General features: G+C 72.9%; 51 protein-coding genes and 2 riboswitches. Of the genes, 33 read left to right on the top strand and 18 right to left on the bottom strand.

The window, feature by feature from the left end:
* The first annotated feature begins 123 nt into the window (after positions 1-123).
* Positions 124-1,398 (top strand): L,D-transpeptidase, encoded by a 1,275-nt coding sequence (locus ACZ4Z1_RS25395; RefSeq protein ID WP_468488912.1) that lies wholly within the window; start codon positions 124-126, stop codon positions 1,396-1,398.
* 31 nt (positions 1,399-1,429) lie between these two features.
* On the opposite strand, the gene ACZ4Z1_RS25390 is transcribed toward ACZ4Z1_RS25395, so the two are convergent.
* The gene (locus ACZ4Z1_RS25390) at positions 1,430-1,831 is read right to left on the bottom strand and encodes a hypothetical protein (RefSeq protein ID WP_468488911.1); all 402 of its coding nucleotides are present in this window, start codon (positions 1,829-1,831) and stop codon (positions 1,430-1,432) included.
* Between the two features lie 298 nt (positions 1,832-2,129).
* On the opposite strand from ACZ4Z1_RS25390, the gene ctaE reads away from it, so the two are divergent.
* The 6 genes from ctaE (at position 2,130) to ACZ4Z1_RS25360 (ending at position 9,389) form a co-directional block, all read left to right on the top strand.
* Positions 2,130-2,750, top strand: coding sequence for an aa3-type cytochrome oxidase subunit III (gene ctaE, locus ACZ4Z1_RS25385; RefSeq protein WP_031004096.1), 621 nt, complete (start codon positions 2,130-2,132; stop codon positions 2,748-2,750).
* Between the two features lie 79 nt (positions 2,751-2,829).
* Positions 2,830-3,639 carry a cytochrome bc1 complex diheme cytochrome c subunit gene (gene qcrC, locus ACZ4Z1_RS25380; protein ID WP_365847124.1) on the top strand — a complete coding sequence of 270 codons (810 nt, stop codon included), beginning with the start codon at positions 2,830-2,832 and terminating at the stop codon, positions 3,637-3,639.
* Positions 3,636-4,700: a cytochrome bc1 complex Rieske iron-sulfur subunit gene (gene qcrA, locus ACZ4Z1_RS25375; RefSeq protein ID WP_468488910.1), complete on the top strand. Its 1,065-nt coding sequence runs from the start codon at positions 3,636-3,638 to the stop codon at positions 4,698-4,700. Before qcrC ends, qcrA begins: the two co-directional genes overlap by 4 nt.
* On the top strand, positions 4,697-6,334 hold the full coding sequence (gene qcrB, locus ACZ4Z1_RS25370) for a cytochrome bc1 complex cytochrome b subunit (RefSeq protein ID WP_468488909.1): 1,638 nt from the start codon (positions 4,697-4,699) through the stop codon (positions 6,332-6,334). Before qcrA ends, qcrB begins: the two co-directional genes overlap by 4 nt.
* 177 nt (positions 6,335-6,511) lie before the next feature.
* Entirely contained in the window at positions 6,512-7,576 is a 1,065-nt protein-coding gene (gene trpD / locus ACZ4Z1_RS25365) for an anthranilate phosphoribosyltransferase (protein WP_468488908.1), read from the top strand.
* A gap of 85 nt (positions 7,577-7,661) precedes the next feature.
* Positions 7,662-7,779, top strand: a riboswitch (SAM riboswitch).
* Positions 7,780-7,955: 176 nt separating this feature from the next.
* Positions 7,956-9,389, top strand: a complete 1,434-nt coding sequence (locus tag ACZ4Z1_RS25360; RefSeq protein ID WP_468488907.1) for an aminotransferase class V-fold PLP-dependent enzyme — start codon at positions 7,956-7,958, stop codon at positions 9,387-9,389.
* Positions 9,390-9,468: 79 nt separating this feature from the next.
* On the opposite strand, the gene ACZ4Z1_RS25355 is transcribed toward ACZ4Z1_RS25360, so the two are convergent.
* Together ACZ4Z1_RS25355 and ACZ4Z1_RS25350 are read right to left on the bottom strand one after the other, a co-directional pair.
* The gene (locus tag ACZ4Z1_RS25355) at positions 9,469-9,750 is read right to left on the bottom strand and encodes an Lrp/AsnC family transcriptional regulator (protein WP_365847114.1); all 282 of its coding nucleotides are present in this window, start codon (positions 9,748-9,750) and stop codon (positions 9,469-9,471) included.
* Positions 9,747-10,466 carry a rhomboid family intramembrane serine protease gene (locus ACZ4Z1_RS25350; protein WP_468488906.1) on the bottom strand — a complete coding sequence of 240 codons (720 nt, stop codon included), beginning with the start codon at positions 10,464-10,466 and terminating at the stop codon, positions 9,747-9,749. The genes ACZ4Z1_RS25355 and ACZ4Z1_RS25350 overlap by 4 nt, the downstream gene beginning before the upstream one ends.
* A gap of 273 nt (positions 10,467-10,739) precedes the next feature.
* On the opposite strand from ACZ4Z1_RS25350, the gene ACZ4Z1_RS25345 reads away from it, so the two are divergent.
* The 5 genes from ACZ4Z1_RS25345 to ACZ4Z1_RS25325 all read left to right on the top strand — a co-directional run bounded on the left by ACZ4Z1_RS25345 (position 10,740) and on the right by ACZ4Z1_RS25325 (position 16,451).
* Positions 10,740-10,979, top strand: coding sequence for a hypothetical protein (locus tag ACZ4Z1_RS25345; RefSeq protein WP_468488905.1), 240 nt, complete (start codon positions 10,740-10,742; stop codon positions 10,977-10,979).
* A gap of 31 nt (positions 10,980-11,010) precedes the next feature.
* Positions 11,011-12,387, top strand: coding sequence for an NYN domain-containing protein (locus tag ACZ4Z1_RS25340; RefSeq protein WP_468488904.1), 1,377 nt, complete (start codon positions 11,011-11,013; stop codon positions 12,385-12,387).
* Positions 12,388-12,806: 419 nt separating this feature from the next.
* Positions 12,807-13,841 carry a C40 family peptidase gene (locus tag ACZ4Z1_RS25335; RefSeq protein WP_468488903.1) on the top strand — a complete coding sequence of 345 codons (1,035 nt, stop codon included), beginning with the start codon at positions 12,807-12,809 and terminating at the stop codon, positions 13,839-13,841.
* A gap of 263 nt (positions 13,842-14,104) precedes the next feature.
* Complete coding sequence (locus tag ACZ4Z1_RS25330) at positions 14,105-15,130, top strand: C40 family peptidase (protein ID WP_468488902.1); 1,026 nt, start codon at positions 14,105-14,107, stop codon at positions 15,128-15,130.
* A gap of 97 nt (positions 15,131-15,227) precedes the next feature.
* On the top strand, positions 15,228-16,451 hold the full coding sequence (locus ACZ4Z1_RS25325) for a hypothetical protein (protein ID WP_468489035.1): 1,224 nt from the start codon (positions 15,228-15,230) through the stop codon (positions 16,449-16,451).
* Here ACZ4Z1_RS25325 and ACZ4Z1_RS25320 read toward each other — a convergent pair.
* A complete protein-coding gene (locus tag ACZ4Z1_RS25320) occupies positions 16,408-17,667 on the bottom strand; it encodes a glycosyltransferase 87 family protein (protein WP_468489034.1) in 1,260 nt (419 codons plus the stop codon). The genes ACZ4Z1_RS25325 and ACZ4Z1_RS25320 overlap by 44 nt on opposite strands.
* 137 nt (positions 17,668-17,804) lie before the next feature.
* On the opposite strand from ACZ4Z1_RS25320, the gene ACZ4Z1_RS25315 reads away from it, so the two are divergent.
* Positions 17,805-18,947, top strand: coding sequence for a glycosyltransferase family 4 protein (locus ACZ4Z1_RS25315; protein WP_468488901.1), 1,143 nt, complete (start codon positions 17,805-17,807; stop codon positions 18,945-18,947).
* A 72-nt stretch (positions 18,948-19,019) separates the two neighbouring features.
* Here ACZ4Z1_RS25315 and ACZ4Z1_RS25310 read toward each other — a convergent pair whose 3' ends face one another.
* On the bottom strand, positions 19,020-20,816 hold the full coding sequence (locus tag ACZ4Z1_RS25310) for an AMP-dependent synthetase/ligase (RefSeq protein ID WP_468488900.1): 1,797 nt from the start codon (positions 20,814-20,816) through the stop codon (positions 19,020-19,022).
* 321 nt (positions 20,817-21,137) lie between these two features.
* Here ACZ4Z1_RS25310 and ACZ4Z1_RS25305 point away from each other — a divergent pair, with 321 nt between their 5' ends.
* The 6 genes from ACZ4Z1_RS25305 to ACZ4Z1_RS25280 all read left to right on the top strand — a co-directional run bounded on the left by ACZ4Z1_RS25305 (position 21,138) and on the right by ACZ4Z1_RS25280 (position 26,279).
* Positions 21,138-21,902, top strand: a complete 765-nt coding sequence (locus tag ACZ4Z1_RS25305; protein ID WP_468489033.1) for a metallophosphoesterase family protein — start codon at positions 21,138-21,140, stop codon at positions 21,900-21,902.
* A gap of 208 nt (positions 21,903-22,110) precedes the next feature.
* Positions 22,111-22,584, top strand: coding sequence for an SRPBCC family protein (locus tag ACZ4Z1_RS25300; protein WP_468488899.1), 474 nt, complete (start codon positions 22,111-22,113; stop codon positions 22,582-22,584).
* A 2-nt stretch (positions 22,585-22,586) separates the two neighbouring features.
* Positions 22,587-23,795, top strand: a complete 1,209-nt coding sequence (locus ACZ4Z1_RS25295; RefSeq protein ID WP_468488898.1) for an ArsA family ATPase — start codon at positions 22,587-22,589, stop codon at positions 23,793-23,795.
* A 106-nt stretch (positions 23,796-23,901) separates the two neighbouring features.
* Entirely contained in the window at positions 23,902-24,441 is a 540-nt protein-coding gene (locus tag ACZ4Z1_RS25290; protein ID WP_468488897.1) for a DUF5304 domain-containing protein, read from the top strand.
* Positions 24,442-24,530: 89 nt separating this feature from the next.
* Positions 24,531-25,472: an ROK family glucokinase gene (locus ACZ4Z1_RS25285; protein WP_053698163.1), complete on the top strand. Its 942-nt coding sequence runs from the start codon at positions 24,531-24,533 to the stop codon at positions 25,470-25,472.
* 102 nt (positions 25,473-25,574) lie between these two features.
* On the top strand, positions 25,575-26,279 hold the full coding sequence (locus ACZ4Z1_RS25280; RefSeq protein WP_468488896.1) for an endonuclease/exonuclease/phosphatase family protein: 705 nt from the start codon (positions 25,575-25,577) through the stop codon (positions 26,277-26,279).
* A gap of 36 nt (positions 26,280-26,315) precedes the next feature.
* On the opposite strand, the gene ACZ4Z1_RS25275 is transcribed toward ACZ4Z1_RS25280, so the two are convergent.
* The 3 genes from ACZ4Z1_RS25275 to ACZ4Z1_RS25265 form a co-directional block, all read right to left on the bottom strand.
* Complete coding sequence (locus tag ACZ4Z1_RS25275) at positions 26,316-27,506, bottom strand: SGNH/GDSL hydrolase family protein (protein ID WP_468488895.1); 1,191 nt, start codon at positions 27,504-27,506, stop codon at positions 26,316-26,318.
* A gap of 227 nt (positions 27,507-27,733) precedes the next feature.
* The gene (locus ACZ4Z1_RS25270) at positions 27,734-28,498 is read right to left on the bottom strand and encodes a hypothetical protein (RefSeq protein WP_468488894.1); all 765 of its coding nucleotides are present in this window, start codon (positions 28,496-28,498) and stop codon (positions 27,734-27,736) included.
* The gene (locus ACZ4Z1_RS25265; protein WP_468488893.1) at positions 28,485-29,282 is read right to left on the bottom strand and encodes an alpha/beta hydrolase; all 798 of its coding nucleotides are present in this window, start codon (positions 29,280-29,282) and stop codon (positions 28,485-28,487) included. The genes ACZ4Z1_RS25270 and ACZ4Z1_RS25265 overlap by 14 nt, the downstream gene beginning before the upstream one ends.
* A gap of 257 nt (positions 29,283-29,539) precedes the next feature.
* On the opposite strand from ACZ4Z1_RS25265, the gene ACZ4Z1_RS25260 reads away from it, so the two are divergent.
* The 5 genes from ACZ4Z1_RS25260 (at position 29,540) to ACZ4Z1_RS25240 (ending at position 34,833) form a co-directional block, all read left to right on the top strand.
* Positions 29,540-30,307, top strand: a complete 768-nt coding sequence (locus ACZ4Z1_RS25260) for a lysophospholipid acyltransferase family protein (RefSeq protein WP_468488892.1) — start codon at positions 29,540-29,542, stop codon at positions 30,305-30,307.
* 106 nt (positions 30,308-30,413) lie between these two features.
* Positions 30,414-31,649, top strand: coding sequence for a MacS family sensor histidine kinase (gene macS, locus ACZ4Z1_RS25255; RefSeq protein WP_468489032.1), 1,236 nt, complete (start codon positions 30,414-30,416; stop codon positions 31,647-31,649).
* A 23-nt stretch (positions 31,650-31,672) separates the two neighbouring features.
* Positions 31,673-32,317: a response regulator gene (locus tag ACZ4Z1_RS25250; protein ID WP_468489031.1), complete on the top strand. Its 645-nt coding sequence runs from the start codon at positions 31,673-31,675 to the stop codon at positions 32,315-32,317.
* A 221-nt stretch (positions 32,318-32,538) separates the two neighbouring features.
* Positions 32,539-33,567: a 6-phosphofructokinase gene (locus tag ACZ4Z1_RS25245; RefSeq protein ID WP_468488891.1), complete on the top strand. Its 1,029-nt coding sequence runs from the start codon at positions 32,539-32,541 to the stop codon at positions 33,565-33,567.
* Positions 33,568-33,816: 249 nt separating this feature from the next.
* A complete protein-coding gene (locus ACZ4Z1_RS25240; protein ID WP_468488890.1) occupies positions 33,817-34,833 on the top strand; it encodes a 2-hydroxyacid dehydrogenase in 1,017 nt (338 codons plus the stop codon).
* On the opposite strand, the gene ACZ4Z1_RS25235 is transcribed toward ACZ4Z1_RS25240, so the two are convergent.
* Positions 34,799-36,724 (bottom strand): anthranilate synthase family protein, encoded by a 1,926-nt coding sequence (locus ACZ4Z1_RS25235; protein WP_468488889.1) that lies wholly within the window; start codon positions 36,722-36,724, stop codon positions 34,799-34,801. The genes ACZ4Z1_RS25240 and ACZ4Z1_RS25235 overlap by 35 nt on opposite strands.
* A gap of 166 nt (positions 36,725-36,890) precedes the next feature.
* Entirely contained in the window at positions 36,891-37,730 is an 840-nt protein-coding gene (locus ACZ4Z1_RS25230; protein WP_468488888.1) for an alpha/beta fold hydrolase, read from the bottom strand.
* 140 nt (positions 37,731-37,870) lie between these two features.
* Here ACZ4Z1_RS25230 and ACZ4Z1_RS25225 point away from each other — a divergent pair, with 140 nt between their 5' ends.
* The 3 genes from ACZ4Z1_RS25225 to ACZ4Z1_RS25215 all read left to right on the top strand — a co-directional run bounded on the left by ACZ4Z1_RS25225 (position 37,871) and on the right by ACZ4Z1_RS25215 (position 41,157).
* The gene (locus ACZ4Z1_RS25225; RefSeq protein ID WP_468488887.1) at positions 37,871-39,253 is read left to right on the top strand and encodes an aminotransferase-like domain-containing protein; all 1,383 of its coding nucleotides are present in this window, start codon (positions 37,871-37,873) and stop codon (positions 39,251-39,253) included.
* Between the two features lie 98 nt (positions 39,254-39,351).
* Positions 39,352-40,701 (top strand): class II 3-deoxy-7-phosphoheptulonate synthase, encoded by a 1,350-nt coding sequence (locus ACZ4Z1_RS25220; RefSeq protein WP_468488886.1) that lies wholly within the window; start codon positions 39,352-39,354, stop codon positions 40,699-40,701.
* Between the two features lie 144 nt (positions 40,702-40,845).
* Positions 40,846-41,157 (top strand): (2Fe-2S)-binding protein, encoded by a 312-nt coding sequence (locus ACZ4Z1_RS25215; RefSeq protein ID WP_468488885.1) that lies wholly within the window; start codon positions 40,846-40,848, stop codon positions 41,155-41,157.
* A gap of 104 nt (positions 41,158-41,261) precedes the next feature.
* Here ACZ4Z1_RS25215 and bfr read toward each other — a convergent pair whose 3' ends face one another.
* The gene (bfr, locus tag ACZ4Z1_RS25210) at positions 41,262-41,741 is read right to left on the bottom strand and encodes a bacterioferritin (protein ID WP_468488884.1); all 480 of its coding nucleotides are present in this window, start codon (positions 41,739-41,741) and stop codon (positions 41,262-41,264) included.
* A 155-nt stretch (positions 41,742-41,896) separates the two neighbouring features.
* On the opposite strand from bfr, the gene ACZ4Z1_RS25205 reads away from it, so the two are divergent.
* Entirely contained in the window at positions 41,897-42,520 is a 624-nt protein-coding gene (locus tag ACZ4Z1_RS25205) for a sulfite oxidase-like oxidoreductase (RefSeq protein ID WP_468488883.1), read from the top strand.
* Positions 42,521-42,534: 14 nt separating this feature from the next.
* On the opposite strand, the gene ACZ4Z1_RS25200 is transcribed toward ACZ4Z1_RS25205, so the two are convergent.
* The 5 genes from ACZ4Z1_RS25200 to thiO form a co-directional block, all read right to left on the bottom strand.
* Complete coding sequence (locus ACZ4Z1_RS25200; protein WP_468489030.1) at positions 42,535-43,458, bottom strand: deoxyribonuclease IV; 924 nt, start codon at positions 43,456-43,458, stop codon at positions 42,535-42,537.
* A gap of 154 nt (positions 43,459-43,612) precedes the next feature.
* Positions 43,613-45,610 carry a Stk1 family PASTA domain-containing Ser/Thr kinase gene (gene pknB / locus ACZ4Z1_RS25195; RefSeq protein ID WP_468488882.1) on the bottom strand — a complete coding sequence of 666 codons (1,998 nt, stop codon included), beginning with the start codon at positions 45,608-45,610 and terminating at the stop codon, positions 43,613-43,615.
* 240 nt (positions 45,611-45,850) lie between these two features.
* On the bottom strand, positions 45,851-46,645 hold the full coding sequence (locus tag ACZ4Z1_RS25190) for a thiazole synthase (protein ID WP_468488881.1): 795 nt from the start codon (positions 46,643-46,645) through the stop codon (positions 45,851-45,853).
* A 10-nt stretch (positions 46,646-46,655) separates the two neighbouring features.
* Positions 46,656-46,874 carry a sulfur carrier protein ThiS gene (thiS, locus tag ACZ4Z1_RS25185; protein ID WP_468488880.1) on the bottom strand — a complete coding sequence of 73 codons (219 nt, stop codon included), beginning with the start codon at positions 46,872-46,874 and terminating at the stop codon, positions 46,656-46,658.
* Positions 46,871-48,115, bottom strand: a complete 1,245-nt coding sequence (gene thiO / locus ACZ4Z1_RS25180; RefSeq protein WP_468488879.1) for a glycine oxidase ThiO — start codon at positions 48,113-48,115, stop codon at positions 46,871-46,873. The genes thiS and thiO overlap by 4 nt, the downstream gene beginning before the upstream one ends.
* A gap of 111 nt (positions 48,116-48,226) precedes the next feature.
* A riboswitch (TPP riboswitch) is annotated at positions 48,227-48,342 on the bottom strand.
* Positions 48,343-48,491: 149 nt separating this feature from the next.
* On the opposite strand from thiO, the gene ACZ4Z1_RS25175 reads away from it, so the two are divergent.
* The 5 genes from ACZ4Z1_RS25175 (at position 48,492) to ACZ4Z1_RS25155 (ending at position 53,603) form a co-directional block, all read left to right on the top strand.
* Positions 48,492-49,775, top strand: a complete 1,284-nt coding sequence (locus tag ACZ4Z1_RS25175) for an NAD(P)/FAD-dependent oxidoreductase (RefSeq protein WP_468488878.1) — start codon at positions 48,492-48,494, stop codon at positions 49,773-49,775.
* A gap of 190 nt (positions 49,776-49,965) precedes the next feature.
* Positions 49,966-50,331, top strand: a complete 366-nt coding sequence (locus ACZ4Z1_RS25170; RefSeq protein ID WP_073761961.1) for an Rv2175c family DNA-binding protein — start codon at positions 49,966-49,968, stop codon at positions 50,329-50,331.
* A gap of 336 nt (positions 50,332-50,667) precedes the next feature.
* The gene (thiE, locus tag ACZ4Z1_RS25165) at positions 50,668-51,318 is read left to right on the top strand and encodes a thiamine phosphate synthase (protein WP_468488877.1); all 651 of its coding nucleotides are present in this window, start codon (positions 50,668-50,670) and stop codon (positions 51,316-51,318) included.
* Between the two features lie 250 nt (positions 51,319-51,568).
* Positions 51,569-52,486, top strand: coding sequence for a methylenetetrahydrofolate reductase [NAD(P)H] (gene metF / locus ACZ4Z1_RS25160; protein WP_468488876.1), 918 nt, complete (start codon positions 51,569-51,571; stop codon positions 52,484-52,486).
* Between the two features lie 52 nt (positions 52,487-52,538).
* Positions 52,539-53,603, top strand: a complete 1,065-nt coding sequence (locus tag ACZ4Z1_RS25155; protein ID WP_468488875.1) for a hypothetical protein — start codon at positions 52,539-52,541, stop codon at positions 53,601-53,603.
* 162 nt (positions 53,604-53,765) lie between these two features.
* Here ACZ4Z1_RS25155 and ACZ4Z1_RS25150 read toward each other — a convergent pair whose 3' ends face one another.
* Positions 53,766-55,316 (bottom strand): phytoene desaturase family protein, encoded by a 1,551-nt coding sequence (locus ACZ4Z1_RS25150; protein WP_468488874.1) that lies wholly within the window; start codon positions 55,314-55,316, stop codon positions 53,766-53,768.
* A gap of 76 nt (positions 55,317-55,392) precedes the next feature.
* Complete coding sequence (locus ACZ4Z1_RS25145; RefSeq protein WP_468488873.1) at positions 55,393-56,013, bottom strand: DUF4126 domain-containing protein; 621 nt, start codon at positions 56,011-56,013, stop codon at positions 55,393-55,395.
* Between the last annotated feature and the right edge of the window lie 393 nt (positions 56,014-56,406).

Raw genomic sequence — 56,406 nt, 5'->3', positions numbered from 1 at the left:
ACCAGAAGGAGGGAGGTTCCTCCTGCCCGCTTTGTGTTCCAACCCCTTTTTCCCCCCCCCCCCCCCCGCCCGTTTGCAGTCCTCCAGCGCGCCGCGGCCGGGGGATTTTCCTACTTTGGGGTCATGAGCCACAGACCACGACACCGGACGGCGCTCGGCTGCGCCTTCCTGCTGGCGCCCCTGGCGGCAGGCGCCACCGCCTGCGGCGGTTCGTCGTCGGACCCGCTCTCGGCCGCGCCGTACGACGCGGCCGGGCAGATCTCGGCGAACGCGCCCGGGGACGGCCGCAAGGCGGACCCGGACAAGCCGCTGGAGGTCTCCACCACCGGTGACGAGGCTCGGATCACCGACGTGACCGCCACCGACGCCTCCGGCCGCTACATCAGGGGCGAACTGGCCGCCGACGGCCGGCAGTGGCGCACCACCGTCCCGCTGGCCGCCGGCACCCGCTACACGGTGCGGGTCAGCACCGAGGACGAGGACGGCGCGCCGGGCCGCAAGGTCCTCCAGATCGACACCGAGGACACCGGCGACCGGCTGAACGTCAAGCTCGGGCCCGACAACGGCACGTACGGGGTCGGACAGCCCGTCACGGCCGCGCTGAGCAAGCCGGTCAAGGACCCCAAGGCCCGCGCGATCGTGGAGGGCGCCCTGAAGGTCCGCTCCGCCCCGCGCGTGGAGGGCTCCTGGCACTGGGTCGACAGCAGGACGCTGCACTTCCGGCCGCGCGAGTACTGGCCCGCGCACGCCGACATCGAGGTCCGCAGCAACCTGGAGGGCCTGAAGATCACCGGCGGGCTGTACGGGGGTCCCGCCAAGCCCGTGAAGCTGCGTACTGGGGACCGGGTCGAGGCCGTCACGGACGCCGCGGCGCACACCATGACGGTCACCCGCAACGGCGAGGAGATCAACACCATCCCCGTCACCACCGGCAAGCCCGGCTACTCCACCCGCAACGGCACCAAGGTCATCCTGGGCAAGGAGGGCTTCGTACGGATGCGGGGGGAGAGCATCGGCATCCCGTCGGGCAGCTCGGACTCCTACGACCTGCCGGTCTACTGGGCCACCCGGGTGACCTGGAGCGGCGAGTACGTGCACGCGGCGCCCTGGTCCGTGGGGTCGCAGGGCGCCGCCAACGTCAGCCACGGCTGCACCGGCATGTCCACCGGCAACGCCAAGTGGTTCTTCGACACCGTGCGGGTCGGCGACCTCGTCAAGGTCGTCAACAGCGGCGGCGAGACCATGACGCCCTTCGACAACGGCTTCGGCGACTGGAACATGCCGTGGAAGCAGTGGCGCGAGGGCAGCGCGCTGGACAAGAACAAGCCCAGCACCACAGGCGAACAGGACCAGCGGCCGGGACCCGAGAATGCCGCCCGGCTGCGCCCGCAGGCCTGAGAGGCCCTCAGGAAGGCCTCCAGAAGGCCGCTCAGGCTTCCGTGAGGAGCCTGCGGCGCAGCAGCCCGGCCAAGGCGTCCGTGAAGGCCACCGGGTCCACAGGGTGCGTCACAGCGGCGTCCGCGCGGCTCCACGTCGCCAGCCAGGCGTCCTGCGGACGGCCGATCAGCAGCAGCACCGGCGGGCAGTGGAAGATCTCGTCCTTGATCTGCCGGCAGACGCCCATGCCGCCCGCGGGCGCCGTCTCACCGTCCAGGACGCACGCGTCGATCCCGCCCCGCTCCAGGGCCTCCAGGACGGCCGGGAGGGTCGCGCACTCCACGATCTCCACCGGCGGCACGTCGGCGGCAGGCCGGCGGCCCGTCGCGAGCCGTACCTGCTCGCGGGTGTCGGCGTTGTCGCTGTAGACCAGCACCGTGGCAGTCGCCTGCATCGTTCCTCCACACATCTCGGCGGTACGGCTTCGGGCGGGGCCTCGCCCGGCCGCCGCCGGGTGGTGCCTCCAGCGCGGATGCTACTGCTCGTACGGCGGCGCGCAGGAGGGTTCGACAGGATCCAAGATCTGGCCGACGGCCCGTCAGGACTGGTCGGGGCGGGGACGCGGGGCCGTACGGCGGGTCCCGGGTCCTCCCTTCGGGCGACTGCCGCGGTGGGCCGTACGAGCAGGGCATACGCCCTTGACACACCGAACGGCACCCCCCGGAGTGAGGGCGGGATAAGCGACCGACATAATGTCGGTCGTGGCGACAGCAACGACAGTAGAAACCGGGCACGCGCACCCGTCGGTCAATCGGCCGAACCTCACCAGCGTCGGAACCATCATCTGGCTGAGTTCCGAGCTGATGTTCTTCGCGGCCCTCTTCGCGATGTACTTCACCCTCCGTTCGGTGACCGGGACCGAGTATTGGAAGGAATCCGCCGATGCGCTGAATCTTCCGTTCTCCGCGACGAACACCACGATCCTGGTGCTCAGCTCCCTGACCTGCCAGCTCGGCGTGTTCGCGGCCGAGCGCGGCGATGTCAAGAAGCTCCGGACCTGGTTCGTGGTCACCTTCATCATGGGTGCGATCTTCATCGGCGGTCAGGTCTTCGAGTACACCGATCTGGTCAAGGAGGAGGGCCTCTCGCTCTCGTCCGGCCCGTACGGATCGGTGTTCTACCTGACCACCGGCTTCCACGGACTGCACGTGACAGGCGGACTCATCGCCTTCCTGCTGGTCCTGGGCAGGACGTACGCGGCCAAGAGGTTCACCCACGAACAGGCCACCGCGGCCATCGTCGTGTCCTACTACTGGCACTTCGTCGATGTCGTCTGGATCGGCCTCTTCGCCACGATCTACCTGATCCGCTGACCGGTCACGCACCGGAACCGCGCATCAGACAGACATAGCCAAAGCATCGACGCAGAAGATCCTGACACCGGGGTAATCCGTGAAAAAGCTCTCCGCACGACGGCGCCATCCGCTGGCGGCGCTCGTCGTCCTACTCTTCGCGCTGGCGGTCACTGGGGGGCTGTACGCCGCGTTCGCGCCTGCGGACAAGGCTCAGGCCGATGACACCGCCCAGTCTCTTGCCATCAAGGAGGGCAAGAAGCTCTTCGCCGTCGGCTGCGCCAGCTGCCACGGCACCGGCGGTCAGGGCACCTCCGACGGCCCGAGCCTGGTCGGCGTGGGCGCCGCCGCCGTCGACTTCCAGGTCGGTACCGGCCGGATGCCGGCGCAGCAGCCCGGCGCCCAGGTGCCGCGGAAGAAGAACATCTACAGCCAGGCCGAGATCGACCAGCTCGCGGCGTACGTCGCGTCGCTCGGCGCCGGTCCCAGCGTGCCCGGCAAGGACCAGTACAGCAAGGACGGCGCGGACATCGCCAAGGGCGGTGAGCTGTTCCGTACGAACTGCGCGCAGTGCCACAACTTCACCGGTAAGGGCGGCGCCCTGACCAACGGCAAGTTCGCACCGACGCTCGAAGGCGTGGACCCGAAGCACATCTACGAGGCCATGGAGACCGGCCCGCAGAACATGCCTTCCTTCGGTGACGGCTCGCTGTCCCCGCAGAACAAGAAGGACATCGTGTCCTACCTCGGCGCCGTCAACAGCGACGACACCCCCAGCCCCGGTGGTCTGGGCCTGGGCGGTCTCGGCCCGGTCAGTGAGGGCCTCTTCGGTTGGATCGCCGGCCTGGGCGCGCTGATCGCGGTCGCCATCTGGGTCGCAGCCCGGACTACGAAGGCCAAGAAGTCATGAGTGAGACTGGACGACACGAAGACGTGCCAGAAAAGAACCTCCCCAGTGAGCGGGACACGGCTCACGGCGGCGCGGTCGAGACGGCGGACAACCCCTTCGCCGACCCGGGGTTGCCGCCCCACGAGCCCCGCATCCAGGACATCGACGAGCGGGCCGCCAAGCGCTCCGAGCGCGCGGTCGCCTTCCTCTTCACCCTGTCGATGCTCGCGACGGTCGGCTTCATCGCCGCGTACGTGATCTTCCCGGTCGACCAGATCACCTACATCTGGCCGTTCGGTCACGTCAGCGCGCTGAACTTCTGGCTCGGCCTGACGCTCGGTGTGGCGCTGTTCTGCATCGGCGCCGGCGCGGTCCACTGGGCCCGCACGCTGATGTCCGACGAAGAGGTGGCCGACGACCGGCACCCGATCGAGGCGGCCCCCGAGGTCAAGGCCAAGGTCATGGACGACTTCCGCCAGGGCGCGAAGGAGTCCGGGATCGGCCGGCGCAAGCTGGTCCGCAACACCATGTTCGGCGCGCTGGCCCTGGTGCCGCTCTCCGGTGTGGTGCTGCTGCGCGACCTCGGCCCGCTGCCGGAGAAGAAGCTCCGCACCACCGGCTGGAAGAAGGGCATCCGCCTGGTCAACCAGTCGACCAACCTCCCGCTGCGTCCCGAGGACATCGCGGTCGGCTCGCTGACCTTCGCCAAGCCCGAGGGCCTGGAGGAGGACGACCACGAGTTCAACCAGAAGATCGCCAAGGACGCCCTGATGCTCGTGCGGATCCAGCCGCAGAACATCAAGGACAAGCGGGAACTGGACTGGTCGCACGAGGGCATCGTCGCGTACTCGAAGATCTGCACCCACGTGGGCTGCCCGATCAGCCTGTACGAGCAGCAGACGCACCACGTGCTGTGCCCCTGCCACCAGTCGACCTTCGACCTGTCCGACGGCGGACGCGTCATCTTCGGCCCCGCCGGACACGCCCTGCCGCAGCTGCACATCACGGTGAAGGACGGCTTCCTCGAAGCCGTAAGCGACTTCGCGGAGCCCGTCGGCCCGAGCTTCTGGGAGCGCGGATGAGTAACGAGACGAGCGCGACCACCACGCGCCGCGGCCAGGCGCCGCGGGGCGAGCGGATCGCCGACTGGGCGGACGGCCGGCTGGGCATCTACAGCCTCGCCAAGGCCAACATGCGCAAGATCTTCCCGGACCACTGGTCCTTCATGCTGGGTGAGATCTGCCTCTACAGCTTCATCATCATCATCCTGACCGGCGTCTACCTGACGCTGTTCTTCCACCCGAGCATGGCCGAGGTGACCTACCACGGCTCGTACGTGCCCATGCACGGGATCCGGATGACGCAGGCGTTCGAGTCGACGCTGGACATCAGCTTCGACGTGCGCGGCGGTCTGCTCATCCGGCAGATCCACCACTGGGCGGCCCTGGTCTTCCTGGGCGGCATGATGGTGCACATGATGCGGGTGTTCTTCACCGGCGCCTTCCGCAAGCCGCGCGAGGTCAACTGGCTGTTCGGCTTCCTGCTGCTGGTGCTGGGCATGTTCACCGGTTTCACCGGCTACTCGCTGCCGGACGACCTGCTCTCCGGCACCGGCGTCCGGTTCATCGAGGGTGTCATCCTGGCGATGCCGCTGGTCGGCTCGTACCTGCAGATGTTCATCTTCGGCGGGGAGTTCCCGGGGCACGACATCATCCCCAGGTTCTTCACGGTCCACGTCCTGCTGCTGCCCGGCATCATGCTGGGACTGCTGGTGGCGCACCTGATCCTGGTCTTCTACCACAAGCACACGCAGTTCCCGGGTGCCGGCAAGACCAACAAGAACGTCGTCGGCATGCCGCTGCTGCCGGTCTACATGGCCAAGGCCGGAGGCTTCTTCTTCCTGGTCTTCGGCGTGATCTCGGTGATCGCGGCGGTCGCCAGCATCAACCCGGTGTGGGCCATCGGCCCGTACCGGCCCGACCAGGTGTCCACCGGCGCCCAGCCCGACTGGTACATGGGCTTCGCCGAGGGTCTGGTCCGTGTGATGCCCGGCTGGGAGTGGGACATCTGGGGCCACACCATCAACTTCGGTGTGCTGATCCCGATCCTCATCTTCCCGCTGGTGCTGGTCGCGATCGCGGTCTACCCGTTCGTCGAGTCCTGGGTCACCGGGGACAAGCGCGAGCACCACATCCTGGACCGCCCGCGCAACGCCCCGACGCGTACCGGCTTCGGTGTGGCCTGGCTGACCGCCTACCTGATCATGCTCATCGGCGGTGGCAACGACCTGTGGGCCACCCACTTCCACCTGTCGCTGAACGCCCTGACCTGGTTCGTCCGGATCGGCTTCTTCGTCGGGCCGGTGCTGGCCTTCATCGTCACCAAGCGGATCTGCCTGGGTCTGCAGCGCCGGGACCGCGACAAGGTGCTGCACGGACGCGAGTCCGGCATCATCAAGCGCCTGCCGCACGGTGAGTTCATCGAGGTGCACGAGCCGCTCAACCAGGAGCAGCTGCACACGCTCACCCAGCACGAGCAGCCCAAGCCGTTCGAGATCGGCCCGGAGGTCGACGAGAACGGTGTCGAGCGGAAGGTCAAGCGGTCGACGAAGCTCCGCGCCAAGCTCTCCAAGGGCTACTACGGCGAGGACAACGTCATCCCGAAGCCGACCCCGGAGGAGTACAAGGAGATCACCAGCGGCCACGGCCACCACTGATCCCCGCCGTGTGACGCACGGCAGTACCACCGCGTAAGTACGCCACCCAGAGGGCCCCTTCCAGTTCCCCAAGCTCTTAATGAGCAGGGGAGACCCCATTGGACGGGGCCCTTCGGCATGTCCCGGCGCCGGATAGGGTTTCGGCACCAGCAGGAGACGAATCCAGGAGTGTGGACCATGAACGTTGCGACCCCGAACGGCGGCGACAGCGTGGCGGCCCGCACCTGGCCGGGCGTGCTGGAAGCCCTCCTCCAGGGCCGCGACCTGGGCGCCGACGACACCGCGTGGGCGATGGACCGCATCATGCGCGGCCAGGCCACCGACGCGCAGATCGCCGGGTTCGCGGTGGCGCTGCGGGCGAAGGGCGAGACGGTCGCGGAGATCTCCGGCCTGGTACGGGCGATGTACGCGCACGCCAACCTCATCGAGGTGCCGGGCCCGAGCGTGGACATCGTCGGCACCGGCGGCGACGGCGCCAAGACCGTCAACATCTCCACGATGTCCTCGATCGTGGTGGCCGGCACCGGCGCGAAGGTCGTCAAGCACGGCAACCGGGCCGCCTCGTCGGCCAGCGGCGCGTCCGACGTGCTGGAGAAGCTGGGTGTCAACTTGGACCTGACCCCGCGCCGGGTCGTCGAGGTCGCCGAGGAGGCCGGGATCACCTTCTGCTTCGCGGTCAAGTTCCATCCGTCGCTGCGGCACGTGGCGCCCGCACGGCGCGAACTGGGCATCCGTACGACGTTCAACGTGCTGGGCCCGCTGACCAACCCGGCGAAGGTACGGGCCCAGGCCACCGGCGTCGCCGACGCGCGGATGGCGCCCATCCTGGCCGGGGTGCTGGCCGAGCGCGGCTCCTCCGCCCTGGTCTTCCGCGGCGACGACGGCCTGGACGAACTGACGACCACCGCCACGTCCAAGGTCTGGGTCGTACGGGACGGCGGCGTACGCGAGGAGACCTTCGACCCGCGGGACGTGGGCATCGGCCTGGTGCCCGTGGAGGCGCTGCGCGGCGCCGACGCCTCGTACAACGCGGACGTGGCGCGCCGCATGCTGGGCGGCGAGACGGGCCCCGTACGGGACGCGGTCCTGCTGAACTCCGCGGCGGCGCTGGTCGCCCTGGAGCCGACGGACGCGCCCCTGAGCGACCAGATCGCGGCGGGCATCGCCAAGGCCGCCGAGTCCGTCGACTCCGGCGCGGCCCGCCGGGCGCTGGAGCGGTGGGTGGCGGCCAGCAACACCTGAGGGCGGCCGTGGTGTGACGCGGGGCCCGGTCCGGGATGCGGACCGGGCCTTGCGCGTTTCCGATCGTGTGGCATGATTCTGCCCAGGTCACGAGTGACAGCGACTACGGCCCCGGCCCGCTGTCCGGCAACCCTCCGTCCGTGGCGGGGTGCCCCGGGTGATGACCAGGTCGCAGGCAGCGAGGTCTGCGGCAAGCGCGGATCCCTCGTGCCAGGGATCCTGGTCCTTGAGGGAGATCTCCCGTGATTCAGCGAATGCGTTAGGGCCGTCCGGCCCCGTTTTCCGCACCCCCCTTTTTTTCCTTTCACCGCTGCCGGCCGGTCCCGCTTCGGCGTGTGGGCCCCGCAGCGAAGTCGCCCTGCCTTCACGGGAGTTCGCCATGCCTGTTTCCGCTGTCACCACCACCGATGCCGCCGTCTGCGCCCCGCTGCCCGTGCTGGGCCGGGACGTGCTGGTCCCGCTCGTCACGGGCGGCGAGGTCGAGTACGCCGCGCTGGACATCGCCGCCAGCGCCCCGGCGCTCCAGCGCGTCTGGGACGACGTGGCCGCGTACGCCCCGTACTACGGCAGCGTGCACCGCGGGGCGGGCTACCTCTCGCAGCTGTCCACCGACCTGTTCGAGAACTGCCGCGCCGAGGTCGCGGACTTTCTCGGCTGCCGAATCGAAGGGGGCCTGGGCGAAGCCCAGTCCGGCAAGGGTGGTAGTGGGCGACGGGAGGGCGACCAGGTGGTCTTCACCCGCTCCACCACCGACTCGCTGAACCTGCTGGCCGCGGTGCTGCCCGCGGACACCCGGGTGTTCGTCTTCGAGACCGAGCACCATGCCTCGCTGCTGCCCTGGGAGCAGCGCGCGGACGTCGAGGTGACGTACCTGGACGCGCCCCGCACCCCGCAGCAGGCGGTGGACACGCTGGAGCGGGCGCTGGCGGAGCGCGAGCCCTACAGGCACGCCCTGGTCTGCGTGACCGGTGCGTCCAATGTGACCGGTGAGCTGTGGCCCGTACGGGAGCTGGCCGCCGCCGCGCACGCGCACGGGGCGCGCATCGTGCTCGACGCCGCACAGCTCGCCCCGCACCACCCGGTCGACATCGCCGGGCTGGACGTGGACTGGGTGGCCTTCTCCGGCCACAAGCTGTACGCGCCCTTCGGGGCCGGTGTGCTGGCCGGGCGCGCGGACTGGCTCCAGGCCGCGGAGCCCTACCTCGCGGGCGGCGGCGCCAGCCGTACGGTCGCCCGTCGCGCCGACGGCGGGGTGGACGTCGACTGGCACACCACCGCGGCCCGCCACGAGGCCGGCTCGCCCAACGTCATCGGCGTCTACGCCATCGCCGCCGCCTGCAAGGCGCTCACCGAGGCGGGCTTCGAGAACCTGGTGGCCCGGGAGCAGCAGCTGGTCGAGCGGGTACGGGCGGGCCTCGCCGAGGTGCCCGAGGTCACGGTGCTCTCGCTGTTCGGGGACGACGCTCCGCGGGTGGGCGTGCTGTCCTTCGTCGTCCGGGGCTGGAACAGCTCGCACTTCGCGGCGGCGCTCTCCGCGGAGTACGGCATCGGCGTGCGCGACGGGCTGTTCTGCGCGCACCCCCTCGTACGGACCCTGCTGGGCGCCCAGTCCCAGGCCCCGGGAGAGTGCGGTGCGCCCGAAGGGGCACCGGGGGAGCAGTCGCTGAACGCCATCCGGGTGAGCTTCGGGGCGGGCACGCCCGACGAGCACGTGGACCGTTTCGTACGGGCCGTCAAGGAACTGGTGACGCAGGGCGCGCGGTGGAGCTACCGCACCGAGGACGGGCGCTGCGTGCCGGACACCGCGGCGTAGGCCTTCCGGACCGCCCGCGCCGCGGCGCTCCGCTGTCCGGGCGCCGCGGTGCGGGTCTCGTGTGCGGGGGCGGTTCCGGTCAGGCGTCCAGGCCGATCGCGAAGGCCGCTTCCAGGTCGTGCTGGGAGTACGTACGGAAGGCGATGTGCGTCTCGGTGGAGGCGACGCCCGGCACCTTGCTGATCCGGCCGGGGATGACGTCGGCCAGGTCGTCGTGCTCGGCCACCCGCACCATGGCGATCAGGTCGTGCGCACCGGTGACCGAGTAGACCTCGCTGACGCCCTCCAGTGCGGCGATCTTCTCCGCGATCTCCGGGATCTGGTCCACGCTGGTCTTGATGAGCACGATCGAAGTGATCACGGTTGGCTCTCTCCCTCGGCCGCCTGCTGCTTCGCCGTTCCGGCGGAGTCCACACTACCGGGGGCCGCGGCGGCGTCCCCGGGCGGAGCGGGGCTCGGCCGATACCGCACCCAGGCGTACAGGAAGCCCACCGCGAAGCCCACGACATGGGCGAGGTAGGCCACACCCGGGGTGCTGGGGTCGCGCTGCGCGGCGATCCACTGGAGGACGAACCAGAACAGCAGCACGATCCACGCCGGGAAGCGCAGCGGCAGGAAGAAGAGGAACGGGTAGATGCTGGTGACCCGGGCCTTGGGGAAGAGGTAGAGGAACGCCCCCAGCACCCCGGAGATCGCCCCGGAGGCGCCGACCAGGGTCTGCCCGGAGGAGGCGTGTGCGGCCGCGTAGCCCATCAGGGCCAGGTAGCCGGTCACGAGGTAGAAGAGGGTGAACGGCAGGCGGCCCATGCGGCTCTCGGTCATGCCGCCGAAGACGTAGAGGAAGAGGACGTTGCCCAGCAGGTGCAGCCAGCTGCCGTGCACGAACAGCGCGGTCAGCGGGGTGAGCAGCGCACCCGGCGAGCCGCTCCACAGGTCGCGCGGGATGACGCCCCAGCGTTCGAAGTACGCGGTCTGTGCCTGGACGACGGCGTCGCCGGTGCCGTATATGCCGTTGAGTCCCGAGGCGGGCCCGACGACGAAGGCCACGCAGCACAGGGCGATCAGGACGTTCGTCATGCGGGAAAACACGGTCGCAACCGTGCGGGCGCGGGGCGTCCGGGGGAACAGGGGCGGGGCCGTCATGAAGTGATCATTGCGTAATACGGGCAATCGGGACAGAGTGCCTCGCCGCGTCCCGCCTCCCGGGCGGGCCCGCACCGTACCCGCGTCAGGCCGTAGGGTAACGGGCAGTACCCCGCGTACTTCCGCAGTCCGACGGCGCACCGCGGGAAGCCCCCGACCGACAGCACGAGCCCCGCTCGCCCGAGCGTGACGAAAGAGGACGACACCATGGCTGTTCCCCTGCCGACGGACGGGACCCGGTGGCGCTGCACGCTGTGCGGCAATCTGACGCGCTTCGACGTGACCCGGCGCTCCGAGGTCGTGGAGTACGTCCACCTCGACCTCGCCGGGGAGCCGAAGGTGGAGGAACGCGAGGTGCTCAGTGAGAGCATCGAGTCCGTGCGCTGCCGCTGGTGCAACGCGGTCGACCAGATCGAGCTGGTCGACCGGCCGGGCGCCAGTGCCTGAGTCGAGCGCCTGAGATCGGAGCGATGCAGTAGTGGTGGAGCGTCCAGAAGGGCCTGCGGGGGCGGAGCACGATGCCGAGGCCGGTGCGGCCGAGGCGGACGAGGTGCTCGACCGTCCGCTGCCCGAGGGCGTGCGGCGCCGGGTCGTGGCGCTCACCGCGGAGTCCTTCGGAGGCCTGACGGTCGCCGAACTCCCGCCGCCGCTGCGCCAGTACGCCCGGTTCACCCCCATCCGCCGGGCCAAGTTCGCGGGCAACGCGATGGCCGCCGCGCTGGAGAACGACGCGGTCTTCCGGCAGCGGATCGCGGGCCGGCTGCGCGAGGCGCAGCCGGAACTGGCCGAGGCGCTGGACAACGGCACCCCGCCCGCCGCCGCCGACCCGCTCGATGTCGCGGCGGCGGCCTATGTGCTGCGCCCCGAGGGCTGGGTGAAGCTGGTCGCCGCGGCCGGCGAGGAGGCGCAGCGCGCCCGCGCGGAACAGGCCGGCGAGGAGGCCGAACGCGAGCTGGCCGCGCTGCGCGAGGAGCTGGCGCAGACCCGCGCGCAGGCCCGGGCCGAGGCCGAGCGCGCCCGCGGTGACCTGGACGCGCTGCGCAAGGAGAACGAGTCGTTGCAGCGCAAGCTGCGCAGCGCGCTCAGCGATGTCAAGCGGGGCGAGGCGGCGGCACGCAAGGCCGCGGCCGAGACGGAGTCCGTGCGGGCCGCCGCGGCGCAGGAGAAGACCGCCGCGGACAGCGAGGTGCGCCGCCTCAAGGCCCGTATCGCGGAGACCGAGGCGTCCCTGGAGGCCAGTCGCCGCGCCACGCGCGAGGGCCGCAGCGTCGAGGACATGCGGCTGCGGCTGCTGCTGGACACCGTCCTGGACGCCGCGCAGGGGCTGCGCAGGGAACTGGCGCTGCCGCCCGCCGACACGCACCCGGCGGACACCGTGGACGCGGTGGCGCCGGGCAAGATGACGCCCAAGGACATCGCCACGCGCGCGCTGTCGGAGACCGACCCCGCCCTGCTGGACCAGCTGCTGGCGCTGCCGCAGGCCCACCTGGTGGTGGACGGGTACAACGTCACCAAGACCGGTTATCCGACGATGCCGTTGGACAAACAGCGGCTGCGGCTGCTGGGCGGCCTCGCGGTGCTGGCCGCCCAGACCGGCGCGGAGATGACGTGTGTCTTCGACGGTGCGGAGCTGGCCGCGCCGGTGCTGCTGGCGCCGCCGCGCGGGGTCAGGGTCCTGTTCAGCAAGCCGGGTGTGACGGCCGATGAGCTGATCCGCCAGCTCGTACGGGCCGAGCCGCCCGGCCGTCCGGTGGTGGTGGTCTCCACGGACCGCGAGGTGGCCGACGGTGTGGCCAAGGCGGGGGCGCGGCCGGTCGCATCGGCCTTGCTGCTCAAGCGACTTGCCCGCACCTGAGTCGTACGTTCTGTCCGTACGACTTGTCCGGAACGCACGTCCCGATGGGAGCTGCGGGACTTATCCTGCTCGTGCGGCTGTGGGGGAATCAGCGGCCGGTGCGACGCGCGGGTCGGGGGTGAAGGTGTACCCATCAACGAGGTGGGTCATGCCTGCCATTCGTGCCTGAGTGTCAAGTGGCCATTACTGCCTGTGTGATGTTGGTAAAGGATGAGGAGCATCCAGCAGTTTTTTCCGGTGAGGATTTGAAGCGATCACAACTCGGTTACTAAGGTCAGGCCTCAACCCTTCATGCAGTTGATCATCCATCCGGGATGAACAGTGAAGGAACCGCCGAATCCGCGGCGTTCACGCGGAGCCGGGGTCCCGTACCCCCCCCACGCCCGGTAGGCGGCTGAAGGAAGAAGGAGCTCGCCTCCGTGGCGTCCCACCGTCGTCCCAAGCAGCCGAGCCGCACGCGCGTGACCGTCCTCACCGCGACCGCCGCGGCGGCCGTCGCCCTCTCGTCCCAGGCCGCCCACGCCGACCCGAAGCCGAAGAAGGAAGACGTCAAGTCCGAGGTCGACAAGCTCTACGAGCAGGCGGAGCAGGCCACCGAGAAGTACAACGGGGCCAAGGAGGACCAGGAGAAGCTGCAGAAGGAGGTCGACGCCCTCCAGGACAAGGTCGCCCGCGGCCAGGGCGAGCTGAACCAGCTCCGCAAGGGCCTCGGCGCCGTCGCCTCCGGCCAGTACCGCAGCGGCAGCATCGACCCGTCCGTGCAGCTCTTCCTCTCCGGCGACCCGGACACCTACCTCGACAAGGCCGCCACCCTCGACCAGTTGAGCGGCAAGCAGGCCGAGCAGCTGAAGACCATCGCGGACAAGCAGCGGCAGCTCGCGCAGGAGCGCGCGGAGGCCGCGGCCAAGATCAAGGACCTCTCGGACACCCGCAAGGCACTGGGTGACAAGAAGGACGAGATCAAGGGCAAGCTCGCCAAGGCGCAGGAGCTCCTGAACACGCTGACCGCCAAGGAGAAGGCGGCGCTGCAGCAGGAGGAGGACAAGAAGAACCGCTCCAGCCGCGGCAACGAGCGGCCCGACCTGGGCAACGACGTTCCGGCCTCGCAGCGCGGCGCCGCCGCCCTGTCCGCGGCCGCCTCCAAGATCGGCTCGCCCTACGTGTGGGGCGCCACCGGCCCCTCCTCCTTCGACTGCTCCGGTCTGACCTCCTGGGCGTACCAGCAGGCCGGCCAGTCGCTGCCGCGCACCTCGCAGGCGCAGGCCAACGCCGGTACCCGGATCGGCTCGCAGAGCGCGCTCAAGCCGGGCGACCTGGTGCTCTTCTACGGCGACCTGCACCACATCGGCCTGTACGCGGGCAACGGCCAGGTGCTGCACGCGCCGAAGCCGGGCGCGTCCGTGCGCTACGAGTCGATCAACAACATGCCCTTCCAGTTCGGGGTCCGCGTCTGACACTCCGCCGGCCGCTTCCCGCGCCACGGGATGCGGCCGGACCCGGCGCCCGTTCGGGCGAATTGCGGTGCCCGCCGCTGACTTCCCGCCCCGCCGGTGACCTGCGCAGTCACCGGCGGGGCGGCTTTTTCCCTACCGGCGACGGGTGTTGCGGGTCTTTGGCCGCGGGCCACCGGCGCCGTTACTGTCTGCCCTCGCAGCCGCCGGTCTGCGTCCGCCCGCCCCGGGCGGCAGGGGCTGCACGGAAGGGAGTGCGGCCTCACGTGGCGTCCCACCGCCGTGTCTCACAGTCCGGCCTGGCCGGTGCGACCAGGGCCACCGTCCTGTCCGCCGCCGCGGTCACCGCCGCCGCGGCCCTGTCCGCCGGAGCGGCGCACGCCGTTCCCGGCCCGGCGCCCGCCGAGATCACCTCGCGCGTCGACGCCCTCTACGAGCAGGCCGAGAAGGCCACCGAGCAGTTCAACGGGGCCGACGAGCGGGCCCGGAAGCTGCGGGCCGAGGTGGCCGCCCTCCAGGACCGGGTGGCCCGCGGCCAGGGGCACGTCAACCGGCTGCGCGGCCGGCTCGGCGCCGTCGCCTCCGCCCAGTACCGCTCCGGCGGCCTGGACCCGGCCCTGAAGCTGATGCTCTCCGAGAACCCGGCGGACTACCTCGACAAGGCCGCCGCCCTCGACCGCATCCAAGGCGAACAGGCCGGGGAACTGCGCGAACTCCACAGCGCCCAGCGCAACCTGGAGCAGGAGCGCCGGGAGGCGACCGGGAAGCTGGCGGCCCTGGAGTCGAGCCGCCAGGACGTCGCGCGCCACAAGAAGGACGTCGAGGACAAACTGGCCTCGGCGCGGCGCCTGCTGAACTCGCTGACCGGCGAGCACCGGGCCGCCTACGACCGGGCCAACCGCGGGGTCGGGCGCTCGCTGCCCGACCTGTCCGGGCCCTCCGCCTCCGGCCGCGCCGGGACCGCCGTCCAGGCGGTGCGCTCCGCGATCGGCTCCCCGTACGCCTGGGGGCGGTCCGGCCCCGCCGCCTTCGACTGCTCCGGGCTGATGCAGTGGGCCTACGCGCGCGCCGGAATCTCCATCCCGCGCACCTCGCAAGCCCAGCGCGGCGCGGGGCAGCAGGTTCAGGTCAGTCAGGCCAGGCCGGGGGACCTGGTCATCTACCGGGACGACGCCAGTCATGTCGGTATGTATGTGGGCAACGGACAGGTGGTGCACGCCCCGTACCCGGGTGCCCGGGTGCGCTCGGACCCCGTCGGCATGATGCCGATCTCGTCCGTAACCCGACCCTGACCGCTGTCCGTACGCGGGGACGGTGCTTACGATCAGCCGCGTGGCAGGACGACATGCGCAGCGGCGGACGGGCCGGCGGATCAGGACGGCGCTCTGCATGGCCCTGCCGCTGGCGCTGCTGCCGCTGCTCACGGGCTGCCAGGACCCGGCCGGCGCCGCGGAGGACGCCCCGCCGGGCATCCAGCGGATGCTGGACCGGCGCGCGGCGGCCGTACGCGACCGGGACGCCGGGGCTTTCCTCGCCTCGGTCGACCCGCGCGCGGCCGGATACCGCGCCCGGCAGCGGGCGGTGTTCACCAACCTCGCGCAGGTACCGCTGGCCGCCTGGTCCTACGAGCTGGTGCGGACCGACGCGTTCGGGCTGCCGGCGGTGGCCGGTGCCGACGGCTGGCGGGTGGCCGCCGAGGTGCGGCTGCGCTACCGGCTGACCGGGTACGACACCGCGCCGGTCACCTCCGTGCAGTACCTGACGCTCACCGACCGCGACGGCCGGTGGCTGGTCAGCTCCGACTCGGACGGCGCCGGCAGCGGGCGGCGCAGCGCGCGCCAGCTGTGGGACCAGGGGCCGGTCCAGGTCGTCAAGGGGCGCCACAGCCTGGTGCTCGGGGTGCGCCGCGGCACCGCGGCACTGCGCGAACTGGCGGACCGTACGGACCAGGCCGTGCCCGCCGTCGGGAAGGCGTGGCCCGGGAAGTGGGCGGGCCGGGTCGTCGTCGAGGCGCCGCAGTCGCTGGACCGGATGGCGGAGCTGCTGAACGCCACCGATCCCGACGGTTACCGGGGCATAGCGGCCGTCACGACCGGCGAGGCGGGCGCGGCCCCGGCGGCGCCCGCCGACCGGGTCGTCGTCAATCCGGAGGCGTACGGCGAACTGTCCGCCGCCGGGCGCCAGATCGTGCTGACGCACGAGGCCACCCACGTCGCGACGCGCACCGCCACCACGTCCGCCACCCCGCTCTGGCTCTCCGAGGGCTTCGCCGACTGGGTCGCCTACCGCGGCGGCGGCCGCCCGCCCGCGGTCACCGCCCCCGAACTCGCCCACGCCGTCGCCAAGGGCACACCCCCGTCCCGGCTCCCGGCCGACGGCGACTTCCGCTTCAGCCGCAGCGCGCGGCAGCTGGCCCGCGCGTACGAGAGCGGCTGGCTGGCCTGCCGCATGATCGCCGACCACTGGGGGGAGAAGAAGCTCGGCGCGTTCTACCGGGCGGCGGGCCGGGACGGCGGGGAGAGCGCCGACCGGGCGATGCGCGGCCAACTCGGACTGAGCCCGGCGGAATTCACCCGGCGGTGGCGGTCGTACGTGGTGAAGCAGCTGGGGTGACGCGCCGCGGCCCGGTCACCGTCGATCGCCACAGCCGGCGGCAGGCGGTCAGCGAGGCGGCCACGAGCAGGGCGTTGCGTACGGCCAGCAGGACGACGCCGCGCCCCTCACTGGCCACGACGTCCGCGAACCAGACGGGGAACTCCAGGAGCGTCGCACCGGCCGCCGGCAGGACCAGGGCGGCGGGCAGCCCCATCCGGCTCGCCCGCAGGGTCATGCACACGGCTGCCGCGCCGACCAGCCAGATCAGGTACTGCGGGCTGATGACCCGGCTGGTGGTCACGAAGAGCAGCACCGCGGTGAAGGCGGCGTCGGCGAGCGTGGCGGACGTGAACCTCCGGGCCCGCAGCCGCCACAGCAGCAGCCAGCCGAAGGCCGCCACGGTCAGGACCAGCGCCAGGGAGCTGACCAGCGGCACGTACGGGCCGACGAACTCCACGGAGCCGTAGTGCAGCAGCACCTCGCCGTCCCAGCCGAACTGCCGGGCCACATGGAAGACGAGCGCGCCGAGCGACTCCACCTCCGTACCGCGGTCGCGCTGGAAGGACAGGAAGGCCAGCCCGCCAGGAGCCCAGGCGGCGAAGAGCAGCGTGACCGCCAGCGCGCCCACCGTCGCCGCGCCCCACAACTCCCGCGCGCGGCGGCCCCGCAGCGGCGCACCGGCCAGCAGCAGCACCGGCCACACCTTCAGGAGCGCGCCGAACGCGATCAGGGCGCCGGACACGCGCGGGTGCCGGGCGGCGGCGAAGAGCGCGGCGACGGCCACGGCGGTGACCATCAGGTCGTACCGGGCGTACGCGGTCGGGCCGAGCAGGGCGACCCCCGCGGTCCAGATCCAGGCGCCGGCCAGACGTTTGCCCGGCCGGCGGCCCGCGTACAGGAGCAGCGCGAAGGTGACCGCGTCGGCGGCGCACGCCAGGAGGAAGAACGCCGCGGCGTAGTCCAGGAAGGGCAGCAGCCCGGGGGAGAGCACGGCGAGCGCGGCGGCCGGCGGGTACTGCCAGGCCACGTCGGACTGCGGGAACGCGCCGGACTTCAGGACCTCGGACCAGCCGTGGTAGATCCCCGAGATGTCACTGGTGACGTCCGGGCCGGGCAGCACCAGCACCTTGAACACGCACAGCAGCAGCACCGCCCGGGTCGCGGCCCACACCGCCACCGGCGGTGCCCAGGTGCGCACCGCGTCCTTCGGGCGCCGGTCGCCGGCCCTGCCCATCGCCACCTCGTCCCGTCGTCCGCGGCCGTCCGCACCCGTACGTGCGGACGGCACCGTGTCACGACCGTAGACGAGTCACGCAGGTGCCGGGGCGGCCTCGCCGGTCGTGTCCGCCGACCCGGTACTGTGCCAGGGCAATGGACAAGACGCTGATCGTCACGAACGACTTCCCGCCCCGCCCCGGCGGCATCCAGGCCTTCCTGCACAGCATGGCGCTGCGCCTGGACCCGGACCGGGTCGTGGTCTACGCCTCCACCTGGAAGCGGAGCAAGGAGGGCGTCGGGGCCACCGCCCGCTTCGACGCCGAGCAGCCCTTCCCGGTCGTACGGGACCGTACGACGATGCTGCTGCCGACGCCCCGGGTGACCCGGACGGCCACCGCCCTGCTGCGCCGGCACGGCTGCTCCTCGGTGTGGTTCGGGGCCGCGGCGCCGCTCGGCCTGATGGCGCCGGCGCTGCGCCGGGCGGGCGCCCGCCGGATCGTGGCCACCACGCACGGGCACGAGGCGGGCTGGGCGCAGCTGCCGGCCTCCCGTCAACTGCTGCGGCGGATCGGCGAGGGCACCGACACGATCACCTATCTCGGTGAGTACACCCGCTCGCGGATCGCCGCCGCGCTGACGCCGGCCGCCGCCGGGCGCATGACGCAACTGCCGCCCGGCGTGGACGAGAAGACCTTCCACCCCGGCTCGGGCGGCGACGAGGTACGGGCCCGGCTCGGGCTCGCCGAGCGGCCGGTCGTCGTGTGCGTCTCCCGGCTGGTGCCGCGCAAGGGCCAGGACACCCTGATCGAGGCGATGCCGCGGATCCTGTCCGAGGTGCCGGACGCGGTGCTGCTGGTCGTCGGCGGCGGCCCGTACGGGAAGCAGCTGCACGCGCTCGCCGAGGAGAAGGGCGTCGCGCACGCGGTGCGCTTCACCGGGGCCGTGCCGTGGGAGGAACTGCCCGCCCACTACGGCGCGGGCGACGTCTTCGCGATGCCGTGCCGCACCCGGCGCGGCGGGCTGGACGTCGAGGGCCTGGGCATCGTCTACCTGGAGGCGTCCGCCACCGGACTGCCGGTCGTGGCGGGGGACTCCGGCGGCGCGCCGGACGCCGTACTGGACGGCGAGACGGGCCACGTCGTCCCGGGCGGCTCACCGACGGTCGCCGCCGAACGTGTCGTCGCGCTCCTCAAGGACCCCGCCGCCCGCCGCCGCATGGGCGAGCGCGGCCGCGCCTGGGTGGAGGAGAAGTGGCGCTGGGACCTGCTGGCGGAACGGCTCAAGGAGCTGCTGTAGGGCGGTACGCGAACGCCGGGTGCCCTGGAAGGAGCCCAGGACGCCCGGCGTCCGGCCGAGCCGCTGTGCGCGTCACGCGCGGTAGATCGCCTCGATCTCCTCGGCGAAGTCCTTCGCCACCACGTTGCGCTTGAGCTTCAGCGACGGCGTGACATGGCCGGACTCCTCGGTGAACTGCGTCGGCAGGATGCGGAACTTGCGTACCGACTCGGCCTTGGAGACGGCTGCGTTGCCGTCGTCCACCGCCCGCTGCACTGCGGCCAGCAGCTCCGGGTCCCGGCTCAGCTCGGTGACGCTCTGTCCGGCCGGGCGGCCGTGCTCCGCCGCCCAGCGCGGCAGGAACTCCTCGTCGAGGGTGACCAGCGCGCCGACGAAGGGCCGGCCGTCGCCGACGACCATGCACTCGGCGATCAGCGCGTGCGCGCGGATGCGGTCCTCGATGACGGCCGGGGCGACGTTCTTGCCGCCCGCCGTCACCAGGATCTCCTTCTTGCGGCCGGTGATCGCGAGGTAGCCGTCCTCGTCGAGGGTGCCGATGTCACCGGTGTGGAACCAGCCGTCGGAGAGCGCTTCCTTGGTCGCCGACTCGTTGTTCCAGTACTCGGTGAACAGATGCTCGCCGTGCAGCAGCACCTCGCCGTCGTCGGCGATGCGCACCACCGAGCCGGGCAGCGGCTGGCCGACCGTACCGATCTTCTGGCGGTCCCACGGGTTGAAGGCGGTGGCCGCGCAGGACTCCGTCAGGCCGTAGCCCTCCAGGGCGGTGAAGCCGATGCCGCGGTAGAAGTGGCCCAGCCGCTCGCCCAGCGGCGCGCCGCCGGAGATGGCGTGGGTGGCGCGGCCGCCGAGCACGGCGCGCAGTTTGCCGAAGACCAGCTTGTCGAAGAGCTTGTGCTTGAGCCGCAGGCCGAGGGCGGGCCCGGCCTGGGTGTCCAGCGCGCGGCTGTAGGCGATGGCCGTCTCGGCGGCCCGGTCGAAGATCTTGCCCTTGCCCTCGGACTGCGCCTTGGCCCGCGCCGAGTTGTAGACCTTCTCGAAGACCCGGGGGACGCCGAGGATCAGGGTGGGGCGGAAGGAGTCGAGGTCTTCGGTGAGGTTCTTGATGTCGGGCGCGTGGCCGAGCTTGATGGGGGCCATGACCGAGGCCACCTGCACCAGCCGTCCGAAGACGTGCGCCACCGGCAGGAAGAGCAGCACCGAGGAGTGGCCGGTGCGGAAGAGGGGCTTGAGGCGCTCGACGACGTTGCCGCACTCGGCGAAGAAGCTGCGGTGGGTGAGCACACAGCCCTTGGGCCGGCCGGTGGTGCCGGAGGTGTACACGATGGTGGCGGGGGAGTCGGCGTCGGCGGTGGCGCTGCGCTCGTCCACCTCCGCGTCGGTGACGCCGGCGCCGGCCGCGCGCAGCCGGGCGATCGCGTCCCGCTCGATCTGCCAGATGTTCTCCAGCGCGGGCAGCCGGTCCCGTACGGACTCGACGGCGGCCTCCTGTGCGGGGGTCTCCACCAGGCAGGCCACCGCGCCGGAGTCGCCGAGGATCCACTGGACCTGTTCGGCGGAGCTGGTCTCGTACACGGGGACGGTGACCGCGCCCGCGCTCCAGATGGCGAAGTCCAGCAGCGTCCACTCGTAGCGGGTGCGCGACATCAGGCCGATCCGGTCGCCGGGCTGGATGCCGGCGGCCATCAGGCCCTTGGCGGCGGCCCGTACCTCGGCGAGGAAGACGGCGGCCGTCACGTCCTGCCAGCGGCCGTCGATCTTGCGGCCCATGACGGCGACATCAGGGTGCTGCGCGGCATTGCGGCGGATCAGATCCGTCAGGTTGCCGTCCGCGGGGACCTCGTACAGGGCCGGAAGGCTGAACTCGCGCAAGACTGCTGCTCCTCATTGGCGCCGGCCTCACGACGCTGTGTGCCGGCCGGCTGCGGTCCATGATCAGGCAGGGGGGGTGGTGGACTGCCCGGACGTTACCCATCGGTATTGCTTTTGGGATAGGGGGGTACGCCCAGATGTTCGATGCGTCACAGCGGTGTGACACGCGCCCGGGCGCGCCTGGGGACTGCTTCGCGCAGACTAGACCAGGCATTCGGTGACCGGGAAGTAACCGCAGGTCGGGCCCGTCTCCCGGCGGTACGTCCGGCCCCCTCCCGGCCGTACGCCTTTCGATCTAGGGTGACCGTCATGCGAGTGCATGTGGTCAGCGACGTACACGGCAACGGGCGGGATCTCGCCACGGCGGGCGACGGGGCCGACGCCCTGGTCTGCCTGGGCGACCTCGTCCTCTTCCTGGACTACGCCGACCACTCGCGCGGCATCTTCCCCGACCTCTTCGGCGTCGAGAACGCCCACCGGCTGGTCGAGCTGCGCACCGCCCGCCGCTTCGAGGAGGCCCGCGCCCTGGGCCGGCGGCTGTGGGGCGAGATCGAGCGCACGGGCGGCGGCCGAATGGCCGTCATCGAGGAGGCCGTCCGCCGGCAGTACGCCGAACTGTTCGCCGCCTTCCCGAAGCCGACGTACGCCACGTACGGCAACGTTGACCTCCCCCACCTGTGGCCCGAGTACGCGCGGCCGGGCACCACGGTCCTGGACGGCGAGCGGGTGGAGATCGGCGGCCGGGTCTTCGGGTTCGTCGGCGGCGGCCTGACGACGCCGATGCGGACCCCGTACGAGATCAGCGACGAGGAGTACGCCGCCAAGGTCGAGGCCGTGGGCGAGGTGGACGTGCTGTGCACGCACATCCCGCCGGACGTCCCGGAGCTCTGCTACGACGTCGTCGCCCGCCGCTTCGAACGCGGCAGCGCGGCCCTGCTGGACGCCATCCGCCGGACCCGCCCCCGCTACGCGCTCTTCGGACACGTGCATCAGCCGCTGGCCCCGCGGGTACGCGTCGGCGCCACCGAGTGCGTCAACGTGGGGCACTTCAACGCGACGGGAACGCCGTACGTCCTGGAGTGGTGACGGCCTTCCCGGGGACCTGCCCGCGGCATTCCCGCGGCTTCCCCGGGTATTTCCGCTGCCGTCCCGAGGTCCTTCCCGGGGGCCGCCTCCAGGGCCGACCGGATCGGCCGGGGAGCCGGTCCGGGGCTCTTTCGCCGCGCGGTAGCCTTCAGCAGCAGGGACACGCGTCTGGCGGACCGGCACGAATCGGCATGGAGGAGTCACGGCGATGGCCGAACACACCAGCTCTAGCATCACGATCGAGGCGGCGCCCGCCGAGGTGATGGGAGTGATCGCCGACTTTGACCGCTATCCGGACTGGACCGGCGAGGTCAAGGAAGCCGAGATCCTCAGCAAGGACGACCAGGGCCGTGCCGAGCAGGTCCGCCTGCTGCTGGACGCCGGCGCGATCAAGGACGACCACACCCTCGCGTACACCTGGATCAGCGACCACGAGGTCAGCTGGTCGCTGGTGAAGTCCCAGATGCTGCGGACACTCGACGGCTCCTACCGGCTCGTCCCGCTGGCCGGCGGCGCGCACACCGAAGTGACGTATCAGCTCACCGTCGACGTCAAGATCCCGATGCTCGGCATGATCAAGCGCAAGGCGGAGAAGGTCATCATCGACCGCGCGCTGGACGGGCTGAAGAAGCGCGTCGAGAGCGGCCCCACGGCCCCCGCCGACGAGGCCAAGCGGCTCTGACCATGCGTACCGTCCTCGTCACCGGCCCCGGCGGCGCCGGCCGCACCACCCTCGCCGCCGCCACCGCACTGGCCGGTGCCCGGCGCGGTGAGCGCGTCCTGCTGCTCACCGCCCGCGGCGGCGCGGCGGAACGCGCCCTGGGCACCCGGCTCGGCCGCCCCGGCGACCACCCGGTGCCCGTCGTCCCCGGCCTGCACGCCCGGTGCGTCGACCCCGGTGACCACTTCCGCCGCGAGACCCTCGCCTTCCAGGAGCGCGCGGGAGCCGCCCTCGACCTCCTGGGCGCCGCGCCGCTGGACGAGGACGAACTGACCGAACTGCCGGGCGCGGAGGCGTTCGCGCTGCTCCACGAGCTGCGCGAGGCCCACGAAGCGGCCGGCGGGCCCGACGGCCCGGACACGGTCGTCGTCGACATGCCGCCCGCCGCCGACACCGTCGCCCTGCTCGCCCTGCCCGAACAGGCCCGCCGCTACCTGCGCCGCCTGCTGCCGCCCGAGCGGCAGGCCGCCCGCGCGCTGCGGCCGGTGCTGGCCCAGCTCGCGGGCGTGCAGATGCCCACACAGAAGCTGTACGAGGCCGCGGAGCGCTGGGAGCACGAACTCGCCGCCGTACAGCGGATCATCGACCACCCCGGCACGACCGTACGGATCGTCACCGAAGCGGGCCCGGCCGCCGTCGCGGACCTGCGGGAGGTGCGCTCGGGCCTGGCCCTGTACGGACACCGCACCGACGCCGTCGTCGTGAACCGCCTGCTGCCCACCGGGTCGGCCGACCCGTTCCTGGCCGCGCTCTCCGGGCAGCAGCAGAGCGCGCTCAAGGCGCTGCGCGAGGAGTTCCCCGAGGCGCCGGTCGTCGAGGTGCCGCACCTGGGCCGCGACCCCGAGGGCACGGACGACCTGGACGAACTGATCCGCGGCACGGCCGGGGAACCCGCCGCGCCCGGGGACGCCGACGACACCTGGACCGTGCAGGACCGGCTCGCCTCGGACGGCATCCTCGTGTGGCGGGTACCGCTGCCGGGCGCCGAACGCGACGGACTCGGCCTGCTGCGGCGCGGCGACGAGGTCATCGTCACCGCCGGCCGCTTCCGGCGGATACGCACCCTGCCCTCCGCGCTGCGCCGCTGCTCGGTCTCCGGCGCGGGCCTGCGCGACGGCGCGCTGCACATCCGCTTCACCCCCGATCCGGATCTCTGGCCCCGCGGTCACTGAACGGCACACCGCCGTTCGGGTAACGTCGGAAGAAGCAGCACCGCCTCGAACCGCCGCACACGCGGCGGGTCCAGATCCGCCTCGCCGCCGCAGGAGTGAGTCCGCCATGAGCGATGCCACCGAGCGCCCCGCCGACCGTACGGACCGGTTCGACGCCGATGCCTGGGAAACGGCCTGCGCCGAGGACCTGGCGGCCGAGAAGGCCCGCCGCCGCGCACAGTACGGGCCGCCCCCGGGCAGCGCCGCCGAGGAACTGCGCCGTCTCGCGGAGGCCGTCACCGACAAGCTGGCCGGCATCCAGCTGCCGGGCGCCCTCGCCGGGATGGCCGCGCAGGGCGCCGTGCAGCAGCTCTTCCGGCAGGCCAAGGCCGTCGTCGAGCCGGTCGTCGAGCGCAACCCGGAGGTCTTCGACCACCTCGCCGCCGCCGGGTCCGAGCTGCTGGCCGCCTACCGCTCGGCCGTCGAGAGCGGCGAGCGCCGCTGGACCCGCGAAGCCGCCGGCGAGGCCGCACCGGCCGACGCACGGGAGGCCGCCGGGCCGGACATCGGCCACGACACGAGTGACATCCGCGACAAGCGTGACGACCAGGGCACCCGCCGGGACGACGAAGGGCCCGCCGGCACCGAGCGGATCGACCTCGACTGACCCGCCCCAGGTCCCCGGAGGGCACGGGCGCCGCTCCCTACTCCGGTACGGTTGTACGCGGCGGGGTACGACCAATAACTGAGGGACACATGGGACTCACCATCGGCGTCGACATCGGCGGCACGAAGATCGCGGCCGGCGTGGTCGACGAAGAGGGCACGATCCTCGAAACGTGCAAGGTGCCGACCCCGCAGGCCACCGACGAGCTGACGGAGGCCATCGCCGACGCGGTCCGCACCATCAGCGCCGACCACCAGGTCGAGGCCGTCGGCATCGGCGCCGCCGGCTACGTGGACGAGAAGCGGGCCACCGTCCTGTTCGCGCCCAACATCGACTGGCGCCACGAGCCGCTGAAGGACAAGGTCGAGCAGCGCGTCGGCCTGCCCGTCGTCGTCGAGAACGACGCCAACGCGGCGGCCTGGGGCGAGTACCGCTTCGGCGCCGGCCAGGGCCACAGCGACGTCATCTGCATCACCCTGGGCACCGGCCTGGGCGGCGGCATCATCATCGGCAACAAGCTGCGCCGCGGCCGGTTCGGCGTCGCCGCCGAGTTCGGCCACATCCGCGTCGTACCGGACGGCCTGCTGTGCGGCTGCGGCAGCCAGGGCTGCTGGGAGCAGTACGCCTCGGGCCGCGCCCTGCTGCGCTACGCCCGCCAGCGCGCCTTCGCCACCCCCGAGAACGCCAAGGTGCTGCTCTCGATGGGCGACGGCACCTCCGAGGGCATCGAGGGCCGGCACATCAGCGAGGCCGCCCGCCAGGGCGACCCGGTCGCCATCGACTCCTTCCGCGAGCTGGCCCGCTGGGCCGGCGCGGGCCTGGCCGACCTGGCCTCGCTCTTCGACCCGTCCGCCTTCATCGTCGGCGGCGGCGTCTCGGACGAGGGCGAACTGGTCCTCGACCCGATCCGCAAGTCCTTCCGCCGCTGGCTGGTGGGCAACCAGTGGCGGCCGCACGCCCAGGTGCTCGCCGCCCAGCTCGGCGGCAAGGCCGGCCTGGTCGGCGCCGCCGACCTGGCGCGCCAGGGCTGACCCGCGGTGCCGGCCGTGCCGCCCGCCTCCCGCACCGAGCCGGGCTCCGCTTCCGAGGACTGTGCATCGATCGGAGGCGGAGCGGAGCGGAGCGGCTCGGCCGTGCTCCGTGTGCTCAGCTACAACGTCCGCTCCCTGCGCGACGACCGCGCGGCGCTGGCCCGGGTGATCCGGGCCTGCACCCCGGACGTCGTCCTCGTGCAGGAGGCGCCGCGCTTCTTCCGCTGGCGCAAGAGCGTGGCAAGGCTGTGCCGCGCGACGGACCTGGTGCACGTGACGGGCGGCGCCACCGCCGCCGGACCGATGATCCTGTCCTCGCTGCGCGCCCACGTGGAGCGCACCGAGGACGTTCTGCTGCCCCGCACCCCCGGCCTGCACCAGCGCGGTTTTGCGACCGCGGTGGTACGGATCGGCGGCGCCCGGATCGGCCTGCTCAGCTGTCACCTCAGCCTCCGGGCCGACGAGCGGTACGGCCAGGCGGGCCTGCTGCTGGAGCGGCTGCGTGCGCTGGACACCCCGTACGCCGTCGCGGCCGGTGACCTCAACGAACGGCCGGACGGGCGCGCCTTCCGGCGGCTGGCGGGCCCGCTCACCGACGCCTGGGAAGCGGCGCCCTGGGGCGGGGAGTTCACCTCCACGCCCCACGACCCGCACCAGCGCATCGACGCCGTCTTCACGACCGGCGGCGTCGAGGTGCTGGGCTGCGGCGTACCGCGCGACCTGCCGGGCCTGAGCCACGGCGATCTGCTCGCCGCCACGGACCACCTGCCGGTGCTGGCCGCCCTCCGGGTGCCGGCCGCCGCGTAGGACGGCTCTTGCGAACGGGCCCGGACCCGGCAGTGCTCAGGACAGCTTCATCCTCGGCTCCCCCCGCCCGTTGAGGCCGGGACCGCCGCCGGTGCAGGTGAGCCGGGCCTTGGGGGCCTTGACGCTGTCGGTGCGGGCGTACGCCTGCCGCAGGCAGTTCCGCAGGGCCAACTGGCCCCAGTGGTTCGGGTGCAGTGCCTCCTGCACCTGGAACGGCGGCAGTACCGCGGTGACCGTCCGCACCCAGCTGACCCACTCCGTCTTGTCGGCCGCCCCCGGGTCGGTCCACCGGCTGACCGTGCCGCGCACCGGGTCGACCAGTCCGACGCCGCGCTCGCACAGGCGGTGCCCGTCGAAGCTGTGGGTGAGGTCGAGGAAGCGGACGTTGTCCAGCCCGCTCTTGTCGATGCCCCGCTCGACCGCCCGGCCGACCGCCGGCAGCACATGGTCCACCGCCCAGTCGGCGTCCCGGTCGGTGAACGCGCAGCCGCCCAGGGTCTGGCGCGCGCCCAGGGCCGCGGGGTAGCGGAAGTCGCGGCCGTGCGGGATGGGCGCCGGGTAGTTCTGTACGACCACGTCGTACTCGTCGGTGTCGTGGCCGGCCCGCAGCATCGCCTGCCTGACGTTGCGCAGCCCGCCCGCGATGTCGTCCGCCCGCCGCTCCACCGCCTGGTCGGTGAACCGGGCGCGGTTGGCCGCGTCCTGGCTGCACGACTTCGGCAGCGGGCTCAGGTAGGCCAGGACACAGGACTTGACGACGTCGCCGAAGCGGAAGTCGTTGCCGCCGATCGAGACGGCGACCATCTGCACGGGGTGCTCGCGGGCGTACTCCTCCAGCTGCTTGGCCTGGCCGGGCACGCCGGCCGCGTCGGAGAAGTCCAGGCCCGGCTTGGCTACGCCGTTCGGGGCCTGGAAGGAGTCGGTACGGGCACCGGAACAGGCCAGGTTCTCGCTCGCGGTGCCGGGCACCCCGAGGTGGATCTCGGCGGAGCGCGAGCGGTGGCACTTGGGGACGCGCTCGGCGGTGCGGCCCGCGTTGTCGAAGTACGCGGTCGGGCCCAGCGCGTCGATGCGGGGGTGGTTGGCGGGGTTGGCGTCGCTGTTGCCGGCCCAGCGTCCGGCCTCGCCGGAGATGTAGGAGTCGCCGAGGGAGACCACCGCGCCCGGCCCTGGGGCCTGCTGCGGCGGGTGGGCGGCGGCGGGCGCGGTGGCCAGCAGGCCCGTCACCGCGGCGACGGTCGCGGCGGCCGCGGCCACCCGGGTGCGACGGCGTGGACGTGGGCATGACGACGAGAGCGGATGGCGCACGGGGGTCCTCCCGGGAACACGGCCGGATACTCGGCGTGATCCTTCCCGTTCGCAGCGTCAACGTCGGTCAGGACACCTGGCGCGCGAGGGTGAATCCCGGGCCGCGCGGGCGACGGCGGCCCGGCCGCCCGCGGCGGCTGGTGCGGTCATACGACCGCGCCACCGCCCGGCAGGTCCTCGTCGTCCTCGTCGTCGTGCTTCATCCGGGCCACCAGTGTGGCGAAGCCGCCCAGGAAGCCGCCGATGCCCAGCAGCGTGATCCACCAGGTGACGGGCTGCTGCAACAGCACCATGAGCACCAGCAGCAGCGGCCCGCCGAGCACCGCGAGCCAGGCGAACTTGGCCGTCACGTCGGCCTTCGGCAGCGGCGGCGGCTCGGGCGGCACGAAGTGCCCCTCGTCCGACGGGTCGAGGTCGTCGTCGGACGCCTCGGCCGCCGACCAGTCGCGCGGCCCGACACCGGGCGCGAAGACCACGAAGCTGCCCACGCCGTTCCCGCCGGGCCGGTCCGGTGATCCGGGGGAGGGCTCGCTGCGCGGCCGCTCCTCGACGGTCAGGCCGCCGTCGTCCCGGTCCGTGCGGTCGTCGCGGTCGTCCCGGCCGGAGTCCGTAGGGATGGTGGGGTCCGTGCGGTCGCCGCGCCCCTGGCCGGCCTTCTCCGGGGGCTTGCCGTCGGCCCGCTGCCCGCCGTCGGCACGGTCCTCGCCGGACGTGCCCAGGCCGGCGCGGGCCGGACCCGTTCCCGTACCGCCGCTGCCGGACGGCCCGCCGGCCGCCTTCCGGCCCGTACTGGAGACCGGCCCGTCCTCGTCCGGGAAGGCGGGCGCCTTGCCGTACCCGGCCACGATCTCGGCCCAGGCGGCTTCCTCGTCCAGCGGATCGCGGGGATCGCGGGGGCTACGCTCCTCCACCGGTGGCCGTCTCCTCACTCTCCACGCCCGTGCGCACGCTCGGCGCCAGACGGGCGATGAAGTCGTAGGTCTCCTGGCAGATCCGCTCGGCGTCGTGGTCGAGCGTGGCGACGTGGTAGCTGCGCTCCAGCAGCGTCTGCCGGATGTCCTTCGAGGACACCCGGCTCAGGATGCGCTCGGAGTCGGCGGGCGGCACGACGTGGTCCTGCGGGCTGGTCATCACCAGCAAGGGCTGGGTGACCTTGGGCAGTTCGGCGTCGACGAGCTGGAAGAAGCGGCGCAGTGAGTGCGCGGCGTGCAGCGGCACCCGGTCGTAGCCCAGCTCGTGCGACCCGGGCCTGGCGATGTCGTCGGCCAGGCCCTTGGTCGTACGGACCAGGTGGCGCAGCACCGGCAGCAGCGGGGCGGCCGCGTCGTGCACCTTGTTGCCCGGGTTGACCAGCGCCAGGCCGCTGATGGCGGAACCGTGCCGCTCGGCCAGCCGCAGCGCCAGCGCGCCGCCCATCGACAGGCCGCACACGAAGACCCGCTCGCACCGTCCGGACAGCGACCGCAGCTCGCGGTCGACCTCGGCGTACCAGTCCTGCCAGGTGGTGAGCTGCAGGTCCTGCCAGCGGGTGCCGTGGCCGGGCAGCAGCGGGAGCGAGACCGTCAGGCCGCGGTCGGCCAGGTACTCGGCCCAGGGGCGTACGGACTGGGGGGAGCCGGTGAAACCGTGGCAGACGAGGACGCCGGTCCGGCCGCCGTCGCGGCGGAACGGCTCGGCTCCGGGAAACAGCGGCACCGGGGGACTCCGATCGGTGAGGGGCCGTGCGGCAACGGGTTGCGCGGGTCACTGGAAGCCTACGCGGAGCGGCGCCGGGCGGATAGGTCCGAATGCCCCCGCGGAGCCCGCTCGTGCGCCCCGTGCGCCGTGGCCGTGCGCTCCGCCCGGCTGCCCCGCCGGTCCGGGTGGGCGGGCCCGCCGAGAAGAGGGGGACGCCGGGGCAGGTTAAGGTCTTTGCGTCACACACAGGAGGCAGTGGGTTGATCTACGGCGCAATGAAGTTTTCCATCGGCGGATCGCTGAAGCTGGCTTTCCGTCCCTGGGTGGAGGGCCTGGAGAACATCCCCGCAACGGGACCCGCGATCCTGGCGAGCAACCATCTGTCCTTCTCGGACTCCTTCTTCCTGCCCGCGGTGCTCGACCGCAAGGTGACCTTCATCGCCAAGGCCGAGTACTTCACCTCCCCGGGCGTCAAGGGCAAGCTGACCGCCGCCTTCTTCAAGGGGGTGGGCCAGCTGCCGGTGGACCGCTCGGGCGCGCGCGGCGCGGGCGAGGCGGCGATCAAGAGCGGCATCGAGGTGCTGGAGCGCGGTGAGCTGTTCGGCATCTACCCGGAGGGCACCCGCTCACCGGACGGCCGGCTCTACCGCGGCAAGCCCGGCGGCCTGGCCCGGGTGGCGCTGGCCACCGGCGCCCCGGTCATCCCCGTCGCGATGATCGACACGGAGAAGGTGCAGCCGCCGGGCAAGGTGATGCCGAAGATGATCCGGCCCGGCATCCGGATCGGCAGGCCGCTGGACTTCAGCCGGTACCACGGCATGGAGGGCGACCGCTTCATCCTGCGCTCGGTGACCGACGAGGTCATGTACGAGATCATGAAGCTGTCGGGCCAGGAGTACGTGGACATCTACGCGACCGCCGCCAAGCGGCAGATCGCGGAGGCGGCCAAGAAGAAGGCCGAGGCGGAGAAGGCGGCCAAGGCCGGCAAGGGGCAGGCCGCACCGGCCGCGGAGCAGCAGGGCAGGACCGGCACCGGGGCGTAGTCGCGCCCCGGCACAGGGTGGGGGCGAAATGGCAGAGGCAGAGATACGGCCCGCGGCCGGCGCGGCGGCGGGCAAGGGCGGGGAACGGCCGCGGCGCGCGGTCCGGATGTCCGTGGAGCTCCCGCTGTGGCGGGCGCTGACCGGCTACCGCGTCCTGACCCTCGTCTATGTCCTGGTCCTGTTCGGGGTCTCCTACAAGCAGTACGCGCACCCGCTCGGCGCCGCCGCGTACATGACGGCGCTGACCGTGTGGATGGCCTTCACCTGGCGCCGTACGACCTCCCCGGAGCGCTGCACCCGGGCCTTCCTGATCGGCGACCTGTCCTTCGCGCTCGGCGGCATCCTGCTCACCCTCCTGGTGGACAGCCACGAGCGGATCATGGACGGCGGGCCGACGCTGCCGTCCATCTGGACGGCGGGCGCGGTGCTCGGCTTCGCCATCAAGGGCGGCTGGCGCTGGGCCGCGGTGGCCTCCGCGCTGGTCGCCGTCGTCAACCTGGTCGAGCGCCAGGAGTTCGCCCGCGACACCATCCACAACGTGGTGCTCGTGTGGGTGGCCAGTGTCGCGATCGGATACGTCGTCGAGGTGGCCCGCGCCAGTGAGCGCACCCTCGCCCGCGCCCTGCAGATCGAGGCCGCCACCCGCGAGCGGGAACGGCTGGCCCGCGACATCCACGACAGCGTGCTCCAGGTCCTGGCCATGGTGCAGCGGCGCGGCGCCGCGATCGGCGGCGAGGCGGCCGAGCTGGGCCGGATGGCGGGCGAGCAGGAGGTCGCGCTGCGCACGCTGGTCTCCAGCGGACTGGTGCCGCCGCAGCGCAGCGCCGCCTCCGGCGCGGCGGACGACGCGGTCCGCACCCCGGAGGAGGCACTGGCGGCGCCGGTGGCGTGCGCCGAGGACGGCCCCGATGCCGGGCCCTGTGACGTCCGGGCCCTGCTGGCGCCGCACGCCGGCGCGCGTGTCACGTTCTCCGAGCCGGGCGCGCCCGTCGTGCTCCCGGCGGCCGCCGCTGCGGAGCTGGCGGCCGCTGTCAGTGCCGCGTTGGACAATGTCAAGGTGCACGCGGGTGCCGGGGCACAGGCGTGGATCCTGGTGGAGGACGAGCCGGACGAGGTGGTCGTGACGGTGCGGGACGACGGTCCCGGCATCCCCGAAGGCCGCCTCGCGGACGCCGAGCGCGAGGGCCGGCTGGGGGTGGCCCTGTCGATCCGCGGCCGGCTGCGGGACCTGGGCGGCAGCGCCGACTGGATCTCGGTCCCCGGCCAGGGCACCGAAGTGGAGCTGAAAGTCCCCAAGGGCGGTGCGCCCGAGGGCCGGAAACGGGGGAGGAGCACGGCGTGAGTGAGCCGCAGGGCGTGAAGGTGATGGTGGTCGACGACCACCCGATGTGGCGGGACGCGGTCGCCCGCGACCTGGCCGAGGCCGGGTTCGAGGTGGTGGCGACGGCCGGGGACGGGCCGCAGGCGGTGCGCCGGGCGCAGGCCGCGGTGCCCGACGTCCTGGTGCTGGACCTGAATCTGCCGGGCCTGCCCGGTGTGGAGGTCTGCCGGGAGCTGGTCGGCGCCCATCCCGCCCTTCGGGTGCTGGTGCTCTCCGCCAGCGGCGAGCACGCCGACGTGCTGGAGGCCGTCAAGTCGGGCGCGACGGGCTATCTGCTCAAGTCGGCCAGTACGGAAGAGCTGCTGGACGCGGTGCGCCGTACGGCGGCCGGCGATCCGGTGTTCACGCCGGGGCTGGCCGGGCTGGTGCTGGGGGAGTACCGCCGGCTGGCGACCGAGCCCGTCCCGGCCGCCGGGGACGAGCCGGGCGCGCCGCAGCTGACCGAGCGGGAGACCGAGGTGCTGCGCCTGGTCGCCAAGGGCCTGTCGTACAAGCAGATCGCCGAGCGGCTGGTCATCTCGCACCGCACGGTCCAGAACCACGTGCAGAACACCCTGGGCAAGCTCCAGCTGCACAACCGCGTCGAACTGGTCCGGTATGCGATAGAACGCGGCCTGGACGAGGTCTGAGTCCCGGCCCGCGGTCCTGTAAGGGCACCGGCCGTCTTCGCGCAATGCGCTCGTACGAGTGAACGCATCGCGTCAAGTCCCCGGCATTTCCGGGGAATTCGCTTTCCTCCCCATCCCTGGGTGACGTGCATCACCATTAGCGTGACCGGCGTCGGCACAGCACGGCCGCGCGCGGCCACCGGCGGGTGCGCGGCCCCTCACGGGATGAAGGTGAAGAAGCGATGCGGGTGGGAGTACTGACCGGCGGCGGTGACTGCCCCGGTCTCAACGCGGTCATCCGAGGCGTGGTGCGCAAGGGCGTCCAGGAGTACGGCTACGACTTCGTCGGCTTCCGGGACGGCTGGCGCGGGCCCCTGGAGGGCGACACGGTACCGCTCGACATTCCCGCCGTACGCGGCATCCTGCCCCGCGGCGGCACGGTCCTCGGCTCCTCGCGGACCAACCCCCTCAAGCAGCAGGACGGCATCCGCCGGATCAAGGACACCCTCGCCAAGGAAGAGGTCGAGGCGCTGATCACGATCGGCGGCGAGGACACCCTCGGGGTCGCCGCCCGGCTCTCCGGCGAGTACGGCGTGCCCTGCGTCGGCGTGCCCAAGACCATCGACAACGACCTGTCCGCCACCGACTACACCTTCGGCTTCGACACCGCCGTCGGCGTCGCCACCGAGGCCATCGACCGGCTGCACACCACCGCCGAGTCGCACATGCGCGTCCTGGTCGTCGAGGTCATGGGCCGGCACGCGGGCTGGATCGCACTGCACTCCGGCCTGGCGGGCGGCGCCAACGTCATCCTCATCCCCGAGCAGCGCTTCGACATCGACCAGGTCTGCGCCTGGATCGAGTCCCGCTTCAAGGTCCGCTACGCGCCGATCGTGGTGATCGCCGAGGGCGCCATGCCCAAGGACGGCCAGATGGTCCTCAAGGACGGTTCGAAGGACTCCTTCGGGCATGTGCGGCTGTCCGGCGTGGGCGAGTGGCTGGCCAAGGAGATCGAGGAGCGTACGGGCAAGGAGGCCCGTACGACGGTGCTCGGCCACACCCAGCGCGGCGGCACGCCCAGTGCCTTCGACCGCTGGCTGGCCACCCGTTTCGGCCTGCACGCGATCGACGCGGTGCGCGACGGGGACTACGGGAAGATGGTCGCCCTGCGCGGCACGGACATCGTCCGGGTGCCGCTGGCCGAGGCCACCGCGAAGCTCAAGACGGTCGACCCGAAGCTGTACGCGGAGGCCGGGGTCTTCTTCGGGTGAGCCGGCGGGCGGGGTGCGGCCGGGTCCGCGGACGGCGGTCCCGCCGTACGCCGCCGTGCGCGCCCGTACGCCGCTGGGTACGTACGCCGCCGTGCGCGCCGGATGTCGCCGTGCGCGCCGGATGTCGCCGTGCGCGCCGGGTGGGCGGCCGGACCGCGCCCCGCGCCGTATATTCGGCCCTGTCGTCGCATATGCCCCGAAGCGGGCGGCGGTGACCGGACCGGAGGAACGGCAACGTCGGGAGAGACCGTGGAGATCATCGCGTTCGGCGTGCAGACGGACGAGCGGCCGCTCTTGGCCAAGGCCTTCGCCGGCCGCCACCAGGTCCGCTGCCTCGACGTCTTCCTCAACCGCGACACCGCCCCGATCGCCGCGGGCTACGAGGTCGTCAGCGTCAGCGTCAACGCCGACCTGTGCGCCGAGGTGATCCAGGAGCTGGCGGCGGGCGGCACGAAGATGATCGCCCAGCGCGCCACCGGCTACAACAACATCGATCTGGAGGCCGCGGCCGACCTCGGGGTGACCGTCGGCCGGGTCTCCCACTACTCGCCGTTCTCGGTCGCGGAGTTCGCCTGGGGCCTGGCCATGGCCGTCAACCGCCGCATCGTCCGGGCCGCCAACCGCACCCGTAACTTCGACTTCCGCCTCGACGGGCTGATGGGCCGCGACCTGCACGGCCGTACCGTCGGTGTGCTCGGCACCGGCAAGATCGGCGAGGCGTTCACCCGGATCGCCCACGGCTTCGGGATGAACCTGCTGGGCTGGGACATCGCCGAGAACCCCTGCTGCACCGAGCTGGGCATGGAGTACGTCGGCCAGGACCGGCTGTTCGCCGAGTCGGACCTGATCAGCCTGCACGTGCCGCTGATGGAGTCGACCCGCCACCTCATCGACGCCGCCGCGCTGGCCGCCATGAAGGACGACGCGATCCTGGTCAACTCCAGCCGCGGCGGCCTCGTCGACACCGCGGCACTCGTGGAGACCCTCAAGGCCGGCCGGCTCGCCGGGGTCGGCCTGGACGTCTACGAGGAGGAGGCCGGGCTCTTCTTCTTCGACAAGTCCCTCGAAGTCATCCACGACGACACCCTCGCCCGCCTGATGACCTTCGGGAACGTGCTGGTCACCTCGCACCAGGCGTACTTCACCGAGGACGCGGTCGGCCAGATCGTCGACGCCACCGTACGCAACGTCGAGGACTACCTGGCCGGCCGCACCAACGAGAACCTCCTGGTCACACCAGGACAGCGGCCAGCAGCTGCGCGGTGACCGCCGCCCCGTCCAGCGTCAGCACCGACTCCGGGTGGAACTGGACCCCCGCGAACCCGGGGCCGCGCAGCGCGTGCACCTCGCCGGAGCCCGCGTCCCGGCTCAGCTCGACCCGGTGCATGGCCAGTTCGGCCACCGCCGCCTCGTCGCAGCGGGCCGTGAAGGTGTTGTAGAAACCGACGGTCTCCGGGCGGCCGAAGAAGTCGATACGCTCCTGCGCGCCCTGGAACGGCACCTCCTTGCGCACGATCTCCAGACCCAGCTCCGCGGCGATCAGCTCGTGGCCCAGGCAGACGCCGAGCAGGCCGTGCCGGTGGTCACGGACCAGCTCCGCGGTCAGCGCGCGCAGCAGCCGCATCTTCGGATCGGCGGCGTCCGACGGGTCGCCGGGGCCGGGACCGAGCACGACCGGCCCCTCGTGGGCCGCCGCGGCCGCCCGCAGCCCCGGCTCGTCGTACCGGCGCACGGTCACCGTCAGCCCCGAGGTGCGCAGCAGGTGCGCCAGCATCGCGGTGAAGGTGTCCTCCGCGTCGATCACCAGCGCGTGGCCGGACAGCGCGGCGACCGGCGCGCTGCTCTGCATCCGCAGCCAGAAGGGCGCGAGGTCCGCGCGGCGGGCGTCGAGTGCGGCGCGCACCCGCGGGTCGTCGGCCAGCCGCGGCCGTCCGGCGGCCTCCCCGGTACGGGCCGGCGCGGGGCGCACGCCGAGCGCGGTCAGCACCCCGGCGGCCTTGGCGTGCGTCTCGGCGACCTCGGCGCGCGGGTCGGAGGACCGTACGAGCGTGGCGCCGGCGGCCACCCGCAGCCCGCCGTCCGCGTCGATGTCCGCCGTACGGATCAGGATCGGCGAGTCCAGCGTCTGCGCGCCGCCCGCGTCCCGCCCGATCAGGGCCAGCGCCCCGGCGTAGTAGCCGCGCCCGCCCGCCTCGTGACGTTCGATCACCCGGCAGGCGTTCTGCACCGGCGAGCCGACGACGGTCGCCGCGAACATCGTCTCCTTCAGCACCTCGCGCACGTCGAGCGAGGAGCGTCCGCGCAGCTCGTACTCCGTGTGCGCGAGGTGCGCCATCTCCTTGAGGCGTGGGCCGATCACCACACCGCCCTTGTCGCCGACGGTGCACATCATCTTCAGCTCCTCGTCGACGACCATGGACAGCTCCTCCACCTCCTTGCGGTCGCCCAGGAACTCCAGCAGGTGCTCGGGGCTCGGCCCCTCGGCCGGGTAGCGGTAGGTGCCGCTGATCGGGTTCATCACGACCGTTCCGCCCGACATCCGTACGTGCACCTCGGGGCTGGCGCCGACCAGCGTGCGCACGCCCGGCCGGTGGACGACGTACGTCCAGTACGCGCCGCGCTCACCGGCCAGCAGCCGCCGGAACAGCGCCAGCGCGTCGGGCGCGCCGAAGCCGGGGATGCCGCCCTGGAAGGTGCGCCGGATGACGAAGTTGGCGCCCTCACCGGTGCCGATCTCGTCCCGCAGGACGCGCTCGACGATCTCTGCGTACACGTCGTCGGCGACGTCGAAGGCGCCGCCTTCCACCCGTACCTCGTGGGCGGGCAGTTCCGCCAGCACCTCGGCCAGCGGCAGCTCGTACGTCTCCTCCGGGCGCAGCACCGCCAGCGGCGTGCCGTCGTCACGCACGTCGAAGCCGCGCTCGCGGATCTGCCGGAACGGTACGAGCGCCAGCGCGTCGGTGACCGCCGCGCCGCCGTCCGGCGTGCCCTCGCCGAGCGGGATGCCGGCCAGCCGCGGCACCTCGGTCACCTCGCCGACCAGCACCTCGACGGTGTCGGCGGCGGGTCGGCCGGGCGTCCGGCGGTGCAGCAGGGCGAACGGCGGGCAGCCGGGGGAGAGCAGGCGTCGCAGGACGTCGGCGGTGGAGCGAGGCATGTCGGCGGTTCCTTCCGTGAGGGGAGGAACGGCCCGCACACCACGGAAGGCCGCCCCTCGGGCGGCCTTCGCGATGTCAGTGGGTACGCGCGATCAGTGGGCCGCCGGATGAGCGGTCCACCACCAGTTCATGTTCATGGCCGGTTGCGCGTGCATGCTCGTCACACTACCCGACCGCGGATGCCGCGGGGAGCGCCCCGAGGAAGGCGGTCAGCGCGGCGTTGAAGGCGGCGGGCTGTTCCAGGTTGGGCAGGTGGGCGGCGTCCTCGATGACGGTCAGGCGCGCGTCCGGTATGCGGGCGTGCAGGAACTCGGCGTCGGCGACCGGTGTGTAGGTGTCGTCGCGGCCGGTCAGGACGAGGGCAGGTACGGCGAGCCGGGCCAGCGACGCGGTGTAGTCGGGGCGTTCCGCGCGGCCGCGGAGCGCGGCGGCCGCGCCCTCGGGCGGCGTGCCGAGCATCATGCGCCGTACGTGTTCCGCGACGGCGGGCCGGGTGGCGACGGTGCGCGGCGAGACCATCTTGTCCAGGGCCTCTTCCGTGTAGCCGCGCATTCCTTCGCGCAGCAGCCGGTCGGCCATGGCGTTGCGGTTCCGGCGTCCTTCGGGGGTCTCGGCCTGGGCGAAGGTGTCCGCGAGGACGAGGGCGCGCAGCCGCTCCGGGAAGCGGCGGGCGCACTCCATGGCGATCTGGCCGCCCATGGACAGGCCGCCGAGGACGATCCGGTCCGTCACGTGCAGGTGGTCCAGGAGGGCGGCGAGGTCGGCCGCGAAGGTCTCCAGGGGTGTCGTGCCCGGTATGACCTGGGAGGCGCCGTAGCCGCGCAGGTCCGGTACGAGGACGCGGTGTCCCGCAGCGGCCAGCGCGGCGGTCTGCGGGGCCCACATCGTGTGGTCGAAGGGGTGCCCATGGACCAGAAGGATCGTTTCCCCGCCCACGCCTCCCGTGACGTCGCCGGTGTCTTGGTATGCGGTGGTGATGCCGTTGACGGCAGCTGTACGCAGCACAACTCGCCCCTGTTCGTCGGGTCCTGACGGCGGCCGGCCTGTTGACGGCTCGATGCTAGGGCGGGCATCATCTCAGTGCAATGAAAACATTGCACTCGGTGCAATGTCGGAGCGCGGCGGCACGACAGCCGGGAGGGCCCGTGGAGGACTACCAGCGCATCGCCGACGCGGTCGCGGCCGACATCGCCGCCGGGCGCCTCCGCCCCGGTGACCGGCTCGCCACCCAGCGCGCCTTCGCCCGCGCCCACGGCATCGCCAACTCCACCGCCGCCCGCGTCTACCGCGAACTGGCCCGCCGCGGGCTGACCGTCGGCGAGGTCGGCCGCGGCACGTACGTACGCGCCGCCCAGCACGCCCCCGGACCCGCGCTCGCCGAACCCGCCGACCCCGCCCGCCGCACCCGCGTCAACCTCGAACTCAATTACCCCGAGGTCCCCGGACAGGCCGCCCTCCTCGCCCGCGGCCTGGAGCCGCTGCTCCGCCCCGACGTGCTGAGCGCGGCCCTGGCCGTCGCCCCCGCCACCGGATCCGCGCCCGCCCGCGAGGCCTGCGCCGCCCTCCTCGCCCGCGCGGACTTCCGCCCCGACCCCGCCGGCCTGCTGTTCGCGGGCAACGGCCGGCAGGCCATCGCCGGCGCGCTCGCCGCACTGGTGCCGCCCGGCGGCCGCCTGGGCGTCGAGTCGCTCACGTACCCGCTGGTCAAGTCCGTCGCCACCCGCCTCGGCATCACCCTCGTCCCGCTGGCGGGCGACGTGTGCGGCCTGCGCCCGGACGCCGTACGGGCGGCCCACCGCAGCGCCTGCCTGCACGCCGTCTACCTCCAGCCGACGCTGCACAACCCGCTCGGCATCACCATGCCCGCCGGGCGCCGCGCCGAGCTGGCCGAGACGCTGCGCGCCCTGGACCTGTGGGCGGTCGAGGACGCCGTCTGGTCCTTCCTCCTCGACGCCGGCCGGCAGGCCGGCCTCCCGCCGCTGGCCGCCCTGGCCCCCGAGCGCACCCTCCTGGTCGACAGCCTCTCCAAGCGCCTGGCGCCCGGCCTGACCACCGGCCTGGTGCTGGCGCCGCCCCCGTACGCCGAGCGGGTCGCCGCCGCCCTGCGTTCCGGTGGCTGGACGGCCGGCGGCTTCGCCCTGAACGCCGCCGTCCGCTGGCTGCTCGACGGCGTGGTGACGACGGTCGTCGAGGCCAAGCGCCGGGACGCCGCCGACCGCCAGGCGCTGCTGCGCGAGCACCTCGCCGACTTCCGCGTACGGGCCGACCCGGCCTCGTACTTCGCCTGGTGGGAGCTGCCCGAAGGGTGGCGGGCCGAGACCTTCCTCGCGGCCGCCGCCCGGCACGGCATCGCCGTCACCCCGGCCGCCGCGTTCGCCGTCGGCCCGGAGGGCACGCACAGCGCCGCGCCCGCTCCCAACGCCGTGCGGGTCGCCCTGGCCGCCCCCGCCCCCGACGACCTGGCGTACGCGCTGAGCACCCTGGCCGCCGTCGCCCACGGCGCACCGGAGGACTTCGTACCGGACTGAGTCCCTCCCTTTCGCCGGGCGGGCCGTCGGAGTGGGACCTTCGTCTCACATCCCGGTCGGCGAGCTGGACCCCCGTCCGGACCCCGTAAAGTTGACGCGTGACCGTGAACGCTGAAATCCACGCCGGTGGCAACACCTGGCGAGACCTGCCCGCGGCGCAGCAGCCCGAATGGCCGGACCAAGAGGCTCTGCGCGATGTGATCGCGGAGCTGGAGTCCTATCCGCCGCTCGTCTTCGCCGGCGAGTGCGACCAGCTGCGCGAGCGCCTGGGAGCGGTCGCCCGGGGTGAGGCGTTCCTGCTCCAGGGCGGCGACTGCGCGGAAGCGTTCGACGCCGTCTCGGCCGAGCACATCCGCAACAAGCTCAAGACCCTGCTCCAGATGGGCGCGGTCCTCACGTACGCCGGGTCGGTCCCGGTCGTCAAGGTCGGCCGGATCGCGGGCCAGTACAGCAAGCCGCGCTCCAAGCCCACCGAGACCCGCGACGGCGTGACGCTGCCGACCTACCGCGGCGACTCCGTCAACGGCTTCGAGTTCACCGAGGCGGCCCGCATCCCGGACCCGCAGCGCCTGAAGCGGATGTACCACGCCTCCGCCGCGACGCTGAACCTCGTCCGGGCCTTCACCACCGGCGGCTACGCCGACCTGCGCCAGGTGCACGCCTGGAACCAGGACTTCGTGAAGTCCTCGCCGTCCGGGCAGCGCTACGAGGCGCTGGCGCGCGAGATCGACCGCGCGCTGAACTTCATGAACGCCTGCGGGGTGGACCCGGAGGAGTTCAAGACGGTCGAGTTCTACGCCTCCCACGAGGCGCTCGTCCTGGACTACGAGTCCGCGCTGACCCGCACGGACTCCCGTACCGGAAACCTGTACGACGTCTCGGGCCACATGGTCTGGATCGGTGAGCGCACCCGCCAACTGGACGGCGCGCACATCGAGTTCGCCTCCCGCATCCGCAACCCGATCGGCGTCAAGCTGGGCCCGACGACGACCGCCGAGGACGCGCTCACCCTCATCGAGCGCCTCGACCCGGAGCGCGAGCCGGGCCGGCTGACGTTCATCACCCGCATGGGCGCGGACAAGATCCGCGACAAGCTGCCCGAGCTGGTCGAGAAGGTCACCGCCACCGGCGCGCAGGTCGCCTGGATCTGCGACCCGATGCACGGCAACACCTTCGAGGCCGCCTCCGGGCACAAGACCCGGCGCTTCGACGACGTGCTGGACGAGGTCAAGGGCTTCTTCGAGGTGCACAAGAGCCTCGGTACGCACCCGGGCGGCATCCACGTCGAGCTGACCGGCGACGACGTCACCGAGTGCGTGGGCGGCGGCGACGAGATCTTCGTCGACGACCTGCACCAGCGCTACGAGACCGCTTGCGACCCGCGGCTCAACCGCAGCCAGTCGCTGGACCTGGCGTTCCTGGTGGCGGAGATGTACCGCGACCAGTAGGGCCGCGGGCCGGTGCGGCCGTACGCACACGCCGATGGGGCGCGGATCACAGGATTCGCGCCCCATCGCCGTTGTTACCGGACTTTCGTCCCGGGTAAGGTAAGGGTAACCTCACCGCGGAACAGGTCGACGGAGGTGACCCGCGTGTACGTCTGCTCATGCTTCGGCATCACGGAGCAGCAGGTCCGTGACCACGCGGAGTCCGGTGCCTGCACCCCGCGCCAGATCGCCTCCGCCTGCAAGGCCGGCACCGACTGCGGCGGCTGCGTCCGCCGTATCCAGGCGCTGCTCGGCCGGGGCGCGTGCCCCCGGCGCGAACTGATCGACCAGGGCGCGCCCGAACCGCTCGGCGCCGAGGCGCCCGACGGGACCGCCGCCGCGACGCCCGGCCCGTACGGCGTCGCGCCCCACGCGGTGCCGGACACGGTCCCCGGAGCCCTGCCGGAAGCAGCCTGAAGCGACCCCGGACACGGCGTGCCGGTCCGGTGTCCCGGTCCGTACGGGCCCGCTGAGGGAACGGTTCGCCGGAGTGACGGAACGATTCCCTGGAGCGGATCGCCTCAGCTGTCCGGCTGCTCGATCACCTGGGCGAGGTACAGCGGCTCACCGAGCTTCTCGATCAGGTCCAGCTGCGTGTCCAGGTAGTCGATGTGGTGCTCCTCGTCGGCCAGGATGCTCTCGAAGATGTTGGCCGAGGTGATGTCCCCCTTGGTCCGCATCACCTCGACACCCCGCTTGAGGCGGTCGATGGCCTCCACCTCGATCTGCCGGTCCGCCTGGAACATCTCGGTGACGGTCTGGCCCACCCGGACGTGGAAGAGCCGCTGGTAATTGGGCAGGCCGTCGAGGAAGAGGATGCGGTCCGTGAGGGTTTCCGCGTGCTTCATCTCGTCGAACGACTCGGCCCGGGTGTACTTGGCCAGCTTCGTCCAGCCGAAGTTCTCCTGCATCTTCGCGTGCAGGAAGTACTGGTTGATGGCGGTCAGCTCGGCGGTCAGCTGCTCGTTGAGGAATTCGATGACCTCGGGGTCGCCCTGCATGGCAGCGGGCTCCTTCCACGCGAGTACTGGCAGGTGCCGCGCATCCTTGCACCGTCGTGAGCTGGGCGTCCAGTAAGTGCACGCTTAGTACGAGTTGCCCGAATCGCTGTCGCCCTGGTCACCGGCACCCCTGGTGGTCTGACACCATGGAGACCATGGGTCAGCCCGAAAGCCGCGAAGCGGAGCATCCTCAGCTGCCTCCGGGGCAGCGACTGCAACGGGGATGGCCGGTCACGCACTACGGCCCGGTGCCGAAGTTCCGGCCCGAACGCTGGGAGTTCCGCGCTTTCGGGGCCACCGCGGACGGCGACAAGCGCTGCTGGACGCACGAGGAATTCTCCGCGCTGCCCCATACGACCGTCGTGGCCGACATGCACTGCGTCACGAAGTTCAGCATGCTCGGCGCCGAATGGGGCGGAATCTCCACCCGCACGATCCTCGACCTCGCGCCGCCGGCCCCGGATGTCACCCATGTGATGGTCTGGGCCGAATACGGGTTCAGCTCGAACCTCAAGCTCGCCGACTTCGCCGACGCCAAGTCCCTGTTCGCCACCCACCGCTCCGGCGAACTGCTCACCGCCGAGCACGGCTTCCCGGTCCGCCTGATCGTCCCGCACCTGTACGCCTGGAAAGGCCCCAAATGGGTGCGCGGCATCGAGTACATGACAGCGGACCGCCGCGGCTTCTGGGAAGAACGCGGCTACCACAACCTCGGCGACCCCTGGCGCGAACAGCGCTACTCCTACCAGGAGGAACCGGGGGACGGGCCGGAGCTGTAGCGCACCGGGCCGCCTCAGACGGCCGGGCTCCGCAGCTCCTTCAGGCGCGCCACGTCCGCCGCGTGGCCCTCCTTGCCGCCCGGGGTCTCGATCACCAGCGGTACGCCCAGGGTGGCCGGGTGGCGGAACAGCTCGCCGAACGGTTCGGCGCCGATGTGGCCGGTGCCGATGTTCTCGTGGCGGTCCTTGTGGGCGCCGACGACGTCCTTGGAGTCGTTGGCGTGGATCAGTTGCAGCCGGCCCTCGCCCACGGTGTCGACCAGCTCGTCCAGCAGCGCCTTCATCCCGCCGGGCGCCGCCATGTCGTGCCCGGCCGCGAAGGCGTGGCAGGTGTCCAGACAGACGCCCAGCTTCGGGTGCCGGTCCAGCGCGTCGAAGTACGGGCCCAGATCCTCCGCCAGCGCGCACAGTGAGGCGCCCTGGCCCGCCGTCGGCTCCAGCAGCAGCCACGGGTCGTCGTCGTGCGTCAGCTCCTCCAGCAACGGGCGCACCCGTTCGCGTACCTGCGCCAGGGCCTCGGCGCGGGGCCGCCCGCCGGTCGCCGAACCGGTGTGCACCACCACGCCCCGCGCGCCGATCGCCCGGCCGCGCAGCAGCGAGTGGCGCAGCGAGACGACGGACTTCTCGACGGTCTCCGCGGTGTGCGAGCCGAAGTTGATCAGGTAGGGGGCGTGCACGTACGCCGGGAGGGACTCCCGCTCGCACGCCTCCCGGAACGCCTCGTCCTGCTGCGGAGTGCCGGGCGGCGTCGCCCAGCCGCGCGGGTTGGCGACGAAGACCTGCACGGCCTCGCCGCCGATGTCCCGGGCGTACGGGATGCCGACCTTGGCCAGGCCGCCGGCCACCGGTACGTGGCCGCCGACCGGGTTGCGCTCACGGGCGGCCTGCGAAAGGTCCTGCGGAGAGACGTGCGGGGAGTCCTGCGGAGAAGGGGAGATGCTCACCCGTCAAGGGTGCCAGGTGCGGGGCGCCCGGTCCGGCGTGCGGGCGGGCGTCCTTGCTCACAGCGGACCCGGGGGCGTGGAGCACAGCGGACCCGGGAGGCGCGAAGCACAGCTGGGCCGGGGCGGCGTCCGGCGCGCCCCCCGTGGCTCACAGCACGCTCTCCAGCCGGATCGTGACCCTGCTGCCCTTCGCCGCCTGCTCACCGCCTGCCACCGACTGGCTCTCCACCTTGTCCTTCGGGAACAGGAACGGCTTCTTGACCTCGACCTCGAAGCCCGCGTCGGACAGCGCCCGCTTCGCGTCGGCGGCGTTCTTGCCCGTCACGTCCGGCACGGTGACCATCTCGGGGCCCTCGGAGAGCGTGAGCGTCACGGTGTCACCCCGGCCCAGCTTGCCGCCCTGCCCCGGCGACTGCCGGGCGACCTTGCCCTTGTCCTGCGGGGAGTGCACCGTCCTGTCCGCGATCTTCACCTCGAAGCCCGCGCCGCGCAGCGTCGCCTCCGCGTCCGCCCGGTCCCGGCCGGTCACGTCCGGTACGTCGACCTCGGCCCCGCGGCTGACCGTCAGCGCGACGGCGGTCTCCGGGCGGCGCTTGCTGCCCGCCGCCGGGTCGGTGCTGATCACCGACCCCTTGGCGACCTCGTCGGAGAACTCCTTGTGCACCGTGCCGACGGTCAGCCCCAGGTCGCGCAGCCTGCGCTTGGCGTCGGCGACCGGGGTGCCCGCCAGGTCGGGCACCTGGACGATCTCGGGGCCCTTGGACAGGGTGATGGTGACCGTGCCCGTACCGCGGATGCGCTTGCCGTTCTCCGGTTCGGTGGCCATGACGTGGCCGCGCTCCACGTTCGGGCTGAAGTCGCGCTCGACCCTCACCTCCAGGCCCTCGGCGCGCAGCGTCTGCTCCGCCTTCGCCTGGGTCATGTCCAGTACGGCCGGGACGGTGGTGAACTGCCCGGAGTTGATGTACCAGACGCCCGCGCCGACCACCAGCACGAGCAGCACGGCGGCGACCACCGAGACCGTCTTGCGCCGGGCCCGCAGCAGCCCCGCCCACGCCCCGGACCGCGGGGCGGCGGCCGCCGGGCGCAGCCGGGTGGTCCGCTCGGCCGCCGACGCCGGGTCCGGCGGCGGGGCCTCCAGCCTGCTGGTGTGGTGCAGCGGCTCCTCCAGCGGCAGCGGCGGCTGCACGGCGACCCGCGGCAGCACGCTCGTACGGTCCTCGGAGCCCGCCCCCGTGCCGCCCTGCGGCGCCTCGTTGGCCCGCGGCGGTACCGCGTCGAGCTGCGCGTCGGTCAGCTCGGCCCGTACCGTGCGCGTCTGCGCGAGCAGCGTCACCGCGTCCTGCGGGCGCAGCTCGGGGCGGCGCGCGGTGGCCGCGGCGACCAGGTCGTCCAGTTGCGGCGCCAGCTCGGGCGCGTACGTGGAAGGGGCCGGTACGTCCTCGTGCAGGTGCTGGTAGAGCACCTGGGCCGCGCTGCCGCCGGAGTGCGGCTTGCCGCCGGTCAGCATCTCGAACAGCACCACGCCGCAGGCGTACACGTCGGCGGGCGGGCCGGCCGTACCGTCCGTACTGTCTTCGATGCGCTCGGGCGCCAGGTAGGAGACCGTGCCCAGGACCGAGCCGGTCGAAGCGGTGGTGTTCGTGCCCACCGTCCGTACGAGGCCGAAGTCGGCGACCTTGACCCGGCCGTCGTCGCCGATCAGGACGTTCTCCGGCTTCATGTCGCGGTGCACCAGCCCGGCCCGGTGGGCGGCGCCCAGCGCGGCCAGGATCGGCTCCGCGATGTCCAGCGCGGCCCGCGGCTGCAGGGCGCCGCGCTCCCGCAGGACGTCGCGCAGCGTGCACCCGGCGACGTACTCCATGGCCAGGTACACGTACGTGCCGTCGGCGCCCTGGTCGTACATGCCCACCACGTTGGGGTGGTCGAGCCGGGCGGCGGACTTGGCCTCGCGGATGAAGCGGTCGACGAACGCGGCGTCGGCCGCCAGCGACGGGTGCATCACCTTCAGGGCGAGCACCCGGTCCAGCCGGGTGTCCAAGGCCCGGTAGACCGTGGCCATGCCGCCGGCGGCGACGCGCGCCTGCACCTGGTAGCGGCCGTCGAGCAGCTGCCCGACCAGGGGGTCCTGAAGGGTCGTATCCACGGCAGACGAGTCTACGAGCCGCCGCGGCGGTGCCGGACGCCCCGCCCGTGAACCCAGGGCCATTGCATCCGAACAGTGACAGGGCCGGTCCACCGGCGGGCCGGGATGTGCGGGATGCCCTTTTCGCGGGGCGGGCGACGGCCCTTTCGGGACGCCGCCCGCCGGGGAGTGAGGAGGCTGTCGTGCCCCGGAGGCCTCAGGGCTTCGTCAGACCGCTGAGCCTCGCCAGGCCGCCGCGCCTCAGAAGGCCGGGCGCTCCGGGTCCAGTGCGGCGACACCCTCCGTGGGCGAGGAGGCTTCCGCGTAGTGGCGGCGCGGGATGCGGCCCGCCCGGAACGCCAGCCGGCCGCCCTCGACCGCGTGCCGCATCGCCTCCGCCATCAGCACGGGCTCCTGCGCGCGGGTCACCGCCGACGCCAGCATCACCGCGGCGCAGCCCAGCTCCATGGCCAGGGCGGCGTCGGAGGCGGTGCCGGCGCCCGCGTCCAGGATCACCGGGACCCCGGCCCGCTCGGTGATCAGCTGGAAGTTGTGCGGGTTGCGGATGCCCAGCCCCGAACCGATGGGGGAGCCCAGCGGCATGATCGCGGCGCAGCCCACGTCCTCCAGCTTGCGGGCCAGCACCGGGTCGTCGTTGGTGTACGGCAGGACGGTGAAACCGTCGTCCACCAGGGTCTCGGCGGCGTCCAGCAGCTCGACGGGGTCGGGCAGCAGCGTGCGCTCGTCCGCGACCACCTCCAGCTTGACCCAGTCGGTGCCCAGCGCCTCCCGGGCCAGCCGGGCGGTGAGGACCGCCTCGCCCGCGGTGAAACAGCCCGCGGTGTTGGGCAGCACCCGGATGCCGTGCCGCTCCAGTACGGACAGCACCGAGCCCTGCACGGTCGGGTCCAGGCGGCGCATGGCGACCGTCGTCAGCTCCGTACCGGAGGCGAGCAGCGCCCGCTCCAGGACGTCGAGGCTGGGTGCCCCGCCCGTACCCATGATCAGGCGGGAGTCGAAGGTGGTGTCGGCGATGGTGAGGAGATCGTCGGCCATGACGTACGGATCAGCCTCCCTGGACTGCGGTGAGGACCTCGACGCGGTCGCCGTCGCCGAGCGCGGTGGCGGGCCACTGGCCGCGCGGCACCACGGCCTCGTTGACGGCGGCGGCCACGCCGGCGGGCGCCGTGGTCAGGCCGGCGACGAGCCGGTCCAGGGTGAGCCCGCCGGGGATCTCGCGGGGCTCGCCGTTCACGGAGACGGTGATGGGCGTGGTGACGGTCATACGGGCTGCTCCTGGGGGGCGGGGGAGGGGGCGGAGCCGGTCGGTGGCGGGGTGTCGGACGGCCGGGCGGGGCCGCCGGGCGGTTTCGGTGCGGAGCCGCCCGGTGCGGAGCCGTCCGGCGTGAAGCGGTCCGGGGTGAAGGGCCGGGCCTCCTCCGGCAGCGGGCCGCCGGCCAGCGCCGCCGCCATCACGTCGCCCGTGACGGGCGTCAGCAGTACCCCGTTGCGGTGGTGGCCGGTCGCCACCAGCAGGCCGGGCAGCGCGGTCGGGCCGAGCAGCGGCGCGTTGTCGGGCGAGCCGGGACGCAGTCCGGCGCGGGTCTCGACCAGGGGCAGTTCGGTGATGCCGGGGACCAGTTCGTGGGCGTCCCGCAGCAGTTCGTACACGCCGCCCGCGGTGACCGTGGTGTCCCAGCCCAGTTCCTCGCTGGTGGCGCCGACGACCAGCTCGCCGTTCTCGCGCGGCACGAGGTAGAGCGGGCCGCCGCGCACCACGGCCCGTACGGTGCGGGACAGAAACGGTACGCCGCCGGGCAGGCCGTCCGGCATCCGCAGCCGCAGCACCTGGCCCTTGACCGGGCGCACCGGCGGCAGCACGTCCTCCGGGACGCCCGCCAGCCGCCCGCTCCGGCTGCCCGCCGCGAGGACGACCTGTCCGGCCGCGATCCGGACGCCGCCGTCCAGCTCGGCGCCGGTGGCGCGGCCCCGCTCGACGGTCAGCCGCTCGGCGGCGGCACGGTGGAAGGCGACCCCGGCCCGCTCGCAGGCGGCGAGCAGCGCGGCGGCCAGCCGGCGCGGGTCGACCTGGTGGTCCCCGTCCACCCGCAGCCCGCCGCGCACGCCGGGCGCGAGCATCGGCTCCAGGCGCCGGCATTCGCGCCCGGTCAGCCACTCGGACTCCAGGCCGCTGCGGAGCTGGAGGGCGTGCAGGTCGCGCAGGTGGGCGCGGTCGTCGGCGTCCAGCGCGACGGCCAGGGTGCCGCACCGGCGGTACCCGAGGTCCAGGCCGCTCGCTTCCGTCAGTTCGGCGGCGAACTCCGGGTAACGGCGCGCGGAGGCGAGGTTGAGGCCGAGCAGCGTCTGCTCGCCGTAGTGCAGCTCGGTGACGGCGGCCAGCATCCCCGCCGCGACCTGGGCGGCGCCGCCGCCGGGCGCCGGGTCGGCGACGGCGGTACGCAGCCCGCGCCGGGCCGCCCGCCAGGCGGTGACCAGACCGATGATGCCGCCGCCGATGACGAGCACGTCCGGGCTGCCTCCGGGGGCGTCCGTCGCGGGCGGCTGCGGAGACGACGGTACCGAGGTCCGTACGGGTGGCTGAGCTGCTGACGGTACGGATGTCTGTGCAGGTGGATGCATGGGCGTCCAGCCCCTCCCTTCGCCGGCATGACCCGGATCAGGTTCGTACGGTCGGAGGCCGCGTCAGCCTCCCTCTCAGCCCGGTCGCGTCCGGGCTCCCGCGTGTGCGTTCACCGGCAACCCTAGTACGGGCCGCCGACGCCCCGTAAGGGAGCGCGGGGCGCGGGGGACGGCGTCGGCGGGTGACGGACCGTGACGTTGTGTCATAGATCTCGTTGCGCAGTGCTGCGGGTCGCGAGACACGCCGTCTTACAGTGATCGGGTGAGCGACCAGACCCAGTCCCAGGACCCTGACCGCGCGCGCCAGGACCGCGAACCCGCCGCCGAGCGGGCCGCCGAACGGGCCCGGCGCGCCGTCGTCGTCGGCGCCGGCCTGGCCGGCGTGCAGACCGCCGTCGCCCTGCGCGAACAGGGCTGGCGCGGCGGGATCACGGTGCTCGGCGACGAGCCGCACCGGCCCTACGACCGCCCGCCGCTGTCCAAGGCCGTCCTGCTCGGCAAGGCCGACGGGTCCACCTTCGACGTGGACTTCCAGGCACTCGGCATCGACCTGCTCCTGGGCCGGCGCGCCATAGGGCTCGCGGCCGCCTCGCGGGTGCTGGAGACCGACGCCGGGCCGCTGCCGTACGACCACCTGGTGATCGCCACCGGCGCCGAGCCGGTCACCCTGCCCGGCTGCGACGGACTGCCGGACGTGCACGTCCTGCGCACCCTCGACGACGCCGAGAGGCTGCGGTCCGTACTGACCGGGCAGCGCGAGGTCGTGGTCGTCGGCGCGGGCTGGATCGGCGCGGAGTTCACCACCGCGGCGCGCGAGGCGGGCTGCCGGGTGACGGTCGTCGAGGCGGCCGGCCGGCCGCTGGCCGGCGCGCTGCCCGCCGAGGTCGCCGCTCCCATGGCCGCCTGGTATGAGGACAGCGGCGCCCGGCTGCGGACCGGTGCCCGGGTCGCCACCGTCACCGAGGGCGCGGTGACGCTCACCGACGGCACGACGCTCACCGCCGACGCGGTCGTCGTAGGGATCGGCGCCCGGCCCGCGACCTCCTGGCTGGCCGGCTCCGGCATCGAGCTGTCGCCCGGGGACCGCTCCGTCCTGGCCGACGAGCGGCTGCGCACCTCGCTGCCCGACGTGTACGCGGTCGGCGACTGCGTCTCCTTCCCGTCCGCCCGCTACGGCAGCCGCCTGCTGGTCCACCACTGGGACAACGCCCTGCACGGGCCGCGCACGGTCGCCGCCACCATCGTGCGCGGCGCGGCGGAGGGACCGGTCTACGACCCGGTCCCGTACTTCTGGTCCGAGCAGTTCGGCCGCTTCGTGCAGTACGCCGGGCACCACGCCGGCGCCGACGAGACGGTGTGGCGCGGCGACCCGGAGAGCGCGGCCTGGTCGGTGATCTGGCTGCGCGAGGGCGTGCTCGTCGCGCTGCTGGCGGTCGGCCGGCCGCGCGACCTGGCCCAGGGGCGCAAGCTGATCGAGCGGGGCGCGGTGCTGGACCGGCGGCTTGCGGCGGACGCGTCCGTACCGCTGAAGTCGGCTGCGGTCTGAGGCGTTCTGAGGCGGGCCTGGGTGATCTGGGGCGGGCCTGAGGCGGTCCGGGGGCCGTCCCGGGTGCGGTCCGGGGCCGCGTCCACGGTCCGGTGGAGCGGTGCGGACGGCGGTGCGTTCGGGTGCCGTGGGCTGCGCCGATGGGGATGCCCCGCTACCGGCTGTCAGTGCGAGGTGGCAGGCTTGTCCCGTGACCGAGATTGACGCAAAGATCGATGGACTCGTCCCCGCCTGGCTCACCCTCCCCGACATCGCCGAGATGATCGGCGTCGAGGTGACGCGTGTGCGGCAGCTGGTGAAGGAGGGCCAGCTGATCGCGGTGCGCCGCGGCGAGAACCGTGCCCTGCATGTGCCGGCCGACTTCATCAAGGACGGCAAGGTCGTCAAGGGCCTCGTCGGGACGCTCACGCTCCTGCGGGACGACGGCTTCGTCGACGAGGAGATGCTGGAGTGGCTCTTCACCGCCGACGAGACCCTGCCCGGCACCCCCGCCCAGGCCCTGCGTGAGAACCGCGGTACGGAGGTGAAGCGCCGGGCGCAGGCGCTAGCCGTCTAGGGCCTGTCTCTCAGATCCCGCCTTGCCCGCGACGCCTGGCACGGCACCTCGCTGCGTTGTCGGACCATCCGAGTAGCCCACTACGAGGATGGTCCTCCGCCTTGCGATGCACCGCGCCGGACGCCGCGGGCACCGCCTCCGGCGGACGGCGCCATCCGAGAGACAGGCCCTAGGCGCCCGAACCGGCCGCGGGCGCGGGCGCGCGTCCGTACGCGCGCACGTCCGCAGCCGTATCGCCGTCGCGCCCGCACCCGCGGCCGCGACCGTCTTCGTACCACTGGCGTACGGGCCGGAAGGTCCGGCCCGTACGCCGCAGACCTGGGGGGGACCCGCCCGATGACCACCGCACGCCACGCCCTGTCCGACGCCCGGCTCTACCTGTGCACGGACGCCCGCAAGCGCCAGGGCGACCTCGCGCAGTTCCTGGACGCGGTGCTCGCGTCGGGTGTGGACGTCGTGCAGCTGCGCGACAAGGGCATGGAGGCGGCCGAGGAACTGGCCCACCTGGAGGTCTTCGCGGACGCCTGCCGCCGGCACGGCAAGCTGCTCGCGGTCAACGACCGCGCCGACGTCGCCCACGCCATCGGCTCCGACGTGCTGCACCTGGGCCAGGGCGACCTGCCGGTGCCCGCCGCCCGCGCCGTGCTCGGCGACGACGTGCTGATCGGCCGGTCCACCCACGCCGAGGCGGAGGTGGACGCCGCGCTGGCCGAGCCCGGCGTGGACTACTTCTGCACGGGCCCCTGCTGGCCCACCCCGACCAAGCCCGGCCGCCACGCCCCCGGTCTCGGCCTGGTCCGTTACGCCGCCGCGCGGCAGCCCGAGCGCCCCTGGTTCGCGATCGGCGGGATCGACGCGGCCAACCTGGACCAGGTGCTTCAGGCGGGCGCCCGCCGGGTGGTCGTCGTCCGGGCGATCACCGAGGCCGAGGACCCGGGGGCTGCGGCCGCCGGCCTGGCGAAGCGGGTGCGCGCCTACGGGGAGTGAGGCGGGCGCTCACGGTCGGGTGGGCGGGGCGTACTGCGGTCCCGAAGGCTCCGTACGGGCCGTCCGGGCCATACGCCGGTTCCGAGGAGGCCGTACGGCAGCCTCCGCGAGGCCGTCCGGACCGCTTCGCCGCAGGTCGTCTGGACGCGAGGTGGCCGGGCGGTGTCCAAGGCGTGGACCGGAACGCGGCTATCCGGGCATTTCACCGGAGCCGGTTGGTGTGCGCGGAGCCGGTGGATAATCTGCACGTATGGCCCTAGGCACAGCTTCCACCAGGACTGATCGCGCACGGACCGTGCGTGACCTGCTCGCTTCCGGCAAGCAGTCGTATTCGTTCGAGTTCGCCGCCCCGAAGACGGAGAAGGGCGAGCGGACGTTGTGGAACGCCATTCGCCGGATCGAGGCGGTCGCGCCGACCTTCGTCTCCGTGACGTACGGAGCGGGCGGCACCTCCCGCGAGGGCACGGTGCGCGCGACCGAGCGGATCGCCACCGACACCACTCTCACCCCGGTCGCCCACCTGACCGCCGTCAACCACTCCCTGGCCGACCTGCGCAACATCATCGGGCAGTACGCCGACGCCGGCATCCGCAACATGCTCGCGCTGCGCGGCGACCCGCCCGGCGACCCGATGGGCGACTGGGTCCGTCACCCCGAAGGCGTCCTGTACGCCGCCGAACTGGTCCGGCTCATCAAGGAGTCGGGCGACTTCTGTGTCGGCGTGGCGGCCTTCCCGGAGATGCACCCGCGCTCCACGGACTGGGACACCGACGTACGGCACTTCGTCGACAAGTGCCGGGCCGGCGCGGACTTCGCGATCACCCAGATGTTCTTCTACGCCGAGGACTATTTCCGGCTGCGCGACCGGGTCGCGGCGGCGGGTTGCGAGACGCCCATCATCCCGGAGATCATGCCGGTCACCAACGTCCGTCAGATCGAACGGTTCGCGCAGCTCAGCAATGCCGCCTTCCCGCCCGAGCTGGCCGAGCGCATCCTCGCCGTCAAGGACGACCCGGCGGCTGTACGCTCCATTGGCATCGAGTATGCGACGGAGCTGTGTGCGCGCTTGATGGCCGAGGGAAGTCCCGGGTTGCACTTCATTACCCTGAACCACTCCACGGCGACGCTGGAAATCTACGAGAATCTGGGTCTGCACCAGCAGTCCTGACGGCGGTTTGCCGCACCACGGCGGCCTGTGGGGCGGCGGAAGAGGGGCGTACATGGGCTGGGTGGTCCTCTACATCGCATTCGGCTGTGTCGCGCTCTGGCTCCTCGGCGAAGTGCTGCTCCAGTACAAGGCCCGGCTGCGGTGGCGGCTGCTGGCCTTCACCGGCTTCCTCGGAGTGGTCGTCGGTGTCGTCATCCCGTCGGTGATCGTCATAGCGGCGGGCGCCATCGCCTTCGCCGTGGGGCAGACCTACGTCACGCTCTCCTTCCGCAGCGGCTTCTCCGAAGGCTGGGCGCTGCGCGGCAAGCGGGGCGACGGCGGCAAGCGTGGCGACAGCCGGCGGCGCCGGGCCCGGGGCGGCGGCAGGGCCGCGGCCGCCGGGCCGACCCTCCGGGTCTCCGGTGTGGAGGCGGTCCCGGCCGCGCAGGGCGCGGGCAGCGGGGCAGCGGACGGCGGCACGCCGGCGGCCGGTACGGCCGTGTACGACGGCACGGACCCCTTCGCTCAGCAGGACGGCTTCCCGGCCTTCGAGGACGGCGGCTCCCAGGGCTCCCAGAGTTCTCAGGACGGTTACGGGGGTGGGGACTCGAACGAGGTGTACGCCCCGCAGCCGATCCCCGATGAGACCGGCCAGTACGGCATATACAGCTCCGACGCGCGCTCGCAGCAGCCCGGTTACGCCGCGTACGACGGATACGGCACGTACGGGCAGGACTCCTACGGATACGACGGTGGTTACGGCGCCGCCGCCCAGAGCGGGCAGGACGCTTATTCCGACCACTACAGCGCTTACGGCGCGGACCCGGGCCAGGGCGGCCAAGGCCAGGGCGGGCAGGCGCCTTACGCCGACCCGTACGCCGGGCCGCAGCAGTACGCCGGGCAGTACGACCCGTACGACCAGCCCGACGCCTTCGGGGGCACCCAGGGCTACCCGGCGCAGCAGTACACCGGCGTGCAGGACCCGTCGCAGGGCCCGCAGCCCTCCTACGGCGACACTCCGCCCGGCGGCGTGTGGGTCCCCCAGCAGCGCGGCAACGAACCCGACGCCGACCAGCCGTACCCGCCCTACCAGCCCCCGCAGAACCAGGGCTACGACGGGCAGCACTACCGCTACTGAACGGGCGGGCCGGGGCGCCACTCGACGGGCGAGCCGGGGGCACCACTGAACGGGCGGACCCGGGCGAGCGTCACTTGAACGGGCCGGCCCCGGGGGAGCACTGTTGAACGCGCCGGTCCGGGGAAGCACTGCCGAACCGGCGGACCCGCAAGAGCCGTCGGCTCACTCGGAGCCGCGCCAGTCGTCCCCGTTGACGATCAGGCCCGCGACGAGGGCGCCCGACATCCCGGCGTGCGCCAGCCCGCCGCCCGGGTGCGTCCAGCCGCCGACCGCGTAGAGCCCCGGTATGCGGGTGCGGTTGGCGGGGCGCAGGAAGCGGCCGCCGGCACCGGCCAGCGCCGGGCCCGGCACCGACGCACCTTCGGCGGGCGGCAGCACGGCGCGCCACAGCACCCGCTCCCGCAGCCCCGGTACCGCCGCCTCGGCGGCCGCCACCAGCCGGTCGGCGGCCGCCGCCTGCGCGGCCGTCTCCTCACCGGGCCCGGGGACCTCGTCGTGCGCCGCGCCGGGCGGCAGGGCCAGGTCTCCGTACGGCGCGACCGCGGCGCTCAGCGTCACGGCCTCGTGGCCGTCGTCGGGCCGCGACGCCGGGTCGTCCGGGCGCAGCACCGTCACCGTCGGCCGGTCGCACAGCGCACCCGGGCCCGCCCCGAAGAGCGTGGCCAACTCCGCCGCCCGGTCGGCCGCGTGGACCACCGTGCGGTGCGCCGCGTCCGCCGGGCGGGGGCCGCGCAGGGCGAGGGCGACCGTGAACCGTCCCGGTGTCCGGCGGTGCGCCTCGGTGTCGGGCCGTACGTCGTCCGTGCCCCACGGCTCCGCGCCCTTCAGCAGCGCCGTCAGCCGGCCGGGAGTCACGCCCGCGACGACCGTGTCCGCCTCGACGCACCCGCCGTCGCGCAGCTCCACGCCCGCCGCCCGGCCGTCCGCCTCGACGATGCGCGTCACCTCGGCGCCGAAGGTGAACCCCACCTTGCGCGCCAGGCAGCGCTCGTACAGCGCGTCGGCCAGCGCCCGGATGCCGCCGCGCGGATACCAACTTCCGAAAGTCTGCTCCATGTACGGCAGGACGGCGGCGCTCGCGGGAGCGGTGCGCGGGTCGAAACCGTACGCCAGGGCGTAGCTCTCCAGGAGGGCGGTCAGCCGGGGGTCCTTCAGCTCGTGCGCGGCGACCTCGGCGAGGGAGGCGTCCGCCACCGGCTTGCGGCGCCCGAACAGCCCGCGCCGGGGCAGCGCCGGATACGGCTCGCGCCCGAGCACCTGCCAGTCGGGCCACAGCGGCTCCTCCAGCAGCGGCCGGCGCGTACGGTCCCAGGCGTCGCGGGCGCGGCCCAGGAACGCGCTCCAGCGCTCACCCGCGCCCGCGCCCAGCGCGCCGTCCAGCGCGGCGAGGACACCGGCCCGCGACGCGTTGGGCAGGGCGACGGCCGTGCCGTCGGCGAAGACATGGCGGGCGGCCGGGTCGACCTGGGACAGCTCGACGACGCTCTCCAGCGGCTCGCGGCCGGTCTTGACGAACAGGTCGCGGTAGACCGCGGGCAGATGCAGCAGCCCGGGGCCCGTGTCGAAGCCGAACCCCGCACGCTCGAAACGGCGCACCGCGCCGCCGTACGTCGCCTCACGTTCGTACACCGCCACCCGGTGGCCCGCGACGGCCAGCCGGGCGGCGGCCGCCATCGCGCCCATCCCGGCGCCGATCACCGCAATCCGTGCCATGCCTGCGACTTTATCCGGCACCACTGACAACGCCGCTGCCGCCCGGCTCCCGGCCCTGCGATCAGCCCTTCCGGGCTCAGGCCGTCGGCGTCCGGTCCCCGCGCGCCGCCGCCAGGTGCCGCTCCTCCCGCCGCTGCCGCCTGCGCCTCAGGAAGCGCCGCACCCGCGACCACAGGAACGCCACCAGCACGATCCCCGCGACCAGCAGCACACCGGCGATGACCGCCGCGGCCACCGGATGGAACACCGCGAAGACGACGATGCCCGCGACCCCGAGGTCCTCCAGGGTGCTCAGCACGAAGTTGCTGGCGGGCTCGGGCGAGGTGTTCACCGCCATCCGCGTACCCGCCTTGACCAGGTGGCTGACCAGCGCGCTGGTACCGCCCACCGCGCCCGCCGCCAGCTGCGGCAGCGACCCGTCGTGGCCCGCCAGCAGCGCCGCCACGACCCCGCCGGACACCGGACGGATCACCGTGTGCACGGCGTCCCAGACCGAGTCCACGTACGGGATCTTGTCGGCGACCGCCTCGCACAGGAAGAGCAGCCCCGCGACGATCAGCACATCGGTGCGCTGCAACGAGGCGGGCACCTCGTCGGCGGCTCCGGTGGCTCCGAGCACACCGAGGAGCAGCACGACGGCATAGGCGTTGATTCCGCTGGCCCAGCCGCTGGTGAAGACGAGAGGGAGTACCGACACGCACAGATCGTAACCAGCCGCTGCGCGCCGGTGCTCAGGTTTGAGTACGCGTACTCAGCCGCCGAGATGAGTAGGTACGCGGATGGGCCGCGACCTGCGCGGACGGAAGAGTGTGCAGCACGGAAGGGACGCCGGGCCGGCACCGCCGACACGGGGCGGCGGAACGGCACGGCAGCCCGGACGTGACGGGGGAGCACGGGGGAAGCAAGGGGGCTCCACGGGGGAAAGCACGGGGGTACGGGGCCCCACGGGGGAGGCGCTGTCCTGGACGGATCGCCGGGGGAACGATCCGGTCCGGGGCAGCGCGCCTGGTACGGACAGCGGGGGGGGGGGGGGGGGGGGGGGGGGGGGGGGGACGACACGCGCGACACCGCTAGAACACGCCGGAGAGCC

The sequence above is a fragment of the Streptomyces sp. NPDC030165 genome (assembly GCF_055573595.1).
This window is presented reverse-complemented; position numbering and strand designations above follow the sequence as displayed.

What these genes read in the sequence shown, in the direction of transcription:
- ACZ4Z1_RS25360 (WP_468488907.1), top strand. Translation starts at nt 7,956, where the DNA reads ATGCCTGTTTCCGCTGTCACCACCACCGATGCCGCCGTCTGCGCCCCG.
- ACZ4Z1_RS25290 (WP_468488897.1), top strand. Translation starts at nt 23,902, where the DNA reads ATGAGCGATGCCACCGAGCGCCCCGCCGACCGTACGGACCGGTTCGAC.
- thiE (WP_468488877.1), top strand. Translation starts at nt 50,668, where the DNA reads ATGACCACCGCACGCCACGCCCTGTCCGACGCCCGGCTCTACCTGTGC.
- ACZ4Z1_RS25350 (WP_468488906.1), bottom strand. Translation starts at nt 10,466, where the DNA reads ATGACGAACGTCCTGATCGCCCTGTGCTGCGTGGCCTTCGTCGTCGGG.
- ACZ4Z1_RS25190 (WP_468488881.1), bottom strand. Translation starts at nt 46,645, where the DNA reads ATGGCCGACGATCTCCTCACCATCGCCGACACCACCTTCGACTCCCGC.
- thiS (WP_468488880.1), bottom strand. Translation starts at nt 46,874, where the DNA reads ATGACCGTCACCACGCCCATCACCGTCTCCGTGAACGGCGAGCCCCGC.
- ACZ4Z1_RS25205 (WP_468488883.1), top strand. Translation starts at nt 41,897, where the DNA reads ATGGGTCAGCCCGAAAGCCGCGAAGCGGAGCATCCTCAGCTGCCTCCG.
- macS (WP_468489032.1), top strand. Translation starts at nt 30,414, where the DNA reads ATGTCCGTGGAGCTCCCGCTGTGGCGGGCGCTGACCGGCTACCGCGTC.
- ACZ4Z1_RS25250 (WP_468489031.1), top strand. Translation starts at nt 31,673, where the DNA reads ATGGTGGTCGACGACCACCCGATGTGGCGGGACGCGGTCGCCCGCGAC.
- ACZ4Z1_RS25260 (WP_468488892.1), top strand. Translation starts at nt 29,540, where the DNA reads ATGAAGTTTTCCATCGGCGGATCGCTGAAGCTGGCTTTCCGTCCCTGG.
- ACZ4Z1_RS25285 (WP_053698163.1), top strand. Translation starts at nt 24,531, where the DNA reads ATGGGACTCACCATCGGCGTCGACATCGGCGGCACGAAGATCGCGGCC.
- ACZ4Z1_RS25235 (WP_468488889.1), bottom strand. Translation starts at nt 36,724, where the DNA reads ATGCCTCGCTCCACCGCCGACGTCCTGCGACGCCTGCTCTCCCCCGGC.
- ACZ4Z1_RS25245 (WP_468488891.1), top strand. Translation starts at nt 32,539, where the DNA reads ATGCGGGTGGGAGTACTGACCGGCGGCGGTGACTGCCCCGGTCTCAAC.
- ACZ4Z1_RS25155 (WP_468488875.1), top strand. Translation starts at nt 52,539, where the DNA reads ATGGGCTGGGTGGTCCTCTACATCGCATTCGGCTGTGTCGCGCTCTGG.
- ACZ4Z1_RS25320 (WP_468489034.1), bottom strand. Translation starts at nt 17,667, where the DNA reads ATGGGCAGGGCCGGCGACCGGCGCCCGAAGGACGCGGTGCGCACCTGG.
- ACZ4Z1_RS25150 (WP_468488874.1), bottom strand. Translation starts at nt 55,316, where the DNA reads ATGGCACGGATTGCGGTGATCGGCGCCGGGATGGGCGCGATGGCGGCC.
- ACZ4Z1_RS25325 (WP_468489035.1), top strand. Translation starts at nt 15,228, where the DNA reads ATGGCCCTGCCGCTGGCGCTGCTGCCGCTGCTCACGGGCTGCCAGGAC.
- ACZ4Z1_RS25300 (WP_468488899.1), top strand. Translation starts at nt 22,111, where the DNA reads ATGGCCGAACACACCAGCTCTAGCATCACGATCGAGGCGGCGCCCGCC.
- ACZ4Z1_RS25345 (WP_468488905.1), top strand. Translation starts at nt 10,740, where the DNA reads ATGGCTGTTCCCCTGCCGACGGACGGGACCCGGTGGCGCTGCACGCTG.
- ACZ4Z1_RS25315 (WP_468488901.1), top strand. Translation starts at nt 17,805, where the DNA reads ATGGACAAGACGCTGATCGTCACGAACGACTTCCCGCCCCGCCCCGGC.
- ctaE (WP_031004096.1), top strand. Translation starts at nt 2,130, where the DNA reads ATGTCGGTCGTGGCGACAGCAACGACAGTAGAAACCGGGCACGCGCAC.
- bfr (WP_468488884.1), bottom strand. Translation starts at nt 41,741, where the DNA reads ATGCAGGGCGACCCCGAGGTCATCGAATTCCTCAACGAGCAGCTGACC.
- trpD (WP_468488908.1), top strand. Translation starts at nt 6,512, where the DNA reads ATGAACGTTGCGACCCCGAACGGCGGCGACAGCGTGGCGGCCCGCACC.
- qcrA (WP_468488910.1), top strand. Translation starts at nt 3,636, where the DNA reads ATGAGTGAGACTGGACGACACGAAGACGTGCCAGAAAAGAACCTCCCC.
- qcrB (WP_468488909.1), top strand. Translation starts at nt 4,697, where the DNA reads ATGAGTAACGAGACGAGCGCGACCACCACGCGCCGCGGCCAGGCGCCG.
- metF (WP_468488876.1), top strand. Translation starts at nt 51,569, where the DNA reads ATGGCCCTAGGCACAGCTTCCACCAGGACTGATCGCGCACGGACCGTG.
- ACZ4Z1_RS25295 (WP_468488898.1), top strand. Translation starts at nt 22,587, where the DNA reads ATGCGTACCGTCCTCGTCACCGGCCCCGGCGGCGCCGGCCGCACCACC.
- ACZ4Z1_RS25395 (WP_468488912.1), top strand. Translation starts at nt 124, where the DNA reads ATGAGCCACAGACCACGACACCGGACGGCGCTCGGCTGCGCCTTCCTG.
- ACZ4Z1_RS25390 (WP_468488911.1), bottom strand. Translation starts at nt 1,831, where the DNA reads ATGCAGGCGACTGCCACGGTGCTGGTCTACAGCGACAACGCCGACACC.